Origin of the sequence: Acinetobacter pittii ANC 4050 (assembly GCF_000399685.1) — a bacterium.
Taxonomy (GTDB): domain Bacteria; phylum Pseudomonadota; class Gammaproteobacteria; order Pseudomonadales; family Moraxellaceae; genus Acinetobacter; species Acinetobacter pittii_E.
Window position 1 is genome coordinate 402,203 of record NZ_KB976987.1, and the last position, 57,671, is coordinate 459,873.

Below are 57,671 nucleotides of genomic sequence, written 5' to 3' on the forward strand. Positions count from 1 at the left end.
TCGCTTATGTTTATGGTTTGCAGATCGGGTTCAGCTTCCTTTATTTGTGATCGATCCTTTAAAGGCCGATGTCAGTGCTTTAACACAGGTTATGTCACAAGAGTTTGCCATTCGCAATCATATTCTAGCTGTTGAAATTCATGCTGACCGAATCGTGATTGGAACAGATCAACCATTTCAAACAGATTGGCTCAATAACCTTGAACGAAGTCTAGCGCCTAAAAAAATTGAACGGGTACTGCTTAATCCCGAACAGTTACAGCGTTATTTGCGAGAATATTATCAGGTGAGTCGCGCAGTAAACTCGGCTCAAAAAGATGCAGCTCATGACCGTGACAGTAAAAATGTTGAAGCGCTTTTGCAGCTTGGTGATAGTCAAAACCCAGATGCTAATGATCAGCATATTGTGAAATTGGTCGACTGGATTTTACAGTTTGCATTTGAGCAGAGTGCCAGTGATATTCACATGGAACCGCGTAAAGATAACGGTAAAGTCCGGTTCCGTATTGATGGGGTTTTGCACACCATTTATAACATGCCTTCAAATACACTGACCGCCGTGATTTCTCGGATTAAAATTTTAGGACGTTTGAATGTAGCGGAAAAACGTAAACCGCAAGATGGTCGATTAAAAACTCGTACACCCAAAGGTCAAGAAACGGAATTACGTTTATCAACTTTGCCAACAGCATTTGGTGAAAAATTGGTTATGCGTATTTTCGATCCAGATGTGCTGGTGCGTTCTTTTCAGCAATTGGGCTTTGAGGAGCGTTTATTACAACAGTGGCAGCAATTAACAAAAAATAGTCACGGCATTATTTTGGTTACCGGTCCTACAGGTTCAGGTAAAACAACTACGCTATATTCTTCTTTGAAACAGCTCGCAACTGAGCAGGTCAATGTATGTACCATTGAAGACCCGATTGAAATGTTAGAGCCTAGTTTTAACCAAATGCAGGTCAATAATGCAATTGAATTAGGCTTTGCTGATGGCGTGCGTGCGCTGATGCGACAAGACCCAGACATTATTATGATTGGTGAAATTCGTGACCAAGACACGGCGAATATGGCCATTCAGGCGGCACTCACAGGTCATTTGGTGTTATCAACTTTACATACCAATGATGCGCCGTCTAGTTTGACTCGTTTGCATGATTTGGGTGTACAACCATTTCTGACTGCTGCAACAATTTTAGGTGTTCTTGCACAGCGTTTAGTACGACAGCTTTGCCCGCACTGTAAACAACAAACTTATATTAATGAGACCGAGTGGGAACACCTAACATTTGACTATATTATGGAAATGCCTGAAACAGTTTATCAGGCAGTAGGCTGTGAAGAATGTCGTCATACGGGTTATAAAGGGCGAGTCGGTATTTATGAATTTATGCCAGTCAGTCTTGAGCTTAAGCATCTTATTAGCAGTCATGGGACGTTAAATGATTTGAGAACTCAAACTAAAAAAGAAGGTATAGAACCTTTAAGAATTGCTGGGGCCCGTAAGGTGATTGAAGGGCTTACGACATTAGAAGAGGTATTGCGGGTTGTGCCATTAAATTAAATTTTTCTTAAGATTCACCTCATTTATGCTTGATTTAATTGCTTTATCCCTAGAGGGAACCATAAACAGAGGGTAATAATATGAATATGCTTAAAGTAATATTGATGACTGCTGGTATGACTGCTGCTGGCGTAGTTGTAGCGAATACACCAGTAAATCAAGCTGCAATTGCTCCAGCAACTGTCACCACGGTCAAACAGGCATTAACTTCAAAAGACAATACACCGATCAAATTACATGGTCAGGTTGTGAAGTCTTTAGGTGATGAAAAATATCAATTTCTTGATAAGACAGGTAGCATTACAATTGATGTAGATGATGAACTTTGGCAAGGTCGTCCTATTTCAGCCAATACAAATGTAACTTTAATTGGTGAAGTAGACATTGATTATAAACCTTTAAAACGTGTAGAAATTGATGTGGATCAAGTTCAGTTTTAATTCATGAGTCTGTAGATCTACTACTTTTAGCCGCATTTAAATCATGCGGCTTTGCTTTTTTTATAAAGGCTTGGCAAGATCAAATCAGGATATAACAGGAAAAATAGATGAGAATTTTGCTTGCAGAAGATGATCGCTCTCAAGCTGAAAGCATTCAATCATGGTTAGAGTTAGACGGTTATCAAGTAGATTGGGTTGAAAGAGGTGACTATGCACTTACGGCAATCGAACAGCATGACTATGACTGTATTTTACTTGATCGGGGGCTACCTCAACTGGCTGGTGAAAAAGTTTTAACGACCATTCGCCATAAACAAAAAAATGTTCCTGTTATTTTTATTACTGCACGTGACAGCATTCATGATCGGGTAGAGGGGCTAGATTTAGGCGCAAATGATTATTTGGTTAAGCCTTTTAGTTTAGAAGAGTTATCGGCTCGCATCCGCGCTCAATTACGTAAACAAACTTTGAGTCAGCAATCCATCTTAACATGGGGTGACCTACAACTCGACACACAAGCAAAAGTTGTATTAAGTGCTGGAAAGTCTATCGATTTAACGGCAAAAGAATTTCAGATATTACGTAAGCTTATGGTACATCCCGAGCATATTATTACCCGTGATCAATTAGAAGAAGCACTCTATGCATGGGGTGAAGAAATTGAAAGTAACGCGATTGAAGTATTTATTTATCAGCTTCGAAAAAAAATTGGAAGTAGCAGTATTAAAACCATACGGGGGCTAGGCTACCGTATGGGAGATTTAAAATGAAATCGAATCGCTCATCTTTGCAGTCACAACTGGTTAAAACCACAATGTGGAGTAGCGTTGTGGTGGGGCTGTTGGCTTTAAGTTTACTCACTATATTTTCGATCTATCACAACATGTCAGTACAAGACGAAATCATGGATGAAATTTCAGATACTTTGCTGGTTTCTGACCTTTCTGGACACTCCATGAAACAGTTTGATGAGCTGAGTGATGAATTTGATATTCAGTATGAGTTATTAAACACAGGTCAAGTATTGACTCATTCTCATAGCTATCAGCATGAACTTTTTGAACAGGGTAACTTGTCAGAAGGATTCTCATATTTTTGGTTTGATGGTCAATTATGGCGTAGTCTGGCTGCACAACAAGAAGACTCTCAACTACAAGTTGAAGTTTTTCAACCAATGAGTACACGTGTTGAAGAGGTACTTAAAGCACTTGCCGGATATAGCGGTCTTATGGTGTTGTTTTGGTTATTACAATGGGTGATTGTAAGTTGGCGTACCGAGCATCAATTGGCTGCACTAAATTTACTTTCGAAGCGGATTGCTCAAAAAACTGCATCAAATTTAGAACCAATTCAAGAGCCAGATGTTATTACAGAGATTCAACCTGTTATAGATGCTTTAAATCAGTTGCTTGCAAGATTGCAAAGGGCTCTCGTTGCTGAACAGCGTTTTACCGCAGATGCTTCGCATGAGCTACGTTCTCCGTTATCCGCCATACAAATGCGTCTTCAAGTTTTACAGCGTAAATACCAGCATCTTCCGGAGCTTCATCAAGATTTTGAACGTATACAAGAAGACGTTTCTAGAAGTACAAAGATACTTGAAAATTTACTCCTGCTTGCTCGTTTGGAACCGAATGAAGCTGAGCAGCCACAACTTCCTAAGACAGTTATCGATTTAAATTACTTACTGGCAAGAGTTATTGAAACTGTAGATTTAGATGCGAAAGCTAAACAGATGTTGATAGAGACAAATACTTTATCGACAGAAACTAAAACGTTTGCAAATGAAGAATTACTATTTATTGCTTTTAGAAATTTATTTGATAACGCCATTCGTTATAGCCCGAATTTAGGCTCTATTCATGTTGAGATTGGTCGTCATGAACAGCAAATTAAGGTGTCAATTGAAGACACGGGAAATGGGGTGGATGATGAGGTGTTGCTACGATTAGGGCAGCGTTTTTTTCGGGTACTCGGTACTCAGCAGCAAGGTTCTGGGTTAGGAATTTCAATTACGCGAAAAATTATTGAATTGCATAATGGCACATTACATTTTATGCATGCCGAACAAGGTGGTCTGAGGGCAGAGATTATTCTTCCTTCATAAAAAATAGCATGGTTACCCATGCTATCCATTTTTTGTTTTCCCACGAATATTATTGAAACGCGAGTGTATTTTTTATTTAGTTAAAATTAGACGATTGTTGCGAGTGAGGCGTAAACGATATTCCTCGCCAGCATGCATAATGCGGATTTCACGGCCTAATGCAAATAGGTTGTTAGAATGTAACATTGGTAAGGCGTGAGCTGTGTCATTGTTACGAGTAAATAAGCTAAAAGGTGCGTTCATTTGTTGTGCTCCGTGGTATGTTCTTGAACGATTTAAATGATAATCATTATCGAATAGATCTGTCAATGAGATTTTTAAGATTTTATAAAATGATAAAATTTGCTTACACTTGAGAAAAGTTTTAGAGAATAGAAAAATGCCCAAACCGATTGTTGATGTCGCAATAGCTATCTTAATTCATCGTGGAAGAATATTAGTTGGATGGCGCCAAGAAGAGCAACATCAAGGCGGAAAGCATGAGTTTCCCGGAGGAAAGGTTGAGCAGGGTGAAACTCCAGAAGAAGCCTGCCGCCGTGAAATTTATGAAGAGGTGGGTATTGGTTTAAAAGATTGGCATCAGTTTGATTATATTCACCATGAATATGATGACATTATCGTCAACCTTCATTTGTTCCATAGTTATGTACCTGATGAGTTATTAAATCTTATTCACCAACCATGGGCATGGTACACACGTGATCAGCTATTTCATTTAAACTTCCCTAAAGCCAATAAAAACATCATAAAACGACTCTATTGGCCTCATCTCATCAAAATTAGCAATACGCTTTCAACAGTAGAAAGCAGTGATGCTTTATTGTACTGGCGTATCGAAGAATTTGAGCCGCAGTATATAGAGCAATTAACTGCTTTAGATGAAGGGCAACGATCAAATTTAATTATTAATATCGCTATGTGGCAGCAATTAAGTCCTGAATTACAAAAACAGATTAAGACCGTTCATTTAAAACAATCTCAACTCATGAATTTGCATAAAGGCGATTTAACAGTGGGGGTGCGATATATTGCCGCTTGTCATGATGCGGTTTCTTTAAAACAGGCTCAGCAGATTGGTTGTGATGCTGTTTTTATTAGTCCTGTAAAACCAACAACGACTCATCCAGAAGCTGTAGCATTAGGTTGGGAACGTTTTAGTGATCTGGCTCAAAATAGCCAGATTCCGGTTTTTGCATTAGGAGGAGTGCATCCGGACGATTTAGCCACTGCACAGCAGCATGGTGCATATGGCTTAGCGGGTATTCGTAATTTCTAATGAGAAAATAAATAAGCATTAAAAGCTAAAGGGCTTTTAATGCTTGCTGTGCTTCTTGAACAGTTTTTTGATTATTGCGTTGTTGACCAGCTTTTAAGATGACCAACCAAAGCTGCTTTTTCATTGGCTGACTTTGGGCAAAGCTCAAACCACGTCGTGCTAAAGAATCAGCATTAGAATATTGTTGTTTATGATTTGCCGTAAGTGCAAGAAATAAATAAGTCTCAGCTGCTTGCGGTGCTAAACGCTGTGCTTGAAGTGCATAGCGCTCAGCCTCTGACCATTGCTGGTTTTTATAAGCCTGCTGCGTTTTTTGCATTAACACTTTAAATGCCGGTAGCTGGCTGCCATCATCACTAAAATGTTGAGGCTTTTTTTGCTGAGGAACAATCACCTGTAAATTTTTGCGTTGAATTTCCGGATGGTCATAAGGCGTAATTTTTACGCCTGATGGAGTTTCCGTCTTTTTAACAGGAGGAGTAGGTGTTTTCTGTTTGGAGTCAGAATGATCAGGCAAAGTTGTACAGCCAACCATAAGAACAGCACCAATATAAAAAACACCTTTCTTCAACATATCCTAATTTCCTGTTAACGCTTAGTTGTTATAACTACCACTCGATATTACATGCGTGTTGTTTGCCAGATCTTGTTCCATCTGGTTTTCACTTTCACGAATATAACTGTCGGTATTATCATCCTGAGATTCAGGAATTGTGTTATCACTTTGTGGTGTATATGTTGGATCAACTTGATAATAAGGTGCTCCACACGGGGTAGCGCGGTGCGGAACCGTATGCGTTAACATTGGAATATACATAGCACCATCACAAGCTTGAGCAGATAAATCACCAGTTGCACGGTCAATCCACTGCCACTGTACAGTGTCTGGTTGACGTAGATTCACAGGGGTTTGACGTAATTGTTTCATCACATTAATCCATACTGGCAACGCACCAGATGAACCCGTTAATCCTGTTACTTTGTTGTCATCTAAACCTAACCAAACTACAGCAACGTGATTACCTGAGTAACCCGCAAACCATGAGTCACGTGTATCGTTAGTCGTACCTGATTTACCTGCCAATTTTAAAGCTGGAGATAAGCTGTTATAAGCTGAGCGACCCGTACCTGAAGACATGACCTGTTGTAGGCCATAATTCATGATATAGCCAACAGATGGATCAATTGTTTGTTGAACATTAAGGCCATAACGATCAAGTAGGCGGCCGTTGGCATCTACGACAGATCGAATCGCACGTGTTGGGTATTTAAAACCACCTGTAGCGAAGTTCTCATAGATTCCCAATACTTCCATTGGTGACATATTGACTGCCCCAAGGAAAATAGAAGGGTAGGCAGGAATTGTTGACTCGACACCAAATTTTCTTAAATTATTGGTAAAAGTAGATAAACCAAACTCTTGACCCAAGCGTACAGCCGATAGGTTATATGAGTTTGCTAATGCTTCACTCAAGCTTACGATGCCATGTCCGCCACCACTATAATTTTTAGGCGTCCAGCTTTTACCACCATCTACAGGAACACTAATTGGAGCGTCTTCAATTTGGGTTGCCCAGTTATAGCGTCCTGATTCAATAGCACTTAAATAAATTACAGGTTTCAATAAAGAACCGACTTGACGCTTTGCATCTAACGCACGGTTGAAACCAGTAAAGTCTTGTGTAGAGCCAACTGCTGCAACCAGTTCGCCATTTTCAGGATGAGCAATCAGTACAGCACCTTGTAAATTTTTCAAACGTGAAGGATTACTATTTGCCAAGCGATCTACAGAAGCTTTAAAAGCATTTTGAACTTGCGTTTGAGTAATTGGGTCTAAAGTCGTAAAAATACGTAAACCCTGATTAGTTAAATCACTTTCTTGATATTCAGTACGTAATTGACGACGCACAATATCTAAAAAGTCTGGGAATTTTGCAGGACCTAAACTTGGTTTACTTAGCACATTTAAAGGACGTGCAATTTCATCTTCATATTCTGATTGAGTTAAATAACCCATTACACGCATGTTATTTAACACAGTATCGCGGCGTTTTTTCGCACCTTCAGGGTTTTTCCAAGGATTATATAAAGAAGGGCCTTGTACCAAACCGACTAAATAAGCTTGTTGTGAAACATTGAGTTCACGTAATGGTAAACCAAAATAAAATTGTGAAGCCAAACCATAGCCATTAATTGAGTAGCTACCATTTTGGCCCAAATTTACTTCATTTAAATAAGCTTCTAAAATTTCATCTTTGCTGTAATGTAGCTCAATGAGCAAAGCCATTAATGCTTCATTAACTTTACGTTTTAGGGTGCGTTCAGGTGTAAGGTAGAAGTTTTTAACTAATTGTTGAGTTAGGGTTGAACCACCTTGACGCTTTCCGCCTGTAATATTACTCACCAATGCACGAGCAGTACCACGAATTGAAACTCCGTGATGATGATAGAAATTACGATCTTCTGTTGAAATTAAAGCTTCAATGAGTGGTTTAGGAACCTTATTCAGTTTAATCAGAACACGGTCTTCATTATGTTGAGGATAGATTCCTCCAATAAGAAGTGGTTCTAATCGTGCAACACCTGTTGAAGAGGGCTTTGTACTGCGAACCTCGGCAACTTGATCATTTGCAAAACTTAACTCTAGTACCTGTTCTGGTTCAACACTATCGCCGTAATCAAAACCACGCGTGTGGATATACATATTGCTACCTTGAGCAACATACGTTCCAGACTTGTCATAATTACTTGAAGCTTTGTAACCCAAAAGTTTTAATTCTTGAGTGAAATTTGCTTGGGTAATAGGCGCATTGTTATAAATTTCTAAAGGTCGTGCGAACACTTTGGCAGGAATATCCCACCGTTGTCCTTCAAATTTTTCACGGATAATATTATCTAAACGAATCAGATAGATACTAAGAGCAATAAAAGCACCAATGACCAAAATGGAAAAGATTAGTGCAAAGAAACCGATACCACGTTCAAACTTCATAAAAATGAGATAAAACCCTAACAATGCCTGTAATGATGCGATAGCTTGTCATCAATTTGCAATGATAAAACTGTGAATAATTGGAAAACTTAGATTGAATTTTACAGCATCTTGTAGTTATGTTTTTTTAAATTAATCAGGTTAATGTTATTATAGGCAAGTATCGCAGCGGAGCTTACTCATTCGTGCAAATTTCACATAAGTCCTTCAGAAACGTCGGGTTAATCGGTCGACCAGATAAATCATCAGTTGTAGAAACACTATGTTTAATTCATGATCATTTGTTGAACCTAGGCTTAAACCCCATTTTTGATCAGGAAACTGCTGAATTAGTGCCTTATGATCATGCACAGATAGTAAGCCGTCATTTATTGGGTGAAGTTGCTGATTTAGTTATTGTAGTTGGCGGTGATGGTTCATTACTCCACGCTGCAAGAGCTTTAGTTCGCTACAATACGCCTGTAATTGGTATTAACCGCGGACGATTAGGTTTTTTAACTGATATCAAACCTTCCGAAGCTATTTTTAAACTTGACCAAGTGCTTCAAGGACATTTCCAGCTTGACCGTCGTTTCTTACTTGAAATGGAAGTAAGAACAAATGGTGAAGTGATTTATGATGCGATTGCCTTAAACGATGTCGTTTTGCATTCGGGCAAATCGGTACACATGATTGACTTCGAGCTTAATATTGATGGTCAGTATGTTTATCGCCAACATAGTGATGGTTTAATTGTTTCGACTCCAACTGGATCAACGGCATATGCGTTGTCAGGTGGTGGACCAATTTTACATCCAAGTATGGATGCTATTGCATTAGTTCCAATGCATCCCCATACATTGTCATCACGACCTATCGTAGTCGGTGGTCAAAGCGAAATTAAAATCGTTATTCGCGAAAATCGGGTATTACCAATGGTGAGTGCAGATGGACAACATAGTGTCTCGCTCAATGTTGGAGACAGTTTACACATTCGTAAACATCCATTTAAACTAAGTTTATTGCATCCACCAGGTTATGATTTCTATATGGCCTGCCGTACCAAACTTGGTTGGAACCAAGATTTTGAATCTTTTCAAAGAGATGAATCATGAATATTGAACAAATGCTATCTGTTTTAAACCCTGAAATTGTAGAGCGTTTAAAAACAGCAGTAGAAATTGGTAAATGGCCAAATGGCGTTGTTTTAACAAAAGAGCAGCGTGAGACTTGTATGCAAGCTGTGATTGCTTGGGAGTTAAAGAACTTACCAGAAGATCAGCGTAGTGGTTATATTGACCGTGGAACAAAAGAAGAAGGTGAAGAGTGTGATGACGATCATCACAAGCATGAACCTGAATTTAAACCAATTCGTTTTGTTTAAGATTTAATAAGAAAGTGGATTTGGTTATTTCATATAGCATTGAATACCATGATTTTTCATGAGTTATAGCATATAGGCTTTTATTACTTTTAAAGGATTAAAAGTAACCAAAAATCCTTTGTATCACTGACGATACTTCCATGTATCGCAGTGATACGGTCGACATCCATGTCGACCTTCGCGATAGCGTCTGCTAACTACGAGTTAAGATCGCTTGAATTACGTGTTTCCCATAATACTTTTGCTTTCTCCATTGCCTCTTCAAAACTAGCAACAACTCCCATGGTATATAGCGCGATTCCGATGGTTTCTATTACTGCCATTTCCCCATATTCATGGTGCTGCTGACCAAGCCATACTGCCTTAAATGTAGTTAAATCTAGCTCTTCTTCAATTGGGCTTCGTTCTGGCGTTAACTTTGGCAACTCATGTTCATAGAGTTCTCCATTTTTAATACCACAAATGAGTGTTTTGGCATCTGGATTTCGTTCAAACTCACCACCTTCACCTTTAATGACTGCGCTGTTTTGATAGCCTAAGCGGTATGCACTATGTTGGTGGGAACTTCTGTAGGCGGGGTGGAATATTGCTTGTAAGGTGGCCTTGGCATTAAAAGGATTAATTAATCGGGCTAAAGTATGAATGGGTGAACGTAATCCCATGACATTTCTTAGAGAAATCAGTTCGCTTAAAACTGGTGAAATTACCTCTAAGGGTAAGTAAGCGAAATTTTGCTCTGCCAATTGAGTGCGAACTTCTTGTTCAGAATGGCAAATTTGATAACCAAGATATTCTAAAACTTGCTCGGTATAAACACGGTTAAGCGTATGACCTGACGCGCCATGCATAACAATCTTATGACCATGCTGTGCAAGTGTAAGAGCGGCTAACAAAAACCATGGATAATGTTTTCGTTTACCTGCATAAGATGACCAGTCTAAATCGACGTCTAGAGGTTCAAAATGAAGCTGGTCTTTGGTCGCTTGTACGAATCCTGCAAGTTCCTCAATAGATTCCTCTTTAACCCGAAGTAACATTAAAAATGCGCCTAACTGCACATCTAAAACTTCACCTTTTAAAATCATGGTAAATGCTTGATAGGCTTCTTCGTAGCTTAAAGAGCGAGATCCGGTTTTCCCCTTACCTAAAATACGGACATATTGAGCAAAGGGATGTTCAGCATCTTTATAGATATTACGTTTAGTATTCATCGTAGTTCAAAACAATAAAAATGATGGGATGTAGGCAGCTCAAAATGAAATGTCCACAAGTATTTAATCAATATGACATAAAAAACTGCTGAAAAAATATCAAAAGTGTTTCTTATACTAAAGTCTTAGGATTGCCTGAGTGTTTTTTATGCGTATCAGCTAAAAATTTAACCGAATCGTTATTTAATTCGAGTACACTTTCTCGTGCTTTTTTGAGCACTCATATCATAATTTTATGTGATTCTCCTATATCTTCAGCTTTTTATTGAAAAAGTAAGAGGTTATTTCTAGCTACTCAAAGTGGTTAGAAACTTCAGGTATTCTCCTGTTTTAGAAAACATCTATTTTGTTTTCATTGAGGTAGTAGGAAGGTTTTTTGTTCACAAAAAACCATTTCCCTTTTGCGGTGTTAATGTGAAAGGTTAGGGCTGTGTATTCGTAAAGAATAGACGTTTCATTTTGGTATTTCCAACGGACTTGGAAATATAGATTGAAGTAAAGTTATGGCTAAAAAACCGATTTATAAATCACTTTATTTTCAGGTGATTATTGCGATTATTGCGGGTATCTTGGTGGGACATTTTTCTCCAAGCTCCACGCAAATTGTCAATGGTGTTGAACAACATATCCCAGGTTTAGGTGAGAAACTCAAGCCATTAGGTGATGCCTTTATTCGTTTGATCAAGATGATCATCGCTCCAGTTATTTTCTGTACCGTTGTAAGCGGTATTGCTGGTATGGAAAGCATGAAGTCAGTCGGAAAAACTGGCGGCGTTGCATTGTTATACTTTGAAATCGTTTCAACAATTGCACTTCTAATTGGCCTTGTTGTAATTAACATTGCTAAACCGGGTGTAGGGATGAATGTTGACCCTACTACTCTTGATACTTCGGGCATTCAAAAATACGTCAGTTCTGGTGAGTCACAATCTACCATTGATTTCTTAATGCACATCATCCCAGATACGGTTGTTGGTGCATTTGCAAATGGTGAAATCTTACAAGTCCTTCTTTTTGCAATTCTCTTTGGTTTTGCTTTACATAAGTTAGGTGATGCCGGACGTCCAGTTTTAAAATTTATTGATCAAGTTGCACATGTGTTTTTTAACATTGTGAATATGGTCATGAAATTGGCTCCGATTGGTGCATTCGGTGCGATGGCATTCACTATCGGTAAATATGGTGTTGGTTCACTTGTACAATTAGGGCAGCTCATTATCTGTTTCTATATTACTTGTTTACTCTTTATTTTCTTGATCTTGGGTACAATCAGCCGTATTAGCGGATTTAGTATCCTTAAGATGATTCGCTTAATTCGTGAAGAGTTATTAATTGTACTTGGTACATCTTCTTCTGAATCAGTTTTACCTCGCATGTTGCGTAAACTTGAAATTGCAGGTTGTGAAAAATCTGTAGTTGGTTTGGTGATACCAACAGGTTATTCATTTAACCTTGATGGTACGTCAATTTATTTGACCATGGCTGCAATCTTTATTGCTCAGGCAACAAATACACAGCTTGATATTCAGCATCAGATTACTTTGTTACTAGTACTCTTAATCTCATCTAAAGGTGCAGCGGGTGTAACAGGTTCTGGCTTTATTGTGATGGCAGCAACTTTATCTGCTGTTGGCCATATTCCAGTGGCAGGTTTGGCATTGATTTTAGGTATTGACCGTTTCATGTCAGAAGCACGTGCATTAACCAATCTTGTGGGTAACTCTTTAGCAACGATAGTCGTCGCAAAATGGGTCGGTGCTTTAGATAAAGATAAGTTGAATGATGCTTTGAATAATCCAGATGAAGTCGACAGAAAAATGATGGAACAAAAAACTCCTCAAGTCGCTGAAGGTCTAGATTAATTCAAATAAACCTATATAAAAAAGGAAGCTTTGGGCTTCCTTTTTTATTGGCTGACTGAAAAGTACAGTTTTAATGAGTGGCTATGCCATGACAGTTGCTGAAAAAATGATTAGCATGCACAGCAATGAGATTCGATAAAACAATAAAGCTGAAGGAAAATATTATGTTGGCATACGATGCAGATTTAGAATTATTCCGTGATAATTTTAAACGTTTTATGAGTGAGCATATTGCGCCTCATTACGACCAATGGGAGCGTGAAGGAATTATGCCGCGTTCTGTCTGGAGTCAACTGGGCGAAAATGGTTTTTTATGTGTGGATGTCCCAGAAGAATATGGTGGTTACGGTGTGCCAACCTATTATTCATTAATGTTAGTTGAAGAATCTGCACGTGCTGGTTTTTGTGCATTATCAACAGCGATTTCTTGCCACTCTGAAATTGCTGCACCATATATTTTACATATCGGGACAGAAGAGCAAAAACAATACTGGTTGCCGAAAATGGTAACAGGTGAGGTTGTGGGTGCAATCGGAATGACTGAACCGGGAGCAGGTTCGGATTTACAATCAATGCGTACCAGCGCCATTTTGCAAGACGATCACTATTTATTAAATGGCTCAAAAACATTTATCTCAAATGGACAACATGCTGATCTTGTTGTACTCGCAGTAAAAACGGATCCTCAAGCGCGTGCCAAAGGTGTATCGTTACTATTAGCAGATACGCATTTAGAAGGCTTTAAAAAAGGCACAAATCTCGACAAAATCGGCCTGCATTCTCAAGATACTTCTGAGCTATTTTTTGACAATGTAAAAGTGCCTAAAAACCAGTTACTCGGTCAAGCTGGGCAAGGTTTTGCTTACTTAATGCAAGAGTTACCTCGTGAACGTACAGCCATTGCATCTACTGCAATTGGGGCAATTCGTGGTGCAATTGATTTGGCAACAGCGTATGTAAAAGAGCGCCAAGCATTTGGTCAACCTATTTCTCAGTTCCAAAATACTCGTTTTGTTTTAGCCCAAGCAAAAATTGATGAGCTTGCAACAGCAGCTTTCTATGAAAGAAATGTTGCATTATATCAAGAAGGTAAACTAGATGTAGAAACGGCTGCAGCATTGAAAAGTTTCAGTAGTGATATGCAAATGAAAGTCGCTGATAACTTACTACAACTTTTCGGTGGGTATGGTTATATGACTGAATACCCAATTTCACGTTTCTTTGTAGATGCCCGTATCCAACGTATTTACGGTGGTACAAATGAAATTATGAAAGAAATCGTAGCACGTGGATTAATTGGCAAAGTCTAATTAAGCAAAGAAAAAACAGCCTGTCTTAGAACAGGCTGTTTTGTTTTTAACTATTTAGTCTTCTGTTGAATGACAGGATAGTCTTGTTGTTTTGGTAATTGCTGTAAGGCATGATTCATCTTTCTTAAAAACTCATCTGCTTCATCTTGATGAAAGGAATCTTCGGTGTATGCACTACGTTCTTGAATATTGATACTACAACCTCTTATTTTCATATTTTTAGGATTAAATGACCAGTCATTTGGATCCTTTAAAGTAATGTCTAAATCACTTTCACAGCTTTTCCATAAACGTAAAAACTCATTTGATAATTCTGCTTTAAATCCTTGTGCAGGATAGACCGAAAATCCTTTCATTTCAGGATTAGAAAACTGTATAAACATGTCAACTGGCATACCACCCCAAATGATGGCTGTGTCTGTTGGTAAAGAAATACCTGATAAATTTCTTTCTTTTAAAGCATGCGGTTGCTCAAATTTCTGCCTGAAATGTTGAGATTGATAGGTCAGCTTGGTTTTGGGGGGAATTGGAATACCACGAACTTGACTGCTGGCAGTCGTTATATAATATGGAGAAGGATCTGTACCATTGCATCCTGCAATTATTGGGCAACCACCACAAGCCGTTAAACTGAAACTGGTGAAGCCAAGTAGGCTTAAAATAATAATTTTATTCATTCTATTTTACTGTTGTTATGACGTCTTTAGGTAGTATAGCTAATCTATACATTGAGACGAGCTCAGCTTTTAAAAATTGAGTAAGTTTTTATTGAGCTGTCTTCTACTTCTGCTCATCAAATAAAGATTTACAGCTTTCTAAATTTTGACATGAAGCAAACATAAGGGCTTTGGGTAAACTCGCATACAAATTTGTAATGTGTTGTTCAGCTGGGTTATAAAAATGCCAATAAGTAAATTGATCTGAACGCTTTTTTTCTAAGGCTTTAAAGAAATCTGTTTCATTAAATTTACTGTTAAGTTGAGTTCGAGGGCCGCCTTGTTCATGGGTACCGACTGTGGTTAAAAGCATCGGAGAATGAATTTGTTTTTGACTTTGCCAATGATTTAACTGTTGAAATAACATGCCTTGATCAAACCAGAGAGAAGGGCTTGCAGCAAAGTAGCGTTGAAATGCATCAGGCTTTTGAAAAAAATGATAAAGCACAAATAGGCCTCCAAAAGAATGCCCATAGAGACTTTGTTGTTGGCTATTAATTGGAAATTGTTTCGCAATTTCAGGCTTGAGTTCGCTATCTAAAAACGCAATAAACTGATCAGCACCACCATATTTATATTTACCTTGTGCTTGAAATTCAGCAGAAGGTTTTGGAGTGTAATCATAAGCACGCTTTTGCACATCAAAGGTTTTTTGCTGAGGGTAACCAACCGCTATGATCATGAGCGGGTCTAAGCCCAATTTGGTAGAACCAGCTCCAATCGATTGAGCAATATTGGCAGCACTTGGAAATGTGGCATTCCCATCTAAAATATAAAGTACTGGATAACCATGTTGGGGTGGGGCAACAGGCGGTTTATAAATTTGAATAAGATAATCATGACCTGTATGTTTAGATTTAATTTGAAATTGTGCCTGATTATTTTGAAAAACGATTTTTGATTGATTTTGTACAGACGTTTGAGCCAAAACAGAACAGCTTATTAAAGTACTTAATAAAAAACTTGAAGATAAAAAGAAAAATGATTTATGCATAATAGGGAATAATAAAATTTATTATACAAATGATAAATGAAAATCATTATCAAATAAAGTAATCAAAGAAATGTGCGCAAAAAGGTTAATGAAAAAAGCTTTTACAGCCATATTGCCTAACAAATCAAAGCAGACTATTGTTATACTCTCGTTCAAAAGATGATTTTACTGAGGCTGCATTCTAATGATCAACGATGATCAAAACAAAACGACTTCTCTTAGTTTGGAACAAATTCGCGAAGATATTGATAGTGTAGATCAACAGATTCAAGAATTATTAAATCGCCGCGCAAGCCTTGCTGAAGCTGTTGCAAAAGCTAAATTTGCTTCCGAAGAGAATCCTTTGTTTTATCGTCCTGAACGTGAAGCACAAGTCTTACGTAAAGTCATGGAACGTAATCAAGGTCCTTTGTCTGATGTAACCATGGCGCGTTTGTTCCGTGAAATTATGTCTGCTTGTCTCGCTTTAGAAGCTCCGCAAAGTATTGCATTTTTAGGGCCAGAAGGTACTTTTACTCAATCTGCTGTACTTAAACACTTTGGTAAAGATGCAGTTGTTCGTCCATTACCAACAATTGACGAAGTGTTCCGTGAAGTAGAAGCGGGTAGTGCACATTACGGCGTAGTACCAGTTGAAAACTCATCTGAAGGTATTGTGAACCATACTTTAGATTGTTTTAAAACATCGAATTTAAATGTGATTGGTGAAGTTGAATTACGTATTCATCATCAATTCCTAGTCTCTGAAAATACACGTAAAGATAGTATTAAACAGATTTATGCACATCAGCAAACTTTGGCTCAATGTCGTCAATGGTTAGACGCGCATTATCCAGGTGTTGAACGTGTTGCTTTAAACTCAAATGCAGAAGCTGCACGTCGTATTCGTAACGAATGGCATTCAGCAGCGATCGCGTCTGATATCGCAGCAGGCATGTATAATCTTGAAATCCTACATAGCAATATTGAAGATAACCCTGAAAATACCACTCGTTTCTTAGTGATTGGTCGTGAAAAGATTCCACAAAGTGGTAATGACAAAACTTCATTATTAATTTCAGCGCATGACCGCGCAGGTGCTTTATTAGAAATTTTAGCGCCATTTGCAAAACATAATATTAGTTTAACAAGCATTGAGACGCGTCCGGCATTACCTGAAAAATGGGCCTATGTATTCTTTATCGATTTAGAAGGCCATATCGATCAAGAGAATGTTGCTGCGGCAATCAATGATATTCGTCCAATGGTAAAAGAGCTTCGTATTTTAGGTTCTTATCCTGCTGCTGTTCTCTAATTATTCATGTTGGAATAATGACATGCATTAAGATGGGCATGTCATTATGCTTAAAAACAAATTGCTCAAAGGTCTAAATAACTTTGAGCAAAAGCAAAGTTGAAGTTATGTCACAACCCCTATTTAAAAAAGTTGCATTTATTGGTTTAGGACTCATTGGGTCGAGTTTAGCTCGCGTTATTGTTGCCGAAAAGTTGGCGACAACTATCGTGGCATCTACACGCTCACAGAAAACTTTAGAAGATGCAAAATCACTTGGCTTAATACAAGAAGGATTTTCCGATCCTATTGAAGCCGTGGAAGGGGCAGATTTAGTTGTTTTAGCCTTGCCAGTGCGTGCAACACAAAAAGTACTTGAGCAAATTAAGCCTTATTTGTCAGAAACCACGATCTTAACCGATGTGGGAAGTACAAAAGGCAATGTGGTTGATGCAGCGAAAGCTGTATTTGGTAAAGATTTACCAGCAGGTTTTGTACCGGGACACCCTATTGCAGGTAGTGAACATACTGGTGTTCATGCGGGCAAGGTTGATCTATTTGCAAATCATAAAGTCATTTTAACGCCGTTACCAACAAGTGCAGAATGGGCAGTTGAGAAACTGATTCAACTTTGGTCGGCAGCCAAAGCTGAAGTCATTTGTATGGATGTTGCCAAGCATGATGAGGTTTTGGCGCATACCAGTCATTTACCGCACTTGATGGCATTTAATTTGGTCGAGCAACTTGCAAACCGTGAAGATAATCTTGATATTTTCCGTTATGCAGCCGGTGGTTTTCGTGATTTTTCGCGTATTGCTGCCAGTGATCCTCAAATGTGGCATGACATTTTCTTTGCCAATAAAACAGCGATATTAAATGCTGTAGATGGCTTCGAAAAACAACTTACCGTACTTAGAAAATTGATTGAAAACGAAGATTCTCATGCATTAATGGGTTTACTCGGCCATGCTCAGGCAGCACGTCAGCATTTCAATCATATGTTAGCCAAAAAACCTTTAATGGAGAAAAATAAGGTGACACAGCAATTCAGTATCTTACCGGGAAATAAGACCTTTAAAGGTAAATTTACCGTACCGGGTGACAAATCTGTGTCACATCGCTCCATTATGTTTGGTGCTATTGCAGAAGGCACTACCCACGTAACTGGCTTCCTTGAAGGCGAAGATGCTTTGGCAACTTTGCAGGCTTTCCGTGATATGGGGGTAAGCATTGAAGGCCCTAAAAATGGTGAAGTGACCATCCATGGCGTAGGCATGCATGGCTTAAAAGCACCGGCAAGTGCATTGTATATGGGTAACTCTGGAACGAGCATGCGTTTGCTTTCAGGCATGTTGTCTGCGCAAAAATTTGATTCAGTGATGACGGGTGATGCATCGCTTTCTAAACGTCCAATGGAGCGTATTGCTAAGCCATTACGTTTAATGGGGGCACAAATTCAAACAACAGGTGAAAAAGGTACACCACCTGTCAGCATTACGGGTAGTCAGCAATTAAAAGGCATTCAATACGACTTGCCAATGGCCTCTGCTCAAGTGAAGTCAGGTATTTTACTTGCTGGTTTATGGGCTGAAGGAGAAACTTCCGTCACTGAACTAGAACCAACTCGTGACCACACAGAGCGTATGCTTCGTGCATTTGGTTATGATGTTAAAACCGAAGGCAACAAGATTTCTCTAGTTGGTGGTGGTAAGTTAGTGGGTACTGATATTCAGGTGCCATCTGATATTTCATCTGCTGCTTTCTTTATGGTGGGTGCTGCAATTACTGAAGGATCCGATGTTGTTTTGGAAGCTGTAGGTATTAACCCTACACGTACTGGTGTAATTGAAATTTTAAAACAGATGGGTGCCGACCTCACTGTTGAAAATGAACGTATTGCTGGTGGTGAGCCTATTGCAGACATTCATATTAAAGGTTCACGCACGCTTAAAGGTATTCATATGCCTGAAGACCAAGTGCCTTTAGCAATTGATGAATTCCCAGCTTTATTTATTGCAGCAGCTTGTGCCGAAGGCCAAACGGTATTGACTGGTGCAGCAGAGCTTCGTGTGAAAGAATCTGACCGTATTCAAGTTATGGCAGATGGCTTAAAAATTATGGGCATTGATTGTACGCCAACTGAAGATGGCATCATTATCGAAGGTAAAGGCAAATCTGGCGATTGGTCACCAATTTTTGCTGGTGGTGAAATTGAATCACACCATGACCACCGTATTGCTATGAGCTTTAGTATGGCAGGTCTTCGTACTTCTGGCCCGATTACGATTCAAGGGACTGAAACGGTGGCCACAAGCTTCCCAACTTTCACTGAGTTGGCGAATCGTGCAGGCTTAACAATCGAAGTTAGCCAATAACTTTTTACCTAACACATTTTATAATTGCTAACACAATAGCAACGGCAGCAGCGGGCTAAAGGCTTGGCTGCTGTTTGTTTATTGCTTATGCTAAGCGCAGATAATGATAAAAGTGTTAGGACAAAGGATGAAAAAATTACAATTTATTGCCAGTTGCCCACAACATGGGGTGCTTGATCATCCACCAAATGAATGCCATATCACACAAGAATATGTAGCGGCTTTACTGTTTAAACAATTGGGACATTATGGCTTTGATGCACAACATATTGTGCATGAACATGAAAAAGTAGAAGTCAGTATTGATAATCATCTTTTACCCTTATCTATTACTTGCCAAAAAACAGATCATGAAGGGCATTTGATGTGTGAAATCTCTGCCAATCCTGATGAAGAACAAGACTGGTTTGAAAAGATTGAAACGCAAAGTATTATTCGTCAGCTTGCACAGGCCGTGGAAAATAGTCTGAAAGCTGATCAGAGTTTTTCAGCATTTGAATGGAAAAACTAAGTCTACGACTATTAAGACTTATTCATGAAGTACGGCTTTTTAAAAAAGTTGTACTCTTTAGATTAAAGATAAAAATACAAAATCTTTCCCGAAATCTCTACCTATCTTTAATGCATTGTGTATATTGAAATTATTAAGATATTTACATAATTAGAGTGTGGTTTTCATGACACAAGTTGATATTGCAGCATTATCTCCTCAAGTGATTTGGCAGCATTTTCAAACGCTTTGCACTATTCCGCGCCCATCAAAGCATGAGCAGCAACTTCGTGAATTTTTACAGAACTGGGCACAAAGTCGGAATTTAGAAACTTATGTAGATGAGGTCGGTAATTTAATTATCCGTAAGGATGCGACTGCGGGTAAAGAACATGTAGCTGGAGTTATTCTCCAAGGCCATTTAGATATGGTCACGCAGGCTAACACTGGCACAGTACACGACTTTTTTAAAGATCCGATTCGCCCAGTTCTTGAAGACGGCTGGTTAATTGCCAAAGACACTACTTTAGGGGCTGATAATGGCATTGGGGTAGCCTTAGCTTTGGCAGTTTTAGACTCAAATGATATTGCTCATGGGCCAATTGAAGTTCTTTTAACAGTTGATGAAGAAGCCGGTATGAGTGGTGCACGGCTTTTACAAGCAGGTGTGCTAAAAGGAAAATGGTTATTTAATATTGATACAGAAGAGTGGGGGGAGTTATATCTTGGATGTGCTGGCAGTATTGATGTTGAAGTTGAGCAACCGCTTAGTTATGAACCAATTCCTGAAAATTTGACGGTTGTAAATATTCAGGTGGCTGGTCTTAAAGGTGGTCACTCTGGAGTAGATATTCATTTAGGACGTGGCAATGCCAACGTTATTTTAGCCCGCTTTTTAAATGAGTATTTAGCAAAGCTTGGTGGACACCTTGTTGAGTTTACAGGTGGTACTGCTCGTAATGCTTTACCTCGCGAAGCTGTAGCGACTATTGCAATTTCATCTAACCAATTGCCTGAATTAGAAAAATTACTCGCTGAATATCAAACGATATGGAAAGACCAATTAAAGGGTATTGATGATAATTTGCAATTAACTATTCAACCTACTAGCGTTGAAACGAATCAAGTGATTATTCAACAACAGCAAAATGAATGGTTGCAGGCTTTGGCGACAAGTCCATACGGCGTTGCAAGTATGAGTCAAGCTTTACCAGACGTAGTTGAAACCTCAAATAATATTGGGGTTGTGAAATTAAATCGCGAAGGTGGAAAAGCTGTCCTAATGGTTCGCTCAATGGTGAATCAAGAAGCTCAAGATTTTGCAGAAAAAATTCAGACACATTTTAGTCAATTTAATATCAGTTCTACACTTACACCGTTAGTGTCGGGTTGGACACCAAATCCAGATTCGGCTGCTCTAAAGTGCTTACAACACGCATATCAAAAGGCTTTTAATATTGAACCAAATCTTAAAGTGATTCATGCTGGTTTGGAGTGTGGGATTATTGCTGAACACTATCCAGACTTACAAATGGTATCGTTTGGACCTGATATTCAAGGTGCACATGCACCGGGTGAACGAGTTAAAGTAGATACTGTAGAGAAATGCTGGAAGCTACTGGTAACAGCTTTAGCATCTGTAGAGTAATTTTTTAGAAATAAGAAGCTCAGTCATGAGCTTCTTCAACTTTAACTTTTACTCGACTTTTAAAAGCTGTCCAGCTTCATTTAAAGTAAATTCATCAAAATCATTTGCTAAATAAAAATGACCTTTATAAAATTGGCGAACTTCTTCGGTAATAGCTTGCTGTCCAATTTTATCCTGATGCCTAGGACTAAAATGTGTCAGAATTAAATTACTTAAAGATTGCTGTTCCGCAAACTCAGCGACCATTTTTGCTGAGCTATGCATTGGTCCTTTACCAACTTTATCCAAAACCGTTTGTAAATAAGTCGATTCATGAATAAGTAATTGAGCATCTTTGCAAGCATCTGCTAATAGTTCAGGTTGATCATTATCACCACCTATAACTGCGTGGATTTGCTGATTCTGAACTTTGATAAAGTCTTTCGATTTTAAAATTCGTCCTTCAAACTCAACATCATAACCTCGTTTTAAATGTCCCCAGATATCGCCTTTAGGTACACCAAGCTGAGTTAAAGTTTGGATATCTAACTTCTTCTGTGTAGATTTTATATAAACACTAAAGGCAAAACTTGGGACACGATGGCTAAGAGGATGGGCTTGAACAATAAACTCATCAGAGATCTGCTGAGACTGTATTACCTCATTAACATCAATAAAATTGATGGGATAGGGCAAATATAAATCTGTAAGTTGGGCTGTAATTTCAAACCATTGCTGTATCTCTTTGGGTGCAATCACGGTTAGTGGTTTGGTACGAGCATTCATGCCTGCACTTGCCAATAAGCCAACTAGACCGTAACAATGGTCCCCGTGAACATGTGTAATACAAATGGCTATTAGGTTTTGTAAGGATAGTCTAGCTTGTTGAAGGCGGTGCTGTGTACCTTCACCAGCATCAATTAAAATCCAGTCCTTATTTCTGCTGTTACGAACCGCTAATCCTGAAACATTACGTGTCAGAGTGGGTACACCTGAAGATGTGCCTAAAAAAGTAAAATGAAGCATATTGTTGGAATTTTTTAGTCAAATGCGTGAAGTTATTATAGACACTTATTAAAATTTTATAAGAATCAGGGTAAACGATAATGATAGAGTAAAAAATATTTGGCCCGTTTTGGATTAAGTTGGAATAATTTTTAGCAGTTACAGTGCTTATGAAATGATGGACATAGACTCGATCTATGTCCATCAAATACCCTTTATTTCATGATAATAAAGCGTGTAATGATTTGACGAAGCTGTTTTAAATAACCTGTAAAAAAGTGATTAGCGCCCGGTAATATTGTAATTGGATGCTTTTGAGGTTTTGCCCATGCAATCGCATCTGAAAGCAAGGTAATGTCATCTTGCTCACCATGAATGAGTAGAATATCACCTTGAATTTCAGGAGTTTTATAGTGACGTAAACCTACTACAGTAGCTGTTGGTAAACCACATAAAATTAACTGTACAGGTCGTAATTCAGGTTCAAGCTGTGCAAAGCATTTTGCTAAAACATGTGAGCCAAAGCTAAAACCACCTGCATAAAACGGTAAGCCTTCATGAAGCTTACGGACATGTTCAATTACAGCTAAGATATCTTCGGTTTCACCATGACCTTCATCATGAATACCTTCACTACCGCCTAAACCACGAAAACTCGGGCGGTAAACAATGCAACCATATTCATTAAAGATTTGGGTTAAAAGGGCAGGGACTTTATGTTGAGGGGTTCCACCTTGCAATGGGTGCGGATGACAAACAACCGCAAAGCCTTTGATTTCACCTTCAGGGCGGTCAACGAAAAGTTCAATTTTACCTACTGGACCCTGGATGAAAGTTTGCTCAGACATATAAGAACCGCTAAATAACAATACGTATTCCTATTTTACCGATAGTCGTCATTGAAAACACAAGTTAGCATTAAAAAATATCTACTGTTATAGTTGGCATTAATAATAATTTTTTCAGGTTGTCTATGCTTGCTTTAATTTCTCCTGCAAAAACTTTAGATTATGAAACAGCGTTACCTACAGATGAGTTTACTCAGCCTCGCTTGTTAGAACATTCAGCACAATTAATTGATGTTAGCCGTAAACTTTCTGCTTCAGAAATTGCAAGCTTAATGAGTGTCAGTGAAAAAATTGCCACACTAAATGCAGACCGATTTAGAGATTGGAAGCCCGAGTTTGATTTTTCAAACGCTCGTCAGGCGATTTATGCATTTAAGGGTGATGTTTATACTGGATTAGATGCTTATCACTTAAAAGACAAAGATATTGATTTTGCACAGCACCATTTACGTATGTTATCGGGCTTGTATGGTTTGTTGCGTCCTTTGGATTTAATGATGCCGTATCGTCTTGAGATGGGTACTAAATTAAAAAATACTCGCGGTCACAATTTGTATGAATTCTGGGGTGACATTATCACCAATCAGATTAATGAAGATTTGGCCGCAATTAAATCTGAATTGTTGGTAAATCTAGCTTCAGATGAATATTACAAATCGGTTAATGAGAAAAAAATTAAGGCCGAAATTGTGAAACCTGTTTTCCTTGACCAGAAAAATGGCAAATATAAAGTCATTAGTTTCTATGCGAAAAAAGCACGCGGTTTAATGGCTCGTTTTATTATTGAAAACCAATTAAATAAAGCTGATGACATCAAAGCATTTAATACCGAAGGTTACTACTTTGATGCTGAGAATTCATCAGCAAAAGAGTTGGTATTTAAACGTGATGAGCAACAGGCTTAGTCTTACTCAACGTGAACTCTCGTAAGCGATAACTATCGTGAGGTGGTATGGATGCCACCGTTTCGCTGTATTACATGGATGTAATATCAGCGAAACAAAAGATTTTTGTTACTTTTCGTCTTTGAAAAGTAAAATGCCTATAAAAGTCGCATGGGCGTTATAACGACAATTAAAGGCTGTGTTATCGCAAGAAATAAATTATTTAAAGAAATAACCTGTTTCTGGTGAGCTTGCATTTGCCATGCGTTTACGTGGCATACGACCAGCTAAAAATGCTTCACGACCTGCTTCTACAGCCTTCTTCATTGCAGAAGCCATCAAAATAGGATTTTGAGCAGCTGCAATAGCAGTATTCATGAGTACGCCGTCACAACCGAGTTCCATTGCAATAGCAGCGTCACTTGCTGTACCAACCCCTGCATCTACCAAAACTGGCACTTTTGCATTTTCTTTAATAATTGAAATGGTATGTGGATTTAAAATGCCCAAACCCGAGCCAATCAGACTTCCTAAAGGCATAATTGCAACACAACCCATACTTTCGAGTTCTTGCGCAATGATAGGGTCATCCGAGGTATAAACCATAATCTCAAAACCATCATCAATCAAAGTTCGAGCCGCTTTTAGGGTCTCGGTTACATTTGGATATAAGGTTTTCTCATCGCCCAAAACTTCAAGTTTTACTAGGTTATGACCATCTAGAAGTTCACGCGCTAACATACAAGTCCGTACTGCGCTGTCAGCATCAAAACAACCTGCGGTATTTGGCAAGATTGTATATTTTTCTGGCGGAATAACTGAGAGTAAGTTTGGTTGATCTGGATTTTGTCCAATATTCACACGGCGGATTGCGACGGTTACGATTTCTGCACCACTGGCTTGAATAGCTAAATCCGTTTCATTTAAGTCTTTATATTTGCCAGTTCCGACCAATAAACGAGATTGAAAAGAACGTGAACCAATAATGAGAGGGGTGTCTTGCATGGATAACTCCGACTTAGCCGCCGCCAACAGCGTGAATAATTTCGATACGGTCATGTTGAGCAATATAAATTTGCTCTAATTTGCTTTTAGAAACGATTTGCTGATTGTGTTCTACAGCAAAGCGTTTTCCTTCAAGTGCCAGTTCCTGAATGAGTTGCAACAGGTTTTGACAAGGCGTGTCCGTTAATTCGCCATTTAAATAAATTTGCATGATCACATTCCGATTATTTTGCGTATTTGAAAGCATTCCAAGCCAAGACCAGCCATCCAGCAATCATTAAGGCTCCACCGATTGGTGTAATTGCACCTAATATTCGTGGTAAACCTAGCGCCATGATGTAAAGCGAACCACAAAAAAATAGAATACCAATCTGGATAAGTAGAAAAGATAACTTGATTGGGAAATGAGGAAGAACCTTACTTAAAATACCAAGCGCCAATAGACCTAGTGCATGATAAAAAAAGTAGTCGGTTGCAGTATGCCACCAAGCAAGTTGCTCGGGACCCGCATGAGCTTTAAGACCATGTGCTCCAAAAGCACCCAACATGACTGCAAAGGCAAGATTAAGGGCTGAAATGGCAATCCACATAACAAAAAACGCAATTGAATAATGAAAAGCAACGTTAACATAGATTGGGTTGGCTAAACATAGCCAGATAAAACAAAAGGGCGAATCGCCCTTTTATTTTTTCATTTATTTTAGCTTGCTGACATGGCAGTTTTAATCTTTTCCATCGCATTCTTTTCAAGCTGACGGATACGCTCTGCAGAAACATTATATTCAGCCGCTAACTCATGAAGAGTAGATTTGTCATCATCTAACCAGCGGCGTTGCAAAATATTACGTGAACGGTCATCTAACTGGTCCATTGCATCATGCAAAGCTGAAGTACTTTGCTCTTCCCAGTCTTCGTTTTCGACTAAACGAGCCGGGTCATAGCGGTTATCTTCAAGATACAACGCAGGAGCAGTATGTGGGGTGTCGTCATCGTCATCGCCTTGCGCCTCAAAAGCAGCATCATAGGCAGTTAAACGACCTTCCATTTCCAAAACTTGCTCTGGTGTTACATTTAAGTCATTGGCAATCGATTGAGCTTCTTCGAGCGTAAGTTTTTTACTCGATTTTTTTAGACTACGTAAATTGAAAAATAATTTACGCTGAGCTTTTGTCGTTGCAATTTTGACAATACGCCAGTTGCGAATAACGTATTCATGAATTTCTGCCTTAATCCAATGGACGGCAAAAGATACTAAACGTACACCCATATTTGGGTCGAAACGTTTCACGGCTTTCATTAAGCCTAAATTACCTTCTTGAATAAGGTCGCCTTGTGGTAGGCCATAACCTGCATAGCTGCGCGCAATATGAACGACAAAGCGTAAATGCGACATTACCAGCATTTTTGCGGCATCAAGATCTTGGTCATAATAATAACGCTCAGCAAGTTCTTTTTCTTGCTCGGCCGTTAAAATAGGAATCTGATTGACAGTACTGATATATGCACCAAGGTTTACACCGGGCGCAGACAATGACAGGGGCATCAATTGATTGCTGCTGTCACTCATGAGTTCTCCTTATAGGATCGAATGGGATAACCAATAAATTCATCTTAATTTGAATCAGCTTCATAATTAAGGAAAATTGGGTAGAGAAATGTAAAATTTTATGCAATTTCTAATCTTTTAGTTTAGCAAAGAATTATTGAGTTTCAATTAAATAGTGAAATTCTCTCTCTGATACGTGTGTAGTTTGACACATAAAATGATGCAAACCACAGTAACGAGTTACATCAATTTCGCTATGAGGATCTGACGATTTTAATAAAAATTGTTGTTTGCCTGACGCTTTTTTAAGTTCACGCTTTAGCATTAACAATGGCATTGGGCAGGGCTGCCCAAGGGCATTAATTTCAATGGGTGCTGTATTAGAAGAAGTATTGCTCATTCATCATCAAAACAACTAAAAAAAATATTCTAACAAATTTTTAGTAAATACAGCATATTTTATGGAACAAGATAGTGGCAATTTCTATAAAAAATATTGTAATAAGCTGTTTAAAAAAAGAACTAAAAATAGGGGAAATAATTGAAAAAAATTCTATTAATTGTCATAAACCCGTGTTAAGCTCGAACCGTTTTAGGATTTACCACACAATCAAATTGATTTAATAACCCTATAACAAATGGATGTAACCGGAAATTGTTGATAGTTTTACAGAATGATTACAAGCTTTAAGATTATAAATATTTTAAAACCTTGTTTGCTCTGCTGTTTGCAACACCGGAAGGTCCTTTTTTCAACATCTGAGGATTGACTTATGACAGCTCGTGAACAAGGCGTAGTAAAGTGGTTTAATGACACTAAAGGCTTTGGTTTTATTCAACGTAACGGCGGTGACGATGTATTCGTTCATTTCCGTGCGATCGTAGGTGACGGTCACCGTTCTTTACGTGACGGCCAACGTGTAGAATTTAGCGTAGTTCAAGGCCAAAAAGGTTTTCAAGCTGAAAACGTTCAGCCTTTAGACTAAGACTAATTCATCTTTTTGATGAATGATGGACGCTCCAATTTTTGAATTGGGGCGTTTTTGTTTATAATGATCTTCTCATTCGAGAGATTGTTTGTTAGAGCACGTATTTATGACATCTGGTTTTGAAACCTTGAATTTACATCCGCAACTTAAAAAGGCGATTGATGCTTTAGGGTTTACTCAAATGACCCCAATTCAGCAAAAGGTTTTAAAATATACATTAGCCGGGCATGATGCAATTGGGCGAGCACAGACAGGAACTGGTAAAACAGCTGCCTTTCTGATTAGTGTAATTAATGATTTACTCAATAATCCGGTTCAAGAGCAGCGTTTCCGTGGTGAGCCACGTGCCTTAATTTTGGCACCCACTCGTGAATTGGCGTTGCAAATTGAAAGTGATGCAAAGCTACTCACAAAATTCTCAGATTTGCACCTTGTAACATTATTAGGTGGTGTAGATTTTGATAAGCAAAAGAAACAGCTAGATGCTAATTTTGTCGATATCATGGTCGCTACACCTGGGCGTCTAATTGATTTTGTAGAACAAAAAGAAGTTTGGCTCGATCAAATTGAATTTTTAGTGATTGATGAAGCTGACCGTTTACTGGACATGGGTTTTATTCCTTCTGTAAAACGTATTGTCCGTTACTCTCCGCGTAAGGAACAACGTCAAACGCTGATGTTCTCTGCGACGTTTAGTTATGATGTTTTGAATTTGGCGAGACAATGGTTGTTTGAACCGATCACTGTTGAAATTGAGCCTGAGCAAAAAACGAATAACGATGTAGAGCAACGAGTGTATGTCGTGGCTAAACAAGATAAATATCGTTTATTACAAGATATCTTGCGTGAAGAGCCGATCGATAAAGTCATGATTTTTGCTAATCGACGTGATCAGGTGCGCCGTCTTTATGATCATTTAAAGAAAGATGGATATAGAGTCGGTATGCTTTCAGGTGAGATTGCTCAAGATAAACGTTTAAAAATGCTAGAGCAATTTAAGCAAGGTAAACATAATATTATGATTGCGACGGATGTTGCTGGTCGTGGTATTCATGTAGATGGCGTATCACATGTCATTAACTTTACTTTGCCTGAGCAGTCTGATGATTATGTACACCGTATTGGTCGTACAGGTCGCGCTGGGTCACAAGGTGTAAGTATTAGTTTTCTTTCAGAAGATGATGCCTTTTATTTACCCGAAATTGAAAAAGCAATTGGTAAGAAATTACCACTGACCAGATTAGATGGTTACTGCTAATAAAAAAATCCCAATCATTTGATTGGGATTTTTTTAATTAATTAATTTTACAATAGAAAGTAAGTGTTGTTTGATAGTCATCATCTTTTGCTAAAGATGCATTTTTACCAGTCAATGTACCAATAACACCTGCCGCAGCTTCAACCATTTGGCCAGTTTTTTCACTTACAACATCTTTTAATACACCATTGTAGGTTGTTTTTTCATCCACAACGACTGGTGAAGTGCTTTTTGAGCAAGTTTTTTGAGCTGCTGTAATTGCATTGTTTTTTGCAATTAAATTGGTTTTGCCAATACCTGTAACTTCAAACTGATTATTTTCTTTCTGAACTGCTAGAGTGTTTTTAGGAGTAGTTGCACAAGCACCAAGTAATAAAACAACACCGCTCATTGCGCTCGCTAAAATTATTTTTTTCATAATTCACCTAAAGTTAATCGCTAAAAGATATTGCCATTTGAACACAGGTTTTCTAATTGATTTTGAATACGTTGTATGAGTTTTGATGTTTTGTATTAAAAAATGTCAAAGTGTGAGTTCGCTAATTTTATAAGCTAGATTCAATGGTGGATTAACGGTAGATTATGCTAATCTATTTTGAATTTTTGAGTTAGATCAATATTAATGACGGATTCAGCAATACAAATAATTCACCAAAATATTCATCAGCGTCAGTCTATTGGCCAATTAGTTGAGCCAGCTCCAAATACAGAGCAATTAGAGTTAGCTTTCCAAGCAGCTTTGACAGCTCCAGATCATCATAGACTTAAGCCAACACGTTTTGTGATAGTTTCGGGCGAACAACGTGCTGCTTTTGGAGAAGTGCTAGCAAAGGCTTTGGCGGATTTTGGTGAAACTGATCCCGCTCAACTCGAACGAGTTAAACAACATCCTTTTCGCGCCCCGCTACTCATTTTGGCGCTTACACAATTACAAGATCATCCAAAAGTACCGCATTTTGAACAAATCTTAAGTACAGGGGCTGCAGTACAAAATCTTTTGTTATCTTTGCAAGCTCAAGGGTTTTCGACCATGTGGCGTAGTGGTGCAGTTGTCGAATCAAATTGGTTAAAACAGCATTTAGGCCTGCAAGCCCGTGATTTAATTTCAGGTATTATTTACGTCGGTACGGCAGCTAAAGTAATTGCACCCCGTGCAGATATTGAAAGTAAAGAATTCGTAAAAGTTTGGCAGGCTTAAAAGTCTGTAAAAGTAAGAAATAGGATAATAAAAGATGGCTGAATTTAAGTTTACAGATTTGGTAGAACCTGTTGCGGTTGATAAAAAAACCGCTTTACGTATTACCGTTCTAGGGGGAGGGAGCTTCGGAACGGCTATGGCAAATTTAGCTGCACGTAACGGTTGCGATACCATGATCTGGATTCGTGATGCCGAAACAGCTGAGGAAATTAATAAAACCCACATTAATAAACGTTATTTGCCGGATTTTACTTTAGAGTCATCATTACGTGCCGTGTCTGATCTTGAGCAAGCCGTGTGTGACCGAGATATTATTTTGGTCGCAATTCCAAGTCACTCATTCCGTGATGTCTTAAAACAAATTGCTCCATATATTACTGCACAAGCGGTTGTTTCTTTAACCAAGGGTATTGAAGCTAAAACTTTCAGCTTCATGAGCGATATTATTCGTGAAGAATTGCCAGAAGTGCCTTATGGTGTGCTATCAGGTCCAAACCTTGCAAAAGAAATTATGGCAGGTATGCCGTCTGGTACCGTTATTGCTAGTGATTCGGAATTAGTTCGTTATGCTGTGCAACATGCTCTGCATAGTGCTCTATTCCGTGTTTTTGGTAGTGATGATGTGCACGGTGTGGAATTAGGTGGTGCGCTTAAAAATATTTATGCGGTTGCAATGGGAATTGGTGCCGCTTATAAGATTGGTGAAAACACCAAGAGTATGATTTTAACCCGTGCTCTGGCCGAGATGAGTCGTTTTGCAGTAAAACAAGGTGCAAATCCACTTACATTCTTGGGGTTGTCTGGTGTGGGGGATTTATTCGCGACTTGTAATAGTCCTTTAAGCCGTAATTATCAGATTGGCTATGCTTTAGGTTCGGGTAAAACACTTGATCAAGCCAGTAAAGAGTTGGGTCAGACAGCAGAAGGCATCAATACGATCGTTCAGGTGCGTGGTAAAGCAGAAGAACTAGATGTTTATATGCCTATTACCAACGCTCTATATGAAGTTATTTTTGAAGGGGCGCCTCCTTTAAATATTGCATTATCTCTTATGAAAAACGGACATCGTAGTGATGTAGAATTTGTTTTACCTCATCACGAAGTCTGAAGAAGAAATGTCATAAATTGTGGTTATAATGCAAGAATTATTAACAAGGAAAATTTATGCAACTGACATTGGTTCGCCATGGGGAAGCCGCTCCACCTGTGAATGGTAACGACACTAAACGCCCTCTTACTGCTCGTGGACACGCTCAAGCTGAACAAACAGCAACATTTTTAAAAGATATTGTTAAGCCTGACATTTTTGTAGTTAGTCCTTTACTACGTGCTCAAGAAACATTGGCACATATTCAAGCGTATTTTAAAGATGTGCCTGTGCTGTTATGCGATAAAATTAAACCAGACGATAATGCGAAAGAAGCAATTGAGTGGTTGTCTCAGGTTCCTTATGAGTCAATTGTAGTGGTGTGTCATATGAATGTAGTAGGACATATTGCTGAACTGCTGACTCATGAAAGCTTTAATCCGTTTGCATTGGCTGAAGCCCGAATTTATGATCAAGCTGTGATTGCAACTGGTTTATCAACACAAAAAAATAGTTTTATACCCACAATATAATTAAAAAAGGTTATTTCGCCCATTATGCTGTATTTATGGATGCCTGAAACCAATGGAATATGGCATTGGTCTAACGGAGAAAACTGGTTACAGGCTGCAAGTCTGGATCAATTAATACAAGACCTACAATTGCATCAAGGAAAAGAGGCTGTCGTCTTTTTTCCTAGTCGTCATGCTCAGGTATTCCAGCAACAAATAGCAAAGTCTCATTACAAGCAACTCGGAGCAGATGGTGTTAAATATTTGCTTGAAGAGTTTGTAACTTTGCCAATTGATCACATGAAAGTGGTTCATCATTTTCATGCTGATCAATTAACAATATTGGGCGTCGCAAAAACTACTGTGGAAACATGGCAACATGCGATGAATTTGTTGCCAATCAAGCTCGTTGCTTTGTTACCAGACTTTTTGATTTTGCCGGAGCCTCAAGATCAACAAGTTATTCTGTGTAATATTGATCAAAAATTACTGGCGCGCGAAAGTAAGTGGGTAGGTAATTCACTGGATGATTTGGGATTGTTTTTGGAGTTCCAGCCAGTTGAAACACATTATCAATATAGTGGGCTGACTGTAGAACAGTTAGAAAGCTTAGAAGCAGCTTCTAGTGTTGAGCAACGTTCAGAATTTTTTTATGAGTTTCAGGGCTTAGATAAACCTAAACAGCATCCTTTTAATGTTTTACCAAAAGCCAAAGGGCAAGAGCAGACGGTTTCTGGGTACTGGAAAGCATGTGCGGTTATTGTTTTAGCAATAATTGTGGTTCAGTTTAGCTATGATTTGTTGCGTTGGGTGAAATTAAGAAATGTAGCCAATCAAACAGCTGAGCAGACAATTGAGCAATATAAATATTGGTTTGGTCCTTCTAGTCGTGTAAATGAACAAAATATAAAAAGCCAATTTGAAAGTCATTTAAGAATGAGTAAACAGGGTGACACACAAGCACTCTCTCTGTTGAGCCGTGTTGGACCTATTTTAATGCAAAGACAAATTTTAGCTCAGCAGTTAAATTATGATGCTTCTACACTAACCATGGCCTTAAAAGCAAAATCGGGAGATGATTTGCAAGCTTTAACACAGCAGCTTAATCAGCAAGGTTTCAAGGCAGAGTTAGGTAATATTCAAGCCGATGGTGGTGGGGCAATTGGGGTGGTGAAAATACAATAATGAAAATGTTAGCTCAATTGCAAAACCGGTTTGATCAGTGGATTGAACAAATCAATCAATATTTAGACCGTTTAACTGTCCGTGAACGTATCATGGTGGTCTTTACTACAATTTTTGTTGTAGTGGCTATTATTGGAGCTTCACTTTGGAAAATGCATTCCTTAGCAGAACAACAGCAACAGCGCCTAAATGATTTAAAAGATTTGATGGTGTGGATGCAAAGTAATGCAGTCACGATGAAACCTGCGAGTGAGCTTGAGTTGGGTCAAGCAGAAAAAATACAACGTGTAGCTCAACAACAAGGGTTAACTGTTACTTCTCAACAAAATGGTGAGCAGTTACAAATTATTGTTACTCATCAGAATTACGCAATTTTAGCGAACTTTTTAACCCAACTGGCGCAAATGGGCTTAAGTATTGAAAAAATGGAAATGGTTTCAAGTGAAGGTCAGATTAAATTAACAGCGACGGTTCAATAACATATTAAAATATGCTGGTCTTAAGCATGGTGTTTTGTGCTCCCTGTGCCTATAATATGCCTACCTAAAATCAGTAGATTGTGATTGGTATGTTATATTCACTTGCTCGCCCGATGTTGTTTAGTTTAGCACCAGAGCGTGCCCATGAATTAACATTATCTATGCTTGATAAAGCACATAAGTTCGGCCTGCTACGTCAGAGCGTAGAAGCGAAACCAACGACTTGTATGGGAATTGAATTTCCAAATCCGGTAGGTTTGGCAGCTGGACTTGATAAAAATGGTGCACACATTGATGCACTGGCAGGTCTAGGATTCGGTTTTATTGAAATTGGAACCATTACGCCTCGCCCTCAGTCGGGTAATCCGCAGCCCCGCTTATTCCGTATTCCTGAAGCTAAAGCCATTATTAACCGCATGGGATTTAATAATGATGGCGTTGATAAGTTGATTGAAAATGTCAAAGCTTCAAAGTTTAAAGGGATTTTAGGCATTAATATTGGTAAGAATGCCGATACGCCTGTAGAAAAGGCTGTCGATGATTACCTAATTTGCCTAGAGAAAGTTTATAACTACGCTTCTTATATTACCGTTAATATTTCATCTCCAAATACTAAGAACTTAAGAAGTTTACAAAGTGGTGATGCATTAACTGAATTATTGCAAACCTTAAAAGAAAGACAACTTGAGCTAGCCGAACAATATAACCATTATGTTCCTTTGGTTCTAAAAGTTGCACCTGATTTAACAGCTGAAGATGTTGAATTTATTGCAGCACAATTATTGCATTTTAAAATTGATGGTTTAATTGTTACCAATACGACTTTATCAAGAGAAGGTGTAGAAAATCTTCCTAATGGTAACGAGTCGGGTGGTTTATCAGGCGCACCTGTTTTTGAAAAAAGTACAGAATGCTTACGTTTGTTTGCCCAAACATTAAAAGGACAAATCCCGTTAATTGGCGTGGGTGGAATTTTGTCGGGTGAACAAGCAGCAGTAAAACAGCAAGCTGGAGCAACATTAGTACAGATCTATAGTGGGCTGATTTATACCGGTCCTATTCTAGTGAAACAATGTGTTGCATCTATGTCATAAGTGAATATGAACACAATTGATATCATTATTCTGATACTTTTGCTCATTGGGGGGCTAAACGGTTTGCGACAAGGATTTATCAAAGCCTTTGCGAACTTGGTAGGATGGGTCATTGCATTAATTATGGGTGCAAAATATGCTGTCCTTCTTGCGCCGTCTATGTCGGGTTTAAGTCATGATCCAGTGGTTCAAAAAATTGCAGCTTTTGCATTTATAGCACTTTTGATCATTGTTTTAACATGGATCGTCTCTGCATTTTTAAATGGCCTCTTGAAAAGTCTGAAATTGGGGCCATTAAATCGTTTAGCAGGTGGTGCTTTTGGTTCTTTAAAGGGTTTGTTGGTTGTACTAATTACAATGCAGGGTGTAGGGCCTTGGGTTGAGAGTTCACCACACTGGAAGCAATCCAAGCTTATACAGTATTTATTGCCATATGCCCCTTTAGCTACAGAGTTATCTAAAGATGCAGCAAGTGAGGCATTTCATCAAATAACATCTGGAGGTAGTGCATCAGGCGCTCCTTCAAAACCAATGGACAAATCGGAAGATTTAGAAAGCCGATCTGACCATTCGACAAAGAATCCTTTTTATTAATTCCTAGCTTGTCTGCGAGGTTGCTATGTGTGGAGTTGTTGGTATAGCCGGTAAATCGCCAGTGAACCAAATGTTGTTTGATGCTTTAACGATGTTGCAACATCGTGGGCAAGATGCAGCTGGAATAGTAACCTGCCATGAAGGCCGTCTTTTCCTGCGTAAGGATAACGGTATGGTACGTGATGTCTTTCATACTCGTCATATGAGAGCATTACTTGGTAATTATGGAATTGGCCATGTACGTTACCCAACTGCTGGTTCTGCGAGCAGTGCTGAAGCACAGCCATTTTATGTGAACTCACCTTACGGTATTACACTTGCACATAATGGTAATTTAACCAATGCAGAAGAAATTCATGATGACCTGTTTAAAACAGATTTACGTCATATGAATACTGATTCTGACTCAGAAGTTCTTTTAAATGTATTCGCACATGAATTACAAAAGAAAGGTACTTTAAATCCTACAGCTGACGATATTTTTCATACGGTTTCTCGTGTGCATGAGCGTTGTCAGGGCGCGTATGGTGTCGTGGCGATGATCACTGGTCATGGTTTAGTAGGTTTCCGTGATCCAAACGGTATTCGTCCACTTATTTATGGTTCACGTGTAACTGAACAGGGTGAGATGGAATACATTATTGCTTCTGAATCAGTTGCTATTACTGCTCTTGGTTTTAAAATTGAGCGTGATATTGAACCGGGTGAAGCAATTTTTATCGATGCAAATGGTCAATTATTCTCTAAACAATGTGCGGCTAATCCAAAATACCGCCCATGTATTTTTGAATATGTTTATTTTGCTCGTCCTGATGCCATTATTGATGGAATTTCGGTTTATAAAGCACGTTTAAAAATGGGTGAAAAGCTTGCTCATAAAATTTTACGTGACTGGGGTGAGGACCATGATATTGATGTGGTTATCCCAATTCCAGATACAAGCCGTACTTCAGCTTTAGAACTTGCAAATATTCTGGGTGTGAAGTTCCGTGAAGGTTTTATGAAAAACCGTTATATCGGCCGTACCTTTATTATGCCGGGTCAACAGCAACGTAAAAAATCTGTACGTCAGAAATTAAACCCTGTTGAGTTAGAGTTTAAAGGGAAAAACGTTCTGTTGGTTGATGACTCTATTGTGCGTGGTACAACGTGTAATGAGATTATTCAAATGGCACGTGATTCTGGTGCAAAAAAAGTATACTTTGCTTCAGCAGCACCAAAAGTGATGTATCCAAACGTTTATGGTATTGATATGCCTGCTAAAGCTGAGCTTATTGCTTCAGAGCGCAGTGTTGAAGAGATCCAAGAAATTATTGGTGCTGATCGCTTAGTTTTCCAAGAATTGGAAGATTTGAAAAATGCTGTACGTACTAGCAAAGTGCCTGATTTAACAGAGTTTGACTGCTCGGTATTTGATGGAATCTATGTAACTGGTGATATTGATGTTAACTATTTAAACAATTTGGAGCAGAAGCGTAATGATTCTGCAAAAAAGAAAAAAGATGGTTATATTGATGTGAATGTCGATGCTGCTTCTGTAGATTTAACTGGCATTAAAGAAGAATAGAAATAGCCGAAAAAAGCGGGTGTTTCCCGCTTTTTTCTTTTATGATGAAACCTAACAATGTAATTGGGAATATTTACATTGAAAGAAGTAAGCCACTATCTAATCGAAAATAAAAATATGGCATGGTCCATCACTATGTGTTTGGTTGCCGTGTTGCTGACTATTTTTATTTTAAATTTAATTTTAGGTTTACTCGTCCATTTTTTTGATTATAGCCAACCAATTTGGTGGCATACTTTAAGTCCTTATTTTGTCGCACTATTACTTTTTATTATGGTTTGGTCAGTAGTTACCGAACTTTATATTCTGCGTAAAGGTGGGCACTCATTAGCAAAACAACTTAAAGCACGTCGTTTGGTGAAAGAGGAAAGTACTCCCGAAGAACTCGCCGCATTAAAAATTACAGAACACTTGGCGCAAACTTTTTCCCTAAAAGTACCAACCGTCTATGTTTTACCTGATGAAGTAGGTGTAAATGCACTTACAGCAGGTTTTCATCCTAAAGATATTGTCATTATTTTGACCTGGGGCGCTTTACAAAATTTGGATAAGCTTGAGTTATATGGTTTATTAGGCCATGAGTTTAATCAGATTTTATCGGGTGAGGCTGTTGAAAATACGAAATTAAAGATTTTATATAGTGGTTTAACAACTTTTAGTCAGTGGGGCAGTAAATTAGCCAAACAAGGTTTTAAGCGCTATAGCCCAGGTTATAAACATAAGTTTGAAACAGTTTTTGTTGCTGTGGGTGGGGTAATTTGGTTAGCCGGAAGCTTAGGCGTGCTGATTACTCGTTTTATTAAATATTTGACTTTGAGTGGACGTACATTCCGTAATGATCAAAAAACAGTACGGTTATTAAAAAATAATGCGAACACCCAAACTTTGTTGCGTATTTATGTTCACCACTCTGGTTCGCAAATTCATAGTGCCTATTCAGAGTCAATCGCACACATGTGTTTTGCTAACTCACTGAGCCCACAAAGCTGGATGAATATTCATCCGAGTATTCGTGAACGTATTTATGAGTTAAATCCGACTTTACTACAAGATCTGCAATTAGAAAATTTAAAGAAACTTCGTAATCGTCCATTGTTTAGCTTATTTCATTTCTTGGAAGAATCTGAGAAAGAAATTTATGTTCCCTGGTCATCTCCGCAACCTCTACCTTTGTTAAGACTGTCACCGATTAGCTTTGCATTAAATGATGCTATTAAGCCTCTGAGTAGTGACGTACGTCGAAATAAGAAGCGTCCTGAATTAATTCAGCGAGCACTACAAACTGCGACGGGTTCACGCGAGGTGATGGTCGCGATTTTGATGATTCGTCAATATCGAGAATTCATTCCAAAAGATGCGCCAGTTAGTCATGCCATTATAGATGCATTATTGAATCTGGATGGACGTATTCATATTCAGATATTTCACGATGCTTGTAAAAATATCGGTCATATACCTGCAAGTATTGCGCGTCAATTTTTGACAAAACTGGCCCTGATTATTCAGGAAGATGGTGAGATTGGCCTATTAGATGCACTTTTGCTGGAGCGGGTTAAATATGAATTGAATTTGATGCCGTTACATTTGCCCACTGCATTTGAAGAAGTAAAACCTCAAATTGTTCGTTTGATTGATGCATTGCTTCATGTTCAGCAAATTAATAGTCCAAATCAGTTAGAAGTACGTGAGCGTATTTTGCGCTCACTACTTAACCCAGATGAAATGTACATCTATGATGAAATTTCAGATGAGCCATTAGATCTGGCTGAAATTTTAAATGATATTGCTGGTTTATTATTGCGTGACCGTCTAAGTATTCTAGCAATTGCAGAAATGTGTCTGTGGAGCGATCGTATTATCACGCAAGATGAGTTAGATGTCCTTGAATTGCTTTATTGGCGTTTTGGTTTTGAGACAGAAGAAATTGTCGATCAAATGCAAAAAAGAAATAGTGTGATGATTATTTAAAAGACATATACGATTATAAAAATAATTGAATGAAATAAAACACTGAAAAAAAAACTCAAGCCCGTTAGAATGTAGATAGAGTAGAGGTATTGATTTACAAATGATTGGGCAGCAAAGAAATATATTGGCGACTTTAGGGATTGACGTATGGGTTCCTAAGACACAGGCGTGCCAAAAAAATAATGCTCAAAGCCTCTGGCGAGATCACACTGCTCCAGAAGTTGAGCCGATTATACTGCCTTCTAAGAATAATCTAGCTCTTGAACAACCCATAAAACCACAAGTCAACGAAATTCCCAAAGTTGAACCTGAAATTGTGGCCCCAATTCCAGCAGAAGTTCCGCCTGTTGTGCCACCTCGTAATGAGGTACACGTTCCAACGATTACGGTTGCTTCATTTGAGTTGCAAGCATTTGCACTTGAAAAGTGTGTCATTTTTTTAGATGTTACCAATTTAGCTGATGAAGAAAAGCAGCTTTGGAGTAACATTCAAAAAGCAAAAATAGGGCAATATGCTGAATTGAAATGGCCATTCCCTTTGGCTAGCTATCAAGACCAACGTGGTGCAGGTTCATATATTCAAGGATTTTTAGATGCTGTTGCAGCAGATAAGAAAATTTTGTGTTTGGGTGAATGTTCTTATATTCAACATGCCAATATTATTCACTTGGTAAGTTTAAAAGAGATGTTGGATAAACCGCTCCTTAAAAAAAGATTATGGCAATTGATGCAAGATAACAACGAGTAGTAGGGATTTACATGAAAAAAGTTGTAGTTTTTAGCCAAATTGATGAAGAAATTTTGTCTCGATTACAACAGGATTATCAGGTTGTGCTTCTTAACCCAAAATTGGGTGATATTAATGAGCAAATACGCCAGCAAGTTGTAGATGCTGATGGAATGATTGGTGCTGGGAGACTTCTTAATGAAAGTAATCTTGCGCCGGCTCAAAAACTAAAAATTATCTCATCTGTAACGGTAGGTTATGACAATTATGATGTGGCTTACTTAAATCAAAGAAAAATCTGGTTATCAAACACCCCTCACGTTTTAACTGAAACAACTGCTGATCTTGCTTTTACATTATTACTAAGCGCTGCTAGAAAAGTTCCTTTTCTTGATCATTGGACTAAACAAGGTGAATGGAAAAGAACAGTAGGGCCTCAGCAGTTCGGTTTGGACGTTTTTGGAAAGACCCTAGGAATTATAGGACTTGGTAATATTGGTGCTGCAATTGCACGCCGGGGTTTTTACGGATTTAACATGAATATTGTTTACCATAATCGCCGTGAAAAGCCTGAATTGGCTGAGCCCTTAAAAGCACAATATCTTGGTTTGGATGAATTACTGCAACAGTCGGATTTTGTAGTAACCGCTGTTGACTTAAATAATGAATCAAAAGCCTTAATGGGCAAAGCTCAATTTGAGCTTATGCAAAAGCACGCTATTTTTATTAATATTGCGCGTGGTTCAGTGGTTGATGAGCAAGCTTTGATTGAGGCCTTACAAAGTGAGGAGATCTTTGCAGCCGGTTTGGATGTGTACGAAAAAGAACCTTTGCAAGATTCAGCGCTTTTTAAATTGCCTAATGTGGTTACTTTGCCTCACGTAGGATCAGCTACTGCAGAGACCCGTAAAAAAATGGCAAATCTTGCTTATAAAAATCTAGTTGAAGCCTTAGAAGATAAAACTCCTAGATATTTGGTAAATCCAAATTTTGCATAAATGATGAATAACACTTCATTGCAAAACTAAACTATCTCGAGTGATATAGTAAAAGTCTATTGATTGAATATAATTTTTTATGTTTTATATCAGTAGACTTTTTTGATGGTTTAATTTTAATAGAGAAAAACTTTTGAGATTTCTGCCAATTATTTTAAGTACGGCTTTTATAACAAATGCTTCGTACGCGCAGCCTTTTGACCCTCAACCATCTGCAAATCAGGTGGAAATTCCAAATATTGGAAGTGGGATCGGTTTGCTTGATCAACAAAAAGAAAAATTTATTGGTGAAAAAGTTTTTCGGGAAGTTCACAAACAAATGCCAGTCATTCAAGATGTCTGGTTAGAAGACCAATTTTTTCAGGTATTTTCGAGTATCTTAAGCGAAACTCAGCTTGGACAGCCAATTGGTCTAGTTGTTATCAAAGATCCCCAAATTAATGCTTTTGCTGTGCCGGGTGGATTATTTGCACTCAATACAGGGCTTATTGCTTCAGCTCGTAATATTGATGAAATTGCTGGAGTGATGGCGCATGAAATTGCCCATGTATCACAAAGACATTTTAGTCGCTCTGAAGAAGCCTTTAAGGGTCAAACTTTATTAAGTCTAGCGGGACTTTTGGCAGGTGTGGCTATAGCTGCACAGGGTGGTGGTGATGCGGGCGCAGCAGTGATGCTTGGAACGCAAGCTGCACTCATGGACAAGCAATTAACGTATAGTCGCAATCAAGAGCGTGAAGCAGACCGTATCGGCATGCAATATATGTATGCGGCAGGTTATAACCCACAAAGTATGGCAGATTACTTTGAAACAATGCATAGGGCTACAAGTCGAGTGAGTTTTTTACCAGACTTCTGGTTGACTCATCCATTGACGACTGAGCGTATGAGTGAAGCTCGCCTTCGTGCAAACCAGATGCCGAGAGTTAAAAACCGTATATATGATGCTGATTTTGAGATTCTAAAATGGTACACCATGGTGGTTGCAAATCAGGCAACTGAAAACCAACTACAAAGTTTGGCCGCTCAAAAGAATATTGCTGGTCTGATTGCTTTAGCAGCATTTTATGCAAGACAAGGTGATTATGCTCAAGCCCAGTCTACTTTAGATCAAGCGAAATCTAGTGGAAAGCCTCTAGTGGCATTATTGCAGACAGATATTTATTTGGGTCAAAACAAATTAGATCAAGCTTATACTACGATTGCTGCTACACAAATGACGATGCCTGAAAATAAAGCTTTTAGTTATAAGTTGGCTGAAGTGTTGCTACGTCAAGGTAAATTTGCGCAAGTCCAAACCTTGGTTCAAAGATTTATTAATAAGAATCCGAGAGATATACAAGGCTGGCAATTTTTACAGCAAGCCGCTAATTTGGATAAGAATGCACCTTTAAGAGCGGTTAATGTTTTACGCTATCGGGCTGAAGCAGAGTATTGGTCAGGTAGTGAAGAAAATGCAATTAAATCAATGTTGCATGCTCAACGATTAGCAAAAGACAATCAAGCAATGTCAGCTAGAATAGATAGTCGACTCAAACAAATGCAAGATGAACGACGAATGAAAATTTAGATCTGTAGTTTGACCTTATAATTTTCGTAGACGTAGATATATTTAAACTTACAAGTAAATGAAAGTTTAATCTAAGAAAGAATAAGAAAAGAGGGGGATTAAGCTAATTTAGCTTTAATTTTTGCTGAAACTTGAGCAGGATCGGCACGCCCGGCTATGATCGGACGTAGAGAATTCATCACCTTACCCATATCTTTCATGCTAGTTGCTTCTTGAGCAGAAATCGTTTGCTCAATGAGAGAATCAAGCTCTTCCTCAGTCATAGCTTCTGGTAGAAACTGAGAGATAATCTCAGCTTCGGCTTGTTCTTTACTAGCTAAATCATTACGACCAGCACCTTCAAAGGCTTTGATCGATTCTTTACGTTGTTTAATTTGCTTTTCAATGACCGCAAGAACCTGAGCGTCGTCAAGCTCTTTGCGCTCATCGACTTCGATTTGCTTAATTGCCGCTTGTAGACTACGCAAAACCGTCACTGTTGCCATATCTTTGGCACGCATAGAAGTTTTTAATGCATCAGTAATTTGGTTTTTTAAAGTAGTCATAATTCAGCAGTCAATCACAAATTAATTAGTAAAGGCGAGTAGTACGTACAGATTCGCGAGCCAATTTCTTTTGGTAGCGTTTAACTGCTGCAGCTTTTTTGCGCTTACGTTCTTGAGTTGGTTTTTCGTAGAATTCGCGTTTACGAACGTCAGCTAAAACACCAGCTTTTTCGCATGAACGTTTGAAACGACGGATAGCTACGTCAACTGGTTCGCCTTCTTTCAACTTAACTTGTGGCATGTAAAATCCTCTAGATTATGGATAAGATCAGGCACACCATTGCGCCGGATCACAAGTGAAGGTCAGTATTTTACTCATTTACAACTCATATCACAAGTCTATAATAGCGATTGCAATATTTTGACTCATATAAAAGGCAGTTTTGATGATTGTTTTAGGCTTGGAAACTTCTTGTGATGAAACAGGGTTGGCACTTTATGATAGCGAACTCGGCTTACGGGGACAGGTTCTTTATAGCCAGATTAAACTTCATGCCGAATATGGTGGGGTAGTACCTGAACTTGCTTCTCGCGACCATGTTCGTAAATTAATTCCTTTAATGAATCAATTGCTTGAGCAAAGTGGTGTAAAAAAACAAGAGATTGATGCAGTCGCGTATACGCGTGGTCCTGGCTTAATGGGAGCATTAATGACAGGCGCCTTATTTGGACGAACTTTAGCTTTTTCTTTAAATAAGCCTGCTATTGGTGTACACCATATGGAAGGGCATATGTTGGCACCATTACTTTCAAGTCAACCACCCGAATTTCCATTTGTGGCATTGTTGGTTTCAGGTGGGCATACACAATTGATGGCAGCCCATGCTATTGGTCAATATGAGTTATTGGGTGAGTCTATTGATGATGCTGCAGGTGAAGCTTTTGATAAAGTTGCAAAAATGATGAGCCTACCATATCCAGGTGGGCCAAATATCGCAAAACTTGCATTATCTGGTGATCCATTAGCGTTTGAATTTCCACGACCTATGCTTCATCAAGGTCTAGATTTTTCTTTTAGTGGTTTAAAAACAGCCGTTTCTGTTCAATTGAAAAAATTGAATGGTGAAAATAGAGACGCGGACATTGCTGCTTCCTTCCAAGAAGCAATTGTAGATACCTTGGTAAAAAAATCAGTAAAAGCTTTAAAGCAAACTGGACTTAAACGTTTAGTTATTGCCGGTGGAGTCAGTGCAAATTTAAGACTACGTGAGCAATTAGAAACTTCCTTGGCGAAAATTAAAGCACAAGTTTATTATGCCGAGCCTGCTTTATGTACTGATAATGGGGCAATGATTGCTTTTGCAGGTTATCAGCGTTTAAAAGCCGGCCAACACGATGGTTTAGCTGTCACGACTACACCACGTTGGCCAATGACCGAGTTATCTATTCCAGTAAATTCTTAATACTTAAAAAAACGGCTATTTTTATTGAAATAGCCGTTTTATTTTATTTGGAAGAACTGGTTAGCTCTTTTAACGCATTTAAACCAATCCAATGCTTAGAAAACTGATAAGCAGCTCGACCAGAACGCTGACCACGCATCTGGCACCAACGTAAACTTTCAGCACGAACTTCGTCATTAAAAGGCATGTTCGCTTTATCAAGATAATGTTCTACGATTTCTAAATATAAATTTTGGTCCATAGGATAAAAAGATAACCACAAACCAAACCGATCTGATAAAGAGATCTTTTCTTCAATCGCTTCTTGCGGATGTAACTCAGTATATTGTGGAACATCGACCTTGGTTACAGGTGTATTTTCATGCATGAATTCTGGTAACAAGTGGCGACGGTTACTAGTTGCATAAATAATAAAATTTGTTGAACCAGATTGTAATGAACCATCCAATACACTTTTTAAACTGCGATAATTTTCATCTTCAGCGTTAAAAGCTAAGTCATCACAATAGACGATGTATTTTTCAGGTCGATTTTGAATGAGTTTTTGAATTTTAGGTAAGTCTGCTAAATCATCACGTTCAATTTCGATTAAACGTAATCCTTGAGGGGCATACTCAGTTAATAAAGCGCGAACGATAGAAGATTTTCCTGTACCACGCGAACCCGTTAAAAGCACATCATTGGCCGGTAGGCCATTTAAAAATTGCAAAGTATTTTGGATGATTTTTTCTTTTTGACGCTCAATGCCTTTTAAGTCATCAAGATAAATATTTTTCGGTGTGTAGATGGCTTTAAGTTGCTGATTTTCCCATCTAAAAGCAGGTGCAGTAAAATCTGTCTCTTCTCGAGGTTCAGGTAAGACCTGCTGTAGCTGATTTAATACAAGTGATAATGTTTGAACTAAATTCTCTGGTAAATCAATGGTAGCCATGGTTAATCAATCATGTTAAACAGTAATTTACTAGGATACTAACACCGAAATTAACAGGCTGACAAAAAACTTATTGCCTATACACTTTATCGGTTTTGCAATTGATTGAAATGTTCAGACCGAGCATAGTGTTGTCATGTCTATTCAGTAAAATCATCTGAGAAGATGAGGACGAATTATGTTTGAAAAATTACGAAGTGATATGAATCCACATCAGGCTTACCGTATCAAAAAATTACAACGTCAATTAGACATGGCTGAATCTTATGAAGAATGGAAGTCTTTTGCCCTAAAGCTAGATGAAGAAACAGGGGTACAAGAGTGGAAATTTGATAATAGTTCACCTTACTTCGATGCCGAGCTCATTTCTTATCGGTATACCTTACTCAAAAGATATCGTCAGCAACATCGAACACTAGACCTCATCTATTTACTCAAAGAAGGTCTAACCTATGATATTGCAAATATTGGTCACCCCATGCTTTTTGCTGCAACGCATGTGGGAACAAAAAAGTTAATTGAAGACTATATTGATGAGGTAAGCCAAAGCTTGGCTTACATTGCTTCAAGTGAATGCCTCACCTTTCAAAGAAAAGAAAAAATTGAGTTTTTTGAAAACTGTGAAAAGGCATACGGACAGCCCGCACTTATGTTCTCGGGTGGGGCGACTTTAGGTCTGTTTCATACTGGGGTATGTAAAGCTCTAATTGAACAAGACTTGATGCCTAAAGTACTCTCTGGCTCAAGTGCTGGAGCAATTATGACAGGTATGCTGGGAACGTCTGCTAGTGAAGATGTTCAAAACTTATTAAATGGCGAACAATTCTTTAGTGACGCTTTTCATTTCAGAAAATTCCGTGAACTTATTAAAGGCAATGGTGGGATTGCCGATGTTCACTATTTGAAAAAATTCCTAATTGAAAATTTAGGCGATCTTACTTTTGAAGAGGCCTTTAAAAAATCAGGTTTGAATATTAATGTTGCTGTAGCGCCGTATGATGCAACAGAAAACCCGCGGATTATGAACGCCATTATGACACCGAACGTTTTGGTGTGGAGTGCGGTATTGGCTTCATGTGCTGTGCCAATTTTGTTCCCACCCGTACGTTTAACCAGTAAACGTTATGATGGTGAGCATACACCTTATATGGCAAATACAAAGTGGGTGGATGGAAGCGTAAGAAGTGATTTCCCTCAAGAAAGAATGGCACGGCTTTACAATTTAAACTACACAATTGCGAGTCAAGTTAACCCCCATATTGTTCCATTTATGCAAAATGATGCGGATCGCTTTCGTAAAGACGTACTAAGTTGGCCTGAAAGAATTCTAAGACGCCAAGGTAAAGTGCTATCAATGGGCGTTATGGATTTTACACGTCAGCGACTTGGTTCTATATCCCCAGTCAGAAGATTGTTAGATCATGGATATGGTGTAATGGGGCAACGTTATTATGGTGATGTAAATATCATTGCTAAATATAGCCTAAGTCACTATACCTATACTTTGCAAAATCCGCGTCCACATTTGTTTAAACGTTTGCAAAGGGAAGGAGAACGCGCGACTTGGCCAAAAATTTCTTCAATTGAGACGCATGCTCGTATTGGTAAAACAATTCAGCATTGTTTAGAGCTTTTGCGTTTTGAAGAAAAGAAACAACAGCCTGAGTCCTACTATGCTGAAGCATGATTTTGCTTCCCCCATAGAAAACTTAATATGTGTGACCAAGCCAGCAAGTGCAGTGTTAGGGCGGTGTTTATGGACATGTACCATAGACACTAAGAATTACTGGTTAAAATATCATTTGCCTGAAACCCATGCTCAAAGTGAGCAAGATTTTTTGCATGAGCAATTATTTTACAAAGAAATTAACCTTAAGAACTCAACATGGCTTTTACCTTACAAACTGATTGAAGTCAGTTTAATTCCTCAGTTAGGCCAGTCTTTAGGTAAAGTTCTGATTTTACCTGATAGTGATGTGTGGTTTGATTCATTGAATAACGAAACTGTTTTTAATGATGTATATCGAAAGATTTGGTTCGCAATAAATAAACTTGCTGAACTGCATGAATTTGGCTGGATTCATGGAGACGTTAAGACAGAACATTTTAGAAAGTTTCAGCAAAAGCCTTATTTGATTGATTTTGAGAAAACAAGGCCTATCTCAAGTCAAGAATCAATCATGGATGCAACACCTCGTTATATGGCTCCTGAACTATTTCGAGGAGGGTATAAGAGCATACAAAGCGATTTATATGCATTGGGTATCGTTTTATATGAATGGTTAACCCAAACTCGCTTAGAAGCAACCAGTTATCGTGATTGGGCAATATTACATTGCCAAAAATTAAGCATTCAATTGCCTCCGCAGTTTCTCAATTTTTATCCATTGCTCACAGGTTTATTACAAAAACAGCAGCAAAATCGGTTTTCAAATGCCAGTGAAGCAATAAATTGCTTAAAGCAGATTCAAATTGATAAAAATCATTGATCTAGTATCTGTATACAATTTACACGGTTAGTTTTTTTTAGAAAAAAAACACTTGTCACTGTTAGATCTTATCGCTAATATACACAGCCATCGGGGGCGTGGCGAAATTGGTAGACGCACTGGATTTAGGTTCCAGCGCCGCAAGGTGTAAGAGTTCGAGTCTCTTCGCCCCCACCACTTTAAGTTAGAAACTTAAGGTTGATGTAGATGTTAAGTCATCTAGATCTTGGAAGAGGATTGGTGTAATGGTAGCATGACGGTCTCCAAAACCGTTCGTCAAGGTTCGAGTCCTTGATCCTCTGCCACATTTATTTTAAATAAATGTCCCAGATGGGGGCGTGGCGAAATTGGTAGACGCACTGGATTTAGGTTCCAGCGCCGCAAGGTGTAAGAGTTCGAGTCTCTTCGCCCCCACCATTGAAAGAAGCAAGACAATGATCTTGCTTTTTTTATGATTAAATCTAATGGGTTTAGTCATGAATATAGAGGATTGATGTAATGGTAGCATGACGGTCTCCAAAACCGTTCGTCAAGGTTCGAGTCCTTGATCCTCTGCCATTGAATAAAAGATGAAGCTCCTATTTAGGAGTTTTTTTATTATCTATAATTTTTAGAGATAAATTTTTATTGGCGATTGAAATAATTTTATAAATAGATATTTCGATTTCTGTTTTTGCATGGTTGTATATTAAATAATAGATTATTCTTTACTTATACAATATGCTGAATTTCTTAATATTTTTTTAAGCTATTGTTTTCTATTTATTTAAGTTACGTTTTGGAAATTATTTAAATAAAAGCCTTGAATACAAATTTATTTCCTGTATGATTTAGTTAACTAGAAAAAAGTCTTGTTAGTAAATCTTCTTTTAAGTATCGTAGTTTTAGTCATAATCCTTCGTTTTTTAAGATATTAAGCTCAATTTGTTATTCTTTTTTCAAAGTTATGATAGGGTCATTATTTGTTTAATGATTCTAAAATATTAGAAATCAGTAGGATATATCATGTCTAATACAGTAAGTGGTACAGTTAAGTGGTTTAACGAAACTAAAGGTTTCGGTTTCATTCAACAAGATAATGGTCCAGATGTGTTTGCTCACTTCAAAGAAATTTCTGGTTCAGGTTTCAAAACTTTGCACGAAGGTCAGCGTGTAACGTTTACTGTTACTCAAGGGCAAAAAGGCCCAAATGCTGTAAATATTATTCCACAATAATATACAGCAAACAAAAAAAGCACTTTTTAGTGCTTTTTTTTATTTTGGTTTTAAAGAAATTGATATTTTTTTTAATCATTAAAGCCCTAAATAAGAGGGCTTTTTATTTTTATATAAAAATAAATATTTAATTATAAGTACATGTAATTACTCATTTAATTTCAATGTAAACTTTAAAATATATGTGAAATATAAATTATTAGTAACAGATGTATGTTAGATTAAAAAATCTTTAAATAAAGAAATTTTATATTTCACGGAATTGCTAATGAACGTTCGCCTGTGTTATGCCAGTCAACGAAACGAAAAAAATGAAGATTTGTTGCAAGATCTACGTGATATTTTGACAGAAGCTAGAGATTTCAATGATTTGAATCAAATTTGTGGCGTACTCTATTATGCTGATAATGCTTTCTTTCAATGTTTAGAAGGTGAACAAGAGATAGTTGAAACATTATTTGAAAAAATTGCAAATGATGAAAGACACCACAATGTTAAATGGTTGTGCACATATTCCATTGAACAAAACTCTTTTAAAAAATGGTCAATGAAATATGTGCAACGCAATACCAATATTGAATCTTTTTTTCTAAAAATGGGAGAAACTACTTTTAATCCGATTCGTCTTGATGAGCAAAATTTAAAAGCTTTCATCAAAGAATTAGTTACTGCTGAGCAAACCAAAATTAAGACAGTTAAGAGAGTAGGTATGGTGAATCGGGGTGTGAACCCGTTTTAGCTATTTGGCTATTACACCGATATGGATGGTCTTGAGTTTAGGTAGTATTCTAGTCATCACTAAATATACAATAACTGTAGTGGCAAGCATCCATATCACTTCTAGGCTTTGGCTAATGACAAACATTGCCCAATAAAAAAAGCCAAATAAAGCAAGGCACAGTCCACTACCTTTGAAATACCAAGTAATAAATATCCCAAAAAGCGTGGAAGAGAGAAGGAGATTAATCGTCTCGTTCATTCCTATATAGTTAAAAAGAATAATCAGTAAGCATAAAGCTAACATTGATAGTAAATATACAAATATATTTTTTGCAATAAACATTTTCTATACCCTATCTGATGATTAAAAAATTATCTTTCCTCTGTTTCCAGAGGAAAGATAGTACATATTAATTTTTTGAGATTCTTTTTCTATTATTAAGAGTTTTTCTATTAATAAAGATGACTTTATCATTTTCTCCAGATCTCTTTATTAATATTAAGCTTTCTATTTAATAGGAAAGAGTGCTTATATGTACTGAAATTAATTATAAGAAAAACAATGAGTTGTGTTGTAGGTTTTGGCTTACATAGTTGTAAGAGAATGCCTACATTTGTTTAAAAAATAATCAAAAATTACAAAGCTGATTTTATATTAAATATATATTTTTCAGTTGTTTATGTTGATTTAAGGAGTAAGCCAAACTTTACATAAATAACAAAAAGTAACATCGATCTTTTAAGTTCTTTATAATAAAAAAATATTGTTATTAAAAAAACAATTATGAGGAGTATATATTTTATGATGAATACTTGAATTTATAATTATGAAGTTTGTTTATTTGAATAATTACATTAATAATCGTAAATAATGAAAATATAGTGAGATTTCTTATTTTATCGGCTTCACTAAAGAGCAACTATAAGATGAGTTAATTTAAACTATTAATCTTAAAGATTTGTGCAGATTTTTCTATAGGCGGCGGGAGTTAAACCATAGCAACGCTTAAACCAGCGGCTCAAATGGCTTTGATCGGCAAAACATAAATCTGAAGCAACTTGTGCAGGTGAGATGCTTCTGGAAAGTAGCTCTCTTGCTCGTGTAAGTCTGAGTTGAATCAGATATTGGTGAGGAGCCAAGTGAAAGGCAGCTTTAAAAATACGGTGAATATGATATCGGTCTAGGCCGATCATATTTGAAATCTCTTCTAATCCAATATCATCAAATAAATGGTCATGCAGAATATCTCGGATTTGGTGGGCGACCCGAGGACCATGCATAGACGATGTTTGTTGAGCTCTTTTTAACCATTTCCCTTGGGCAATATATTGAATTAGCAAGTCCAGACTATTGTCTTTCACAATATTCATTTCTTTATAATGCAAATGCTGAAATGCTTGTGACGTAATAATTGCAAGTTGCTCATCGGATTTTAATGGTGCATCAATGACTAACTCGTAATGATCAGGACTGTTATGAAATAAGCCCTGAATACGTTGTTTCAACCATTCTGGGTGCAGATAAAGCATTTGATAGGTAAACCCATCAGAGGCAGGGGCATTTCCATCATGAATTTCTTCTGGTTCAAGCATAAAGACTTGTCCAGCATGACTATTAATTTGTTTTTTACGACAATGAAATTGCTGAACACCAGATTCGGTTACGCCAATTAAATAACTTGAATGCCAATGAGGGTCATAGGCATGACCCGTAAAATGGGCACGGATTGTTTCGATACCAGTATTGGTATCTTTTGAAATATCCACCCAGTTACCCATAATCTTTGACCCATAAATTTTTAACTTTTTCCTCTAGAACGTTACAAAAGAGATCAACGCAGTTCTAGAAGATTTGTGCAAAACTTTAAAAATTTAGTGAGAATTAAAGCCAATCTAAGTTGATTAGACTGGTTTTCGCTAATATTTTAATGGATTAATCTGAACGCTCAACTAACCATTGACTCATTTCTGGCCAGACTGTAGTCGGTGCTTGGCTACCCGAAACAACACCCATATGGCCACCCGGTAAGACTTTAAAGGTTTTGTCTTCGCTACTAATCAAATCCATAAGCGGCTTAACAGCCTCAGCGGTCACGATAATATCTGTGCTGCCACCTACTGCGAGTACTGAACATTCAATATCTTTTAGATAGGCTGTAAGCTCACCAAACTTAACGACGCCTTTAGACAGTTCATTATCAATCCAGAAGCGGAGAATAATATCGCGCATGACTCCACCTGGGTAAGCCAGCATATTATCGATAAATGAACTTGAAGTTGCATGGTCGACAATAAACTCTCGGTTATCAAGATTTTTAAAAAGTTCCCAATATGTTTTCAGATTTCCAATCGGGTCCGTTAATTTAAAACCAAGGGTATTTTGCCAGCCGTGGATATGAAATGCTTCACTTGGTACATGATGGCGAATACGAAACGGCGTATGCTTACGAACCCATTCGGCAGGTTTGGTAAGACTACCGTAGAGTTTCCCCATATAACCCGCTTTATGTGTGTCGATAGGGGAAGCAAGAATAATGAGGTTTTTAATATCTTTATCTTTGAACAATGCGGTATAGCAGAGTGAAAGTGCACCGCCTAAACTCCAACCATGTAAAGAAAGCTGTTGTTGACCGCTGTGCAAGCGAACTTGCTTTAACATCTCTGGTATGAAAACTTTAATATAAGTGCCGAAATTGTATTTTGCTTGGTGCCGAGTTGGGACACCCCAGTCGATTAAATAGACATCAAAACCTTGCGCTAAAAAATAGCGTACAAAACTACGCGTAGGAAACAAATCATAAATGAGCATGTTCACTGCTAGCGGTGGAACGATTACTAACGGTACGCGGTGTTTAGGTGTAGATGTGTCAGTCTCATTTCTATAATGGCGTAAGCTAATAATTTCATGCTTATAAATCACATCAAAAGGTGTTTTTCCTGACAAGGCAATTTGAGGGCCTCTGAAAAAGAGATCTGATGCATTGATCAGCATGTGAGGTATTTTTTGACCAGCACGTGTCTGCAGAGATTTTTTAATAGATTGTAGCTGTGGAACGTTCTGACGAACTTTAAGCAATAAACTCATTGAATATAAAACCTGTAAAGATGTTGCCCAGAGCAGTGACGAGCTGGTCTTTTACGGATATTAAATGGAATAAAAGATGAGTTCAGTGACCCAAAAGACAGGATTTTCTGTTTAAGATATCAAGAGAATATTATTTTTAATCAAGGGTTGTTTTACACAAGTTATTGAAAATAAATAATTAAATTGTTTTAAGATCAAAAAATAATTTAAAATATTAAAAATTTAAGCTATTTTTAAGAATAATAAAAAAATATTGGTAGCGTAGTTTTGTAAAGTTTATTTGTGTTTTTTTTACATATTAAAAATAAAAATATAATTATTTTACAATCCGTTAGGAATGTTATTAGAAAGTAGTATATATGGAATTTGTTTTTAATGGTTTTTATACACTAATTTCGGCGGTTATCGTCTTGTTGTTGGGCCGCTTTCTTGTTAATCGGATTGATTTTTTAAAACGCTACAATATTCCCGAACCTGTAGCCGGTGGTTTGGTGGCTGCTGTAGTTTCTTTACTCATCCACACTTTGTGGGGGTACAGCATTGTTTTTAGTAGTGAACTACAAACAAGCTTTATGCTCGTGTTCTTCGCTTCAATTGGTTTAAGTGCCAATTTTATGAAGCTGAAAGAAGGTGGTATGGCTTTAGTCATCTTCTTGGTTTGTGTAGCGTCATTTATTGTTGTGCAAAATGCTGTAGGTATGAGTCTTGCGACTTTACTCGGTCTTGATCCACTCATTGGTTTAATTGCAGGTTCAATTACCTTAACAGGTGGTCATGGTACAGCTGGTGCATGGGGTGAAATTTTAGAAACCCAACATGGTATTCAAGGTGCTTTAGCATTAGGGATGGCGAGTGCTACTTTTGGTTTGATTATTGGTGGTGTGATCGGTGGTCCTTTAGCAAAATTGCTTATCAACCGTTATGGCCTTGCTCAAGCAAAAACCAATGCTGAAATCCAAAATCGTGATACGCATCTTGAACAAAACTCAGATGATCTTGCACCGTTTGAAAACCCGCATCAAGTTCGTTTAATTACAGCAGACAATGCGATTACTACGCTGGGTATGTTTGCAGCCTGTTTAGCATTTGCTGAATTTATGACGGGCTTTAGTAAGGGAACGTGGTTTGAGTTACCAACTTTCGTTTGGGCACTCGGTGGCGGCGTTATCTTAAGAAATATTTTAGAGAGCGTGCTGAAAATTGATATTTTCGACCGTGCGATTGATGTATTTGGTAATGCGTCGTTGTCACTCTATCTAGCAATGGCATTGCTTTCATTAAAGCTTTGGCAACTTGCCGACTTAGCTGGCCCATTAGTTGTAATTTTGGGTGCTCAAACGATTACGATGGCGCTATATGCAGCATTTGTGACATTCCGTGTTATGGGCAAAAACTATGATGCAGCAGTGTTATCAGCAGGTCATTGTGGTTTCGGTATGGGGGCGACACCAACCGCCGTTGCAAATATGCAAGCCATTACCAACATGTATGGTCCATCGCATAAGGCCTTTTTGATTGTTCCACTTTGTGGGGCATTCTTTGTCGATTTAATTAATGCAACAGTTATTCAGCTCATGTTGAAATTTATTGCTTAATTAAAAAAAGCCCGTAAGGGCTTTTTTTATGAGTGCTTATTTATGAATATTTGATTTGTATCTCTAGGCTCAATTTTTATTTTCGGAGGATTTAAGCCATTTTATTTTTAGGATACTTTTTCTCAAAACTAATAATCGCCCTTACACCAAGTTTCACTTAGAATAATTTGCAGATAAATAAAATGAGAAATGTATGAGCTCAGAAGCGCATTCAATTAGCTTGGTTGCCCCAGTGGTTTTATTGGCAGCGGCTGTCATTGCAGTTCCTATTTTTAAACGTATTGGTTTGGGTTCAGTATTAGGTTACTTAATTGCAGGGCTGATTATTGGCCCATTCGGTTTTGCTTTTTTTCAAGATTCTGCCGCAATTTTGCATATTGCCGAGTTGGGCATTGTGATGTACCTATTTGTGATTGGTTTGGAAATGCAACCATCACATTTGTGGAGTCTTAGACGCGAAATTTTTGGTCTAGGTACACTACAGATCATTATTTGTGCACTGGCTTTGACTGGCGTAGGGCTATTATTTGGTTTTACGTGGCAAGTGGCGTTTATTGGTGCGGCAGGGTTCGTCTTAACGTCGACTGCGATTGTGATGCAATTATTAGGTGACCGTGGTGATTTGACTCAGCCACGTGGGCAAAAGATTGTAGCTATCTTACTATTTGAAGATTTACTCATTGTGCCATTGCTGGCTATTGTCGCTTTTATGGCACCGAATCATGTGGTCGAAAGCACATCGGTACGTTTGGAAAATATAGGAATTGGTTTAATCGCAATTGCAGGTCTTATTGCGGCAGGGTATTGGTTACTTAACCCATTATTTAGACTCTTAGCTGCTGCCAAAGCCCGAGAAGTCATGACTGCCGCCGCATTATTGGTGGTGTTGGGCGCCGCGTTACTCATGCAAGTCAGCGGTTTGTCCATGGCGATGGGTGCTTTTTTAGCGGGTGTACTTTTATCTGAATCAACATTTAGACATCAAATTGAAGCGGATATTGAACCATTCCGAGGAATCTTGTTAGGCCTGTTTTTCCTTGGCGTGGGTATGTCGTTGGATTTATCAGTTGTCGCTCAAAACTGGCAGCTTATTGTGAGTGGCGTAATTGCTCTAATGTTTGTCAAAGCGCTCATGATTTATATAGTGGCCCGTATAACTAAAAGTCCTCACACAGAAGCCTTGGATCGCGCTTTGCTCATGGCTCAAGGAGGTGAGTTTGCCTTTGTACTTTTCTCTGCCGCACTCAGTGCACAAGTCATCGATAGTACGGTTAAATCTAATCTCACCGCTATTGTTGTACTTTCAATGGTGTTGACGCCAATTGTAGGTATTATTTTTAAACGTTTTACTCAGACGAAAGCCAATGTTTCACTAGAAAACGTGAATGTTGCTGACGGGTTAAGCGGTAGTGTTTTAATGATTGGATTTGGACGCTTTGGGCAAGTAACCAGTCAACTCTTGTTAGCAAGAGGCGTAGATGTCACCATTATTGATAATAATACTGACATGATTCAAAACGCTGAAAAATTTGGTTTTAAAATTTATTATGGCGATGGCTGTCGCTTAGATATTCTGCATGCTTCTGGCGCTGCAACAGCGCAAGCGATTGTGGTGTGTGTAGACAGTAAGGAAACGACCAATCGAATTGTTGAACTCGTTAGCCATGAGTTTCCTTTAGCGAAATTATTAGTCCGTTCATATGACCGCGAGCATTCACTACATTTAGTCAAACAAAAAGTAGACTTTATGATTCGTGAAACGTTTGAGTCTGCAATTAAGTTTGGCGAAGTGATTTTACAAGAACTTGGCGTAGATGAAGACGAAGTCGTAAGAATTAGCGACGAAATTCGAGATCTTGATAATGAGCGATTTGAAACTGAAATTGCGGCAGACGACGTATATGCCGGAGTTGGTTTGCAATATACACATGCTCATCATCCACGACCAACTGCGCCGTTAATTCGACCGAAACAAGAAGGGCGGATTTTAAACAAAGAAGACGCCTCAGATAATGAGATTCTTAATTAGCATAAAAATATCTATAAAAGTTCTGTTTAGAAGCACTTCTACAAAATCACTATAAGTGATCTAAGAGGGAGTGCCTTTAAAATATGCATCCCTTTAAAGCGGGAGCGACTTCTGCAAAAATTACATTTTATGTATCAAGTTTATTTTTGGGAAAATTACGGTATTTTTTAATTGAATTGTCATAAAGAAAGGATAATTTAAACTCATAACAAAAATTGATGAAGATTGTTGCGAACAATAAAATCAAAAGCAATTTTCACAGACGTGGTCGTGAGGTAATTAGGGCTAATTCGAAAGAGTTGGCTTTTTTGTTTTAATCAATTTTTATCTGCAAAAAATTATATGGGTTGAAATGTTTAGCTTCTTTAAAGTTGAACTTGGTTATTATTAAGATGCAACATCTAATTGAATGAAAAACAATAATTATTTAACTATTTTCTATTCAACCTTACATTGACACTCTAAACCTTGCCGATTATCCTTTGCCTGCTGACCTACATTGTCAGCCGGCTTTGACAGGCTGATTTAGACCGCATCAGAATTATTCCTTCTGAGGAATAGTTTTGTGTGTAAGCTTCTCGTCTCCTCCCGTTGCGGTAGGACGGGAGAGGGACACCCTCGGGTGTGCTGGCGTCTAACCAGTCTGTCAACCTTCTCTCGTTCTGCCACCATAATTATTTGACAGTAATTCGGTAGAACTTCTTTAGACATGAGGAGTCCTCTATGCGTACTATTTCTTCTCTCTCGTTGGCAACCTTTGCCAAAATCTTTACATCTATACCCAACTGGTCTTTAAAACGTTTTAACCGACTCTAGGTTTCGACACCTTAAGAATCAGTACGACTAAAACATAGCAACAATAAACCAGAGATGGGCGAGCACACTATTATTGTGCGGCTTTTGCATGCCTGTATTTAGCACTCATTTTAAGAGTGACGGCATTTTTCTCTCTTTTATATACAACAAAAAATTATTTTAAGCGGTATACATGAAAAATTTAGAATCTTCGTTTAGAGCACTCAGAGTGCTTCACACAGCAAAAGACTTATTTAATTTATATGGATTTAATAAGGTGGGTATTGACCGCATTATTGCTGAGGCCAAAATTCCCAAAGCCACTTTCTATAACATCTTTCATTCAAAAGCACGACTCATCGAGATGAGCCTTACTTTTCAAACAGATGCACTCAAAGTAAAAGTACTTTCAATTTTCAATTCTTATCGTGAGCAAATGGTGCTCGATAAACTCAAGGAGATTTATTTTCTGCATGCCCATCTAGAGGGATTTTACCATTTGCCATTTAAAGCCATTTTTGAAATTGAAAAGCTCTATCCTAATGCCTATAAGGTGGTAATTGATTATCGTAACTGGTTAATTAATGAAATTCATAAGCTACTTTTAACGCTAAAATCGACTGCCTCAGTCCAAGATGCCTATATGTTTTTATTTTTGATTGATGGGGCAATGGTTCAGCTTGCAGGGAAGAATCAGATAGATGATCGAGATAAGCTTTGGGATTACTTTTTACTGATGATTTCTTTGGTTTA

General features: G+C 38.0%; 56 protein-coding genes and 4 tRNA genes (2 of these 60 running past the window's edge). 40 read left to right on the forward strand and 20 right to left on the reverse strand.

Annotation, left to right across the window (positions count from 1 at the left end):
- The 4 genes from F931_RS05805 to qseC all read left to right on the forward strand — a co-directional run.
- Positions 1-1,561: the 3' portion of a type IV pilus assembly ATPase TfpB gene (locus F931_RS05805; protein ID WP_016140483.1), read on the forward strand. The gene continues 197 nt to the left of window position 1, outside the view; only the last 1,561 of its 1,758 coding nucleotides appear in the window; the start codon falls outside the window, past its left edge; it ends in the stop codon at positions 1,559-1,561.
- A gap of 80 nt (positions 1,562-1,641) precedes the next feature.
- Entirely contained in the window at positions 1,642-2,001 is a 360-nt protein-coding gene (locus F931_RS05810; RefSeq protein WP_016140484.1) for a NirD/YgiW/YdeI family stress tolerance protein, read from the forward strand.
- A gap of 107 nt (positions 2,002-2,108) precedes the next feature.
- Positions 2,109-2,771 (forward strand): response regulator transcription factor, encoded by a 663-nt coding sequence (gene qseB, locus F931_RS05815; RefSeq protein WP_005073466.1) that lies wholly within the window; start codon positions 2,109-2,111, stop codon positions 2,769-2,771.
- Positions 2,768-4,108, forward strand: a complete 1,341-nt coding sequence (qseC, locus tag F931_RS05820) for a sensor histidine kinase (RefSeq protein WP_016140485.1) — start codon at positions 2,768-2,770, stop codon at positions 4,106-4,108. The genes qseB and qseC overlap by 4 nt, the downstream gene beginning before the upstream one ends.
- A gap of 72 nt (positions 4,109-4,180) precedes the next feature.
- On the opposite strand, the gene hemP is transcribed toward qseC, so the two are convergent.
- Complete coding sequence (hemP, locus tag F931_RS05825; protein WP_002118129.1) at positions 4,181-4,351, reverse strand: hemin uptake protein HemP; 171 nt, start codon at positions 4,349-4,351, stop codon at positions 4,181-4,183.
- Positions 4,352-4,487: 136 nt separating this feature from the next.
- Here hemP and F931_RS05830 point away from each other — a divergent pair, with 136 nt between their 5' ends.
- Positions 4,488-5,384, forward strand: coding sequence for an NUDIX domain-containing protein (locus F931_RS05830; protein ID WP_016140486.1), 897 nt, complete (start codon positions 4,488-4,490; stop codon positions 5,382-5,384).
- Positions 5,385-5,409: 25 nt separating this feature from the next.
- On the opposite strand, the gene F931_RS05835 is transcribed toward F931_RS05830, so the two are convergent.
- Both F931_RS05835 and mrcB read right to left on the reverse strand, forming a co-directional pair.
- Positions 5,410-5,958: a hypothetical protein gene (locus tag F931_RS05835; protein WP_016140487.1), complete on the reverse strand. Its 549-nt coding sequence runs from the start codon at positions 5,956-5,958 to the stop codon at positions 5,410-5,412.
- A gap of 21 nt (positions 5,959-5,979) precedes the next feature.
- A complete protein-coding gene (gene mrcB / locus F931_RS05840; protein WP_016140488.1) occupies positions 5,980-8,376 on the reverse strand; it encodes a penicillin-binding protein 1B in 2,397 nt (798 codons plus the stop codon).
- A 185-nt stretch (positions 8,377-8,561) separates the two neighbouring features.
- Here mrcB and F931_RS05845 point away from each other — a divergent pair, with 185 nt between their 5' ends.
- Both F931_RS05845 and F931_RS05850 read left to right on the forward strand, forming a co-directional pair.
- Entirely contained in the window at positions 8,562-9,470 is a 909-nt protein-coding gene (locus F931_RS05845; RefSeq protein ID WP_005073476.1) for an NAD(+) kinase, read from the forward strand.
- Positions 9,467-9,739, forward strand: coding sequence for a YeaC family protein (locus F931_RS05850; RefSeq protein ID WP_002118245.1), 273 nt, complete (start codon positions 9,467-9,469; stop codon positions 9,737-9,739). Before F931_RS05845 ends, F931_RS05850 begins: the two co-directional genes overlap by 4 nt.
- A 197-nt stretch (positions 9,740-9,936) precedes the next feature.
- On the opposite strand, the gene F931_RS05855 is transcribed toward F931_RS05850, so the two are convergent.
- Entirely contained in the window at positions 9,937-10,950 is a 1,014-nt protein-coding gene (locus tag F931_RS05855; protein WP_016140489.1) for a glycosyl transferase family protein, read from the reverse strand.
- A gap of 503 nt (positions 10,951-11,453) precedes the next feature.
- On the opposite strand from F931_RS05855, the gene F931_RS05860 reads away from it, so the two are divergent.
- Positions 11,454-12,812 carry a dicarboxylate/amino acid:cation symporter gene (locus F931_RS05860; protein WP_002118145.1) on the forward strand — a complete coding sequence of 453 codons (1,359 nt, stop codon included), beginning with the start codon at positions 11,454-11,456 and terminating at the stop codon, positions 12,810-12,812.
- A 164-nt stretch (positions 12,813-12,976) separates the two neighbouring features.
- Positions 12,977-14,122: an acyl-CoA dehydrogenase family protein gene (gene acadL / locus F931_RS05865; protein WP_016140490.1), complete on the forward strand. Its 1,146-nt coding sequence runs from the start codon at positions 12,977-12,979 to the stop codon at positions 14,120-14,122.
- 50 nt (positions 14,123-14,172) lie between these two features.
- On the opposite strand, the gene F931_RS05870 is transcribed toward acadL, so the two are convergent.
- Complete coding sequence (locus F931_RS05870; protein ID WP_016140491.1) at positions 14,173-14,799, reverse strand: hypothetical protein; 627 nt, start codon at positions 14,797-14,799, stop codon at positions 14,173-14,175.
- Between the two features lie 103 nt (positions 14,800-14,902).
- Positions 14,903-15,832 (reverse strand): alpha/beta hydrolase, encoded by a 930-nt coding sequence (locus tag F931_RS05875; RefSeq protein WP_016140492.1) that lies wholly within the window; start codon positions 15,830-15,832, stop codon positions 14,903-14,905.
- 184 nt (positions 15,833-16,016) lie between these two features.
- On the opposite strand from F931_RS05875, the gene pheA reads away from it, so the two are divergent.
- The 4 genes from pheA (at position 16,017) to pepD (ending at position 21,618) form a co-directional block, all read left to right on the forward strand.
- The gene (pheA, locus tag F931_RS05880; protein ID WP_002049199.1) at positions 16,017-17,126 is read left to right on the forward strand and encodes a prephenate dehydratase; all 1,110 of its coding nucleotides are present in this window, start codon (positions 16,017-16,019) and stop codon (positions 17,124-17,126) included.
- Positions 17,127-17,233: 107 nt separating this feature from the next.
- Positions 17,234-19,480, forward strand: coding sequence for a bifunctional prephenate dehydrogenase/3-phosphoshikimate 1-carboxyvinyltransferase (gene aroA / locus F931_RS05885; RefSeq protein WP_025470268.1), 2,247 nt, complete (start codon positions 17,234-17,236; stop codon positions 19,478-19,480).
- A gap of 127 nt (positions 19,481-19,607) precedes the next feature.
- On the forward strand, positions 19,608-19,991 hold the full coding sequence (locus F931_RS05890) for a hypothetical protein (RefSeq protein ID WP_016140494.1): 384 nt from the start codon (positions 19,608-19,610) through the stop codon (positions 19,989-19,991).
- 166 nt (positions 19,992-20,157) lie between these two features.
- On the forward strand, positions 20,158-21,618 hold the full coding sequence (pepD, locus tag F931_RS05895) for an aminoacyl-histidine dipeptidase (RefSeq protein WP_016140495.1): 1,461 nt from the start codon (positions 20,158-20,160) through the stop codon (positions 21,616-21,618).
- Positions 21,619-21,666: 48 nt separating this feature from the next.
- On the opposite strand, the gene rnz is transcribed toward pepD, so the two are convergent.
- Both rnz and F931_RS05905 read right to left on the reverse strand, forming a co-directional pair.
- Positions 21,667-22,623, reverse strand: a complete 957-nt coding sequence (gene rnz / locus F931_RS05900; RefSeq protein WP_016140496.1) for a ribonuclease Z — start codon at positions 22,621-22,623, stop codon at positions 21,667-21,669.
- Positions 22,624-22,817: 194 nt separating this feature from the next.
- Positions 22,818-23,450: an alpha/beta hydrolase gene (locus tag F931_RS05905; protein ID WP_025470269.1), complete on the reverse strand. Its 633-nt coding sequence runs from the start codon at positions 23,448-23,450 to the stop codon at positions 22,818-22,820.
- Between the two features lie 125 nt (positions 23,451-23,575).
- Here F931_RS05905 and yaaA point away from each other — a divergent pair, with 125 nt between their 5' ends.
- Positions 23,576-24,355, forward strand: coding sequence for a peroxide stress protein YaaA (gene yaaA, locus F931_RS05910; RefSeq protein WP_016140498.1), 780 nt, complete (start codon positions 23,576-23,578; stop codon positions 24,353-24,355).
- Between the two features lie 198 nt (positions 24,356-24,553).
- On the opposite strand, the gene thiG is transcribed toward yaaA, so the two are convergent.
- The 5 genes from thiG to F931_RS05935 form a co-directional block, all read right to left on the reverse strand.
- Positions 24,554-25,339, reverse strand: a complete 786-nt coding sequence (gene thiG, locus F931_RS05915; protein WP_001154366.1) for a thiazole synthase — start codon at positions 25,337-25,339, stop codon at positions 24,554-24,556.
- Positions 25,340-25,352: 13 nt separating this feature from the next.
- The gene (thiS, locus tag F931_RS05920) at positions 25,353-25,550 is read right to left on the reverse strand and encodes a sulfur carrier protein ThiS (RefSeq protein ID WP_016140499.1); all 198 of its coding nucleotides are present in this window, start codon (positions 25,548-25,550) and stop codon (positions 25,353-25,355) included.
- Between the two features lie 13 nt (positions 25,551-25,563).
- On the reverse strand, positions 25,564-25,929 hold the full coding sequence (locus tag F931_RS05925) for a DUF423 domain-containing protein (RefSeq protein WP_016140500.1): 366 nt from the start codon (positions 25,927-25,929) through the stop codon (positions 25,564-25,566).
- Positions 25,930-26,039: 110 nt separating this feature from the next.
- Positions 26,040-26,906 (reverse strand): RNA polymerase sigma factor RpoH, encoded by an 867-nt coding sequence (gene rpoH, locus F931_RS05930; protein WP_002115267.1) that lies wholly within the window; start codon positions 26,904-26,906, stop codon positions 26,040-26,042.
- 133 nt (positions 26,907-27,039) lie between these two features.
- Entirely contained in the window at positions 27,040-27,285 is a 246-nt protein-coding gene (locus tag F931_RS05935; RefSeq protein WP_016140501.1) for a sulfurtransferase TusA family protein, read from the reverse strand.
- Positions 27,286-27,658: 373 nt separating this feature from the next.
- On the opposite strand from F931_RS05935, the gene cspG reads away from it, so the two are divergent.
- Both cspG and rhlB read left to right on the forward strand, forming a co-directional pair.
- Positions 27,659-27,871, forward strand: coding sequence for a cold-shock protein (gene cspG, locus F931_RS05940; RefSeq protein ID WP_000126912.1), 213 nt, complete (start codon positions 27,659-27,661; stop codon positions 27,869-27,871).
- Between the two features lie 109 nt (positions 27,872-27,980).
- Entirely contained in the window at positions 27,981-29,132 is a 1,152-nt protein-coding gene (gene rhlB, locus F931_RS05945; RefSeq protein ID WP_016140502.1) for an ATP-dependent RNA helicase RhlB, read from the forward strand.
- A gap of 37 nt (positions 29,133-29,169) precedes the next feature.
- Here the strand turns inward: rhlB and F931_RS05950 are convergent, their stop codons facing one another.
- Positions 29,170-29,550 (reverse strand): putative periplasmic lipoprotein, encoded by a 381-nt coding sequence (locus F931_RS05950; protein ID WP_016140503.1) that lies wholly within the window; start codon positions 29,548-29,550, stop codon positions 29,170-29,172.
- Between the two features lie 204 nt (positions 29,551-29,754).
- On the opposite strand from F931_RS05950, the gene F931_RS05955 reads away from it, so the two are divergent.
- From F931_RS05955 to F931_RS06010, 12 genes are all read left to right on the forward strand, one after another.
- Entirely contained in the window at positions 29,755-30,330 is a 576-nt protein-coding gene (locus tag F931_RS05955) for a nitroreductase family protein (RefSeq protein WP_016140504.1), read from the forward strand.
- A 34-nt stretch (positions 30,331-30,364) separates the two neighbouring features.
- Entirely contained in the window at positions 30,365-31,438 is a 1,074-nt protein-coding gene (gene gpsA, locus F931_RS05960) for an NAD(P)H-dependent glycerol-3-phosphate dehydrogenase (RefSeq protein ID WP_016140505.1), read from the forward strand.
- 56 nt (positions 31,439-31,494) lie between these two features.
- A complete protein-coding gene (locus F931_RS05965) occupies positions 31,495-31,950 on the forward strand; it encodes a SixA phosphatase family protein (protein ID WP_016140506.1) in 456 nt (151 codons plus the stop codon).
- A gap of 24 nt (positions 31,951-31,974) precedes the next feature.
- On the forward strand, positions 31,975-33,114 hold the full coding sequence (gene gspL, locus F931_RS05970) for a type II secretion system protein GspL (RefSeq protein ID WP_016140507.1): 1,140 nt from the start codon (positions 31,975-31,977) through the stop codon (positions 33,112-33,114).
- A complete protein-coding gene (gene gspM, locus F931_RS05975) occupies positions 33,114-33,593 on the forward strand; it encodes a type II secretion system protein GspM (RefSeq protein ID WP_016140508.1) in 480 nt (159 codons plus the stop codon). The genes gspL and gspM overlap by 1 nt, the downstream gene beginning before the upstream one ends.
- An 89-nt stretch (positions 33,594-33,682) precedes the next feature.
- Entirely contained in the window at positions 33,683-34,687 is a 1,005-nt protein-coding gene (gene pyrD, locus F931_RS05980) for a quinone-dependent dihydroorotate dehydrogenase (protein ID WP_016140509.1), read from the forward strand.
- Between the two features lie 6 nt (positions 34,688-34,693).
- The gene (locus F931_RS05985) at positions 34,694-35,281 is read left to right on the forward strand and encodes a CvpA family protein (protein ID WP_016140510.1); all 588 of its coding nucleotides are present in this window, start codon (positions 34,694-34,696) and stop codon (positions 35,279-35,281) included.
- Positions 35,282-35,306: 25 nt separating this feature from the next.
- Positions 35,307-36,848, forward strand: coding sequence for an amidophosphoribosyltransferase (purF, locus tag F931_RS05990; RefSeq protein WP_016140511.1), 1,542 nt, complete (start codon positions 35,307-35,309; stop codon positions 36,846-36,848).
- 78 nt (positions 36,849-36,926) lie between these two features.
- Positions 36,927-38,816 carry a M48 family metalloprotease gene (locus F931_RS05995; protein ID WP_016140512.1) on the forward strand — a complete coding sequence of 630 codons (1,890 nt, stop codon included), beginning with the start codon at positions 36,927-36,929 and terminating at the stop codon, positions 38,814-38,816.
- A 100-nt stretch (positions 38,817-38,916) separates the two neighbouring features.
- A complete protein-coding gene (locus tag F931_RS06000; protein WP_016140513.1) occupies positions 38,917-39,564 on the forward strand; it encodes a hypothetical protein in 648 nt (215 codons plus the stop codon).
- An 11-nt stretch (positions 39,565-39,575) separates the two neighbouring features.
- Complete coding sequence (tkrA, locus tag F931_RS06005) at positions 39,576-40,541, forward strand: 2-hydroxyacid dehydrogenase (RefSeq protein ID WP_016140514.1); 966 nt, start codon at positions 39,576-39,578, stop codon at positions 40,539-40,541.
- Between the two features lie 142 nt (positions 40,542-40,683).
- Positions 40,684-42,111: a M48 family metalloprotease gene (locus tag F931_RS06010; protein ID WP_080649578.1), complete on the forward strand. Its 1,428-nt coding sequence runs from the start codon at positions 40,684-40,686 to the stop codon at positions 42,109-42,111.
- Between the two features lie 98 nt (positions 42,112-42,209).
- Here the strand turns inward: F931_RS06010 and F931_RS06015 are convergent, their stop codons facing one another.
- Positions 42,210-42,656: a GatB/YqeY domain-containing protein gene (locus tag F931_RS06015; protein WP_016140516.1), complete on the reverse strand. Its 447-nt coding sequence runs from the start codon at positions 42,654-42,656 to the stop codon at positions 42,210-42,212.
- Between the two features lie 25 nt (positions 42,657-42,681).
- Positions 42,682-42,897: a 30S ribosomal protein S21 gene (gene rpsU, locus F931_RS06020; protein WP_001136722.1), complete on the reverse strand. Its 216-nt coding sequence runs from the start codon at positions 42,895-42,897 to the stop codon at positions 42,682-42,684.
- Positions 42,898-43,042: 145 nt separating this feature from the next.
- Between rpsU and tsaD the strand changes: the two genes are divergently transcribed.
- The gene (tsaD, locus tag F931_RS06025; RefSeq protein ID WP_016140517.1) at positions 43,043-44,059 is read left to right on the forward strand and encodes a tRNA (adenosine(37)-N6)-threonylcarbamoyltransferase complex transferase subunit TsaD; all 1,017 of its coding nucleotides are present in this window, start codon (positions 43,043-43,045) and stop codon (positions 44,057-44,059) included.
- A gap of 43 nt (positions 44,060-44,102) precedes the next feature.
- Here the strand turns inward: tsaD and F931_RS06030 are convergent, their stop codons facing one another.
- Complete coding sequence (locus F931_RS06030; RefSeq protein ID WP_016140518.1) at positions 44,103-44,990, reverse strand: ATP-binding protein; 888 nt, start codon at positions 44,988-44,990, stop codon at positions 44,103-44,105.
- A 178-nt stretch (positions 44,991-45,168) separates the two neighbouring features.
- Between F931_RS06030 and F931_RS06035 the strand changes: the two genes are divergently transcribed.
- From F931_RS06035 to F931_RS06070, 8 genes are all read left to right on the forward strand, one after another.
- A complete protein-coding gene (locus F931_RS06035) occupies positions 45,169-46,677 on the forward strand; it encodes a DUF3336 domain-containing protein (RefSeq protein ID WP_016140519.1) in 1,509 nt (502 codons plus the stop codon).
- Positions 46,664-47,479, forward strand: coding sequence for a protein kinase domain-containing protein (locus F931_RS06040; protein ID WP_016140520.1), 816 nt, complete (start codon positions 46,664-46,666; stop codon positions 47,477-47,479). The genes F931_RS06035 and F931_RS06040 overlap by 14 nt, the downstream gene beginning before the upstream one ends.
- Before the next feature lie 92 nt (positions 47,480-47,571).
- Positions 47,572-47,656 (forward strand) — tRNA-Leu (locus tag F931_RS06045).
- A gap of 54 nt (positions 47,657-47,710) precedes the next feature.
- A tRNA-Trp gene (locus tag F931_RS06050) sits at positions 47,711-47,784 on the forward strand.
- Between the two features lie 27 nt (positions 47,785-47,811).
- Positions 47,812-47,896 (forward strand) — tRNA-Leu (locus F931_RS06055).
- A gap of 67 nt (positions 47,897-47,963) precedes the next feature.
- Positions 47,964-48,037, forward strand: a tRNA-Trp gene (locus F931_RS06060).
- A gap of 447 nt (positions 48,038-48,484) precedes the next feature.
- Positions 48,485-48,694, forward strand: a complete 210-nt coding sequence (gene cspA / locus F931_RS06065) for a cold-shock protein (RefSeq protein WP_003650775.1) — start codon at positions 48,485-48,487, stop codon at positions 48,692-48,694.
- 268 nt (positions 48,695-48,962) lie between these two features.
- Positions 48,963-49,433, forward strand: coding sequence for an AnBLUF65 family BLUF photoreceptors (locus F931_RS06070; RefSeq protein WP_016140521.1), 471 nt, complete (start codon positions 48,963-48,965; stop codon positions 49,431-49,433).
- On the opposite strand, the gene F931_RS22350 is transcribed toward F931_RS06070, so the two are convergent.
- The 3 genes from F931_RS22350 to F931_RS06085 form a co-directional block, all read right to left on the reverse strand.
- On the reverse strand, positions 49,434-49,757 hold the full coding sequence (locus tag F931_RS22350) for a hypothetical protein (RefSeq protein ID WP_016140522.1): 324 nt from the start codon (positions 49,755-49,757) through the stop codon (positions 49,434-49,436). It abuts the gene before it with no gap.
- A 608-nt stretch (positions 49,758-50,365) separates the two neighbouring features.
- Entirely contained in the window at positions 50,366-51,193 is an 828-nt protein-coding gene (locus tag F931_RS06080; RefSeq protein WP_016140523.1) for an AraC family transcriptional regulator, read from the reverse strand.
- 154 nt (positions 51,194-51,347) lie between these two features.
- Entirely contained in the window at positions 51,348-52,499 is a 1,152-nt protein-coding gene (locus tag F931_RS06085; protein WP_016140524.1) for an alpha/beta fold hydrolase, read from the reverse strand.
- Positions 52,500-52,858: 359 nt separating this feature from the next.
- Here F931_RS06085 and gltS point away from each other — a divergent pair, with 359 nt between their 5' ends.
- From gltS to F931_RS06100, 3 genes are all read left to right on the forward strand, one after another.
- Positions 52,859-54,094 carry a sodium/glutamate symporter gene (gene gltS / locus F931_RS06090; RefSeq protein ID WP_016140525.1) on the forward strand — a complete coding sequence of 412 codons (1,236 nt, stop codon included), beginning with the start codon at positions 52,859-52,861 and terminating at the stop codon, positions 54,092-54,094.
- Positions 54,095-54,287: 193 nt separating this feature from the next.
- Positions 54,288-56,123 carry a monovalent cation:proton antiporter-2 (CPA2) family protein gene (gene kefBC / locus F931_RS06095; protein ID WP_016140526.1) on the forward strand — a complete coding sequence of 612 codons (1,836 nt, stop codon included), beginning with the start codon at positions 54,288-54,290 and terminating at the stop codon, positions 56,121-56,123.
- 988 nt (positions 56,124-57,111) lie between these two features.
- A protein-coding gene (locus F931_RS06100) for a TetR/AcrR family transcriptional regulator (RefSeq protein ID WP_016140527.1) crosses the window boundary here: on the forward strand, positions 57,112-57,671 show its 5' portion. 1 nt of this gene lie beyond the right edge of the window; 560 of the gene's 561 nt are visible here — the first part of the coding sequence; its start codon is at positions 57,112-57,114; only part of the stop codon is in view: it crosses the right edge, with 2 bases visible at positions 57,670-57,671.

Coding starts and splice junctions, on each gene's coding strand:
- F931_RS05810 (WP_016140484.1), top strand. CDS start 1,642: ATGAATATGCTTAAAGTAATATTGATGACTGCTGGTATGACTGCTGCT.
- qseB (WP_005073466.1), top strand. CDS start 2,109: ATGAGAATTTTGCTTGCAGAAGATGATCGCTCTCAAGCTGAAAGCATT.
- qseC (WP_016140485.1), top strand. CDS start 2,768: ATGAAATCGAATCGCTCATCTTTGCAGTCACAACTGGTTAAAACCACA.
- hemP (WP_002118129.1), bottom strand. CDS start 4,351: ATGAACGCACCTTTTAGCTTATTTACTCGTAACAATGACACAGCTCAC.
- F931_RS05830 (WP_016140486.1), top strand. CDS start 4,488: ATGCCCAAACCGATTGTTGATGTCGCAATAGCTATCTTAATTCATCGT.
- F931_RS05835 (WP_016140487.1), bottom strand. CDS start 5,958: ATGTTGAAGAAAGGTGTTTTTTATATTGGTGCTGTTCTTATGGTTGGC.
- mrcB (WP_016140488.1), bottom strand. CDS start 8,376: ATGAAGTTTGAACGTGGTATCGGTTTCTTTGCACTAATCTTTTCCATT.
- F931_RS05850 (WP_002118245.1), top strand. CDS start 9,467: ATGAATATTGAACAAATGCTATCTGTTTTAAACCCTGAAATTGTAGAG.
- F931_RS05855 (WP_016140489.1), bottom strand. CDS start 10,950: ATGAATACTAAACGTAATATCTATAAAGATGCTGAACATCCCTTTGCT.
- F931_RS05860 (WP_002118145.1), top strand. CDS start 11,454: ATGGCTAAAAAACCGATTTATAAATCACTTTATTTTCAGGTGATTATT.
- acadL (WP_016140490.1), top strand. CDS start 12,977: ATGTTGGCATACGATGCAGATTTAGAATTATTCCGTGATAATTTTAAA.
- F931_RS05870 (WP_016140491.1), bottom strand. CDS start 14,799: ATGAATAAAATTATTATTTTAAGCCTACTTGGCTTCACCAGTTTCAGT.
- F931_RS05875 (WP_016140492.1), bottom strand. CDS start 15,832: ATGCATAAATCATTTTTCTTTTTATCTTCAAGTTTTTTATTAAGTACT.
- pheA (WP_002049199.1), top strand. CDS start 16,017: ATGATCAACGATGATCAAAACAAAACGACTTCTCTTAGTTTGGAACAA.
- aroA (WP_025470268.1), top strand. CDS start 17,234: ATGTCACAACCCCTATTTAAAAAAGTTGCATTTATTGGTTTAGGACTC.
- F931_RS05890 (WP_016140494.1), top strand. CDS start 19,608: ATGAAAAAATTACAATTTATTGCCAGTTGCCCACAACATGGGGTGCTT.
- pepD (WP_016140495.1), top strand. CDS start 20,158: ATGACACAAGTTGATATTGCAGCATTATCTCCTCAAGTGATTTGGCAG.
- rnz (WP_016140496.1), bottom strand. CDS start 22,623: ATGCTTCATTTTACTTTTTTAGGCACATCTTCAGGTGTACCCACTCTG.
- F931_RS05905 (WP_025470269.1), bottom strand. CDS start 23,450: ATGTCTGAGCAAACTTTCATCCAGGGTCCAGTAGGTAAAATTGAACTT.
- yaaA (WP_016140498.1), top strand. CDS start 23,576: ATGCTTGCTTTAATTTCTCCTGCAAAAACTTTAGATTATGAAACAGCG.
- thiG (WP_001154366.1), bottom strand. CDS start 25,339: ATGCAAGACACCCCTCTCATTATTGGTTCACGTTCTTTTCAATCTCGT.
- thiS (WP_016140499.1), bottom strand. CDS start 25,550: ATGCAAATTTATTTAAATGGCGAATTAACGGACACGCCTTGTCAAAAC.
- F931_RS05925 (WP_016140500.1), bottom strand. CDS start 25,929: ATGTGGATTGCCATTTCAGCCCTTAATCTTGCCTTTGCAGTCATGTTG.
- rpoH (WP_002115267.1), bottom strand. CDS start 26,906: ATGAGTGACAGCAGCAATCAATTGATGCCCCTGTCATTGTCTGCGCCC.
- F931_RS05935 (WP_016140501.1), bottom strand. CDS start 27,285: ATGAGCAATACTTCTTCTAATACAGCACCCATTGAAATTAATGCCCTT.
- cspG (WP_000126912.1), top strand. CDS start 27,659: ATGACAGCTCGTGAACAAGGCGTAGTAAAGTGGTTTAATGACACTAAA.
- rhlB (WP_016140502.1), top strand. CDS start 27,981: ATGACATCTGGTTTTGAAACCTTGAATTTACATCCGCAACTTAAAAAG.
- F931_RS05950 (WP_016140503.1), bottom strand. CDS start 29,550: ATGAAAAAAATAATTTTAGCGAGCGCAATGAGCGGTGTTGTTTTATTA.
- F931_RS05955 (WP_016140504.1), top strand. CDS start 29,755: ATGACGGATTCAGCAATACAAATAATTCACCAAAATATTCATCAGCGT.
- gpsA (WP_016140505.1), top strand. CDS start 30,365: ATGGCTGAATTTAAGTTTACAGATTTGGTAGAACCTGTTGCGGTTGAT.
- F931_RS05965 (WP_016140506.1), top strand. CDS start 31,495: ATGCAACTGACATTGGTTCGCCATGGGGAAGCCGCTCCACCTGTGAAT.
- gspL (WP_016140507.1), top strand. CDS start 31,975: ATGCTGTATTTATGGATGCCTGAAACCAATGGAATATGGCATTGGTCT.
- gspM (WP_016140508.1), top strand. CDS start 33,114: ATGAAAATGTTAGCTCAATTGCAAAACCGGTTTGATCAGTGGATTGAA.
- pyrD (WP_016140509.1), top strand. CDS start 33,683: ATGTTATATTCACTTGCTCGCCCGATGTTGTTTAGTTTAGCACCAGAG.
- F931_RS05985 (WP_016140510.1), top strand. CDS start 34,694: ATGAACACAATTGATATCATTATTCTGATACTTTTGCTCATTGGGGGG.
- purF (WP_016140511.1), top strand. CDS start 35,307: ATGTGTGGAGTTGTTGGTATAGCCGGTAAATCGCCAGTGAACCAAATG.
- F931_RS06000 (WP_016140513.1), top strand. CDS start 38,917: ATGATTGGGCAGCAAAGAAATATATTGGCGACTTTAGGGATTGACGTA.
- tkrA (WP_016140514.1), top strand. CDS start 39,576: ATGAAAAAAGTTGTAGTTTTTAGCCAAATTGATGAAGAAATTTTGTCT.
- F931_RS06015 (WP_016140516.1), bottom strand. CDS start 42,656: ATGACTACTTTAAAAAACCAAATTACTGATGCATTAAAAACTTCTATG.
- rpsU (WP_001136722.1), bottom strand. CDS start 42,897: ATGCCACAAGTTAAGTTGAAAGAAGGCGAACCAGTTGACGTAGCTATC.
- tsaD (WP_016140517.1), top strand. CDS start 43,043: ATGATTGTTTTAGGCTTGGAAACTTCTTGTGATGAAACAGGGTTGGCA.
- F931_RS06030 (WP_016140518.1), bottom strand. CDS start 44,990: ATGGCTACCATTGATTTACCAGAGAATTTAGTTCAAACATTATCACTT.
- F931_RS06035 (WP_016140519.1), top strand. CDS start 45,169: ATGTTTGAAAAATTACGAAGTGATATGAATCCACATCAGGCTTACCGT.
- F931_RS06040 (WP_016140520.1), top strand. CDS start 46,664: ATGCTGAAGCATGATTTTGCTTCCCCCATAGAAAACTTAATATGTGTG.
- cspA (WP_003650775.1), top strand. CDS start 48,485: ATGTCTAATACAGTAAGTGGTACAGTTAAGTGGTTTAACGAAACTAAA.
- F931_RS06070 (WP_016140521.1), top strand. CDS start 48,963: ATGAACGTTCGCCTGTGTTATGCCAGTCAACGAAACGAAAAAAATGAA.
- F931_RS22350 (WP_016140522.1), bottom strand. CDS start 49,757: ATGTTTATTGCAAAAAATATATTTGTATATTTACTATCAATGTTAGCT.
- F931_RS06080 (WP_016140523.1), bottom strand. CDS start 51,193: ATGGGTAACTGGGTGGATATTTCAAAAGATACCAATACTGGTATCGAA.
- F931_RS06085 (WP_016140524.1), bottom strand. CDS start 52,499: ATGAGTTTATTGCTTAAAGTTCGTCAGAACGTTCCACAGCTACAATCT.
- gltS (WP_016140525.1), top strand. CDS start 52,859: ATGGAATTTGTTTTTAATGGTTTTTATACACTAATTTCGGCGGTTATC.
- kefBC (WP_016140526.1), top strand. CDS start 54,288: ATGAGCTCAGAAGCGCATTCAATTAGCTTGGTTGCCCCAGTGGTTTTA.